At 70.8% G+C, this 56,022-nt stretch carries 54 protein-coding genes and 1 tRNA gene (2 of these 55 only partly in view); 37 read left to right on the top strand and 18 right to left on the bottom strand.

Annotation, left to right across the window (positions count from 1 at the left end; translation table 11 throughout):
• A protein-coding gene (locus tag ACZ7CF_RS10840; protein WP_360385851.1) for an ABC-F family ATP-binding cassette domain-containing protein crosses the window boundary here: on the top strand, window positions 1–1,426 show its 3' portion. 341 nt of this gene lie to the left of the window's left edge; the window shows 1,426 of its 1,767 coding nt (coding positions 342–1,767); the start codon falls outside the window, past its left edge; it ends in the stop codon at window positions 1,424–1,426.
• A 111-nt stretch (window positions 1,427–1,537) separates the two neighbouring features.
• Entirely contained in the window at window positions 1,538–1,945 is a 408-nt protein-coding gene (locus ACZ7CF_RS10835; RefSeq protein ID WP_360385853.1) for a hypothetical protein, read from the top strand.
• 64 nt (window positions 1,946–2,009) lie between these two features.
• Here ACZ7CF_RS10835 and ACZ7CF_RS10830 read toward each other — a convergent pair whose 3' ends face one another.
• Window positions 2,010–3,344 (bottom strand): DivIVA domain-containing protein, encoded by a 1,335-nt coding sequence (locus tag ACZ7CF_RS10830; RefSeq protein ID WP_470369477.1) that lies wholly within the window; start codon window positions 3,342–3,344, stop codon window positions 2,010–2,012.
• A gap of 100 nt (window positions 3,345–3,444) precedes the next feature.
• On the opposite strand from ACZ7CF_RS10830, the gene ACZ7CF_RS10825 reads away from it, so the two are divergent.
• Window positions 3,445–5,058, top strand: a complete 1,614-nt coding sequence (locus tag ACZ7CF_RS10825) for a fatty acyl-AMP ligase (RefSeq protein ID WP_470369476.1) — start codon at window positions 3,445–3,447, stop codon at window positions 5,056–5,058.
• On the opposite strand, the gene ACZ7CF_RS10820 is transcribed toward ACZ7CF_RS10825, so the two are convergent.
• The 9 genes from ACZ7CF_RS10820 to ACZ7CF_RS10780 all read right to left on the bottom strand — a co-directional run bounded on the left by ACZ7CF_RS10820 (window position 5,055) and on the right by ACZ7CF_RS10780 (window position 12,973).
• The gene (locus ACZ7CF_RS10820; RefSeq protein ID WP_470369475.1) at window positions 5,055–5,369 is read right to left on the bottom strand and encodes a hypothetical protein; all 315 of its coding nucleotides are present in this window, start codon (window positions 5,367–5,369) and stop codon (window positions 5,055–5,057) included. The genes ACZ7CF_RS10825 and ACZ7CF_RS10820 overlap by 4 nt on opposite strands.
• A gap of 35 nt (window positions 5,370–5,404) precedes the next feature.
• Window positions 5,405–5,983 (bottom strand): aminoacyl-tRNA hydrolase, encoded by a 579-nt coding sequence (gene pth, locus ACZ7CF_RS10815; protein WP_360385859.1) that lies wholly within the window; start codon window positions 5,981–5,983, stop codon window positions 5,405–5,407.
• On the bottom strand, window positions 5,973–6,479 hold the full coding sequence (locus tag ACZ7CF_RS10810; protein WP_360385861.1) for a DivIVA domain-containing protein: 507 nt from the start codon (window positions 6,477–6,479) through the stop codon (window positions 5,973–5,975). Before ACZ7CF_RS10810 ends, pth begins: the two co-directional genes overlap by 11 nt.
• Before the next feature lie 62 nt (window positions 6,480–6,541).
• The gene (locus ACZ7CF_RS10805) at window positions 6,542–7,147 is read right to left on the bottom strand and encodes a 50S ribosomal protein L25/general stress protein Ctc (protein ID WP_360385863.1); all 606 of its coding nucleotides are present in this window, start codon (window positions 7,145–7,147) and stop codon (window positions 6,542–6,544) included.
• Between the two features lie 299 nt (window positions 7,148–7,446).
• A complete protein-coding gene (locus ACZ7CF_RS10800) occupies window positions 7,447–8,418 on the bottom strand; it encodes a ribose-phosphate diphosphokinase (protein WP_360386664.1) in 972 nt (323 codons plus the stop codon).
• A gap of 14 nt (window positions 8,419–8,432) precedes the next feature.
• The gene (gene glmU / locus ACZ7CF_RS10795; protein ID WP_360385865.1) at window positions 8,433–9,902 is read right to left on the bottom strand and encodes a bifunctional UDP-N-acetylglucosamine diphosphorylase/glucosamine-1-phosphate N-acetyltransferase GlmU; all 1,470 of its coding nucleotides are present in this window, start codon (window positions 9,900–9,902) and stop codon (window positions 8,433–8,435) included.
• 47 nt (window positions 9,903–9,949) lie between these two features.
• A complete protein-coding gene (locus ACZ7CF_RS10790) occupies window positions 9,950–11,692 on the bottom strand; it encodes a GGDEF domain-containing protein (protein WP_470369474.1) in 1,743 nt (580 codons plus the stop codon).
• Window positions 11,663–11,733: transfer RNA gene (locus ACZ7CF_RS10785), tRNA-Gln, on the bottom strand. Before ACZ7CF_RS10785 ends, ACZ7CF_RS10790 begins: the two co-directional genes overlap by 30 nt.
• Before the next feature lie 100 nt (window positions 11,734–11,833).
• Window positions 11,834–12,973, bottom strand: a complete 1,140-nt coding sequence (locus tag ACZ7CF_RS10780; RefSeq protein ID WP_470369473.1) for an alpha/beta hydrolase family protein — start codon at window positions 12,971–12,973, stop codon at window positions 11,834–11,836.
• A 73-nt stretch (window positions 12,974–13,046) separates the two neighbouring features.
• Here ACZ7CF_RS10780 and ACZ7CF_RS10775 point away from each other — a divergent pair, with 73 nt between their 5' ends.
• Entirely contained in the window at window positions 13,047–13,646 is a 600-nt protein-coding gene (locus tag ACZ7CF_RS10775; RefSeq protein WP_360386666.1) for a TetR/AcrR family transcriptional regulator, read from the top strand.
• A gap of 123 nt (window positions 13,647–13,769) precedes the next feature.
• Here the strand turns inward: ACZ7CF_RS10775 and ACZ7CF_RS10770 are convergent, their stop codons facing one another.
• Window positions 13,770–14,879, bottom strand: a complete 1,110-nt coding sequence (locus tag ACZ7CF_RS10770) for a PQQ-dependent sugar dehydrogenase (protein ID WP_360385871.1) — start codon at window positions 14,877–14,879, stop codon at window positions 13,770–13,772.
• Between the two features lie 7 nt (window positions 14,880–14,886).
• Complete coding sequence (locus tag ACZ7CF_RS10765; protein ID WP_470369672.1) at window positions 14,887–15,162, bottom strand: DUF4291 family protein; 276 nt, start codon at window positions 15,160–15,162, stop codon at window positions 14,887–14,889.
• 152 nt (window positions 15,163–15,314) lie between these two features.
• Between ACZ7CF_RS10765 and mfd the strand changes: the two genes are divergently transcribed.
• The 5 genes from mfd (at window position 15,315) to ACZ7CF_RS10740 (ending at window position 24,621) form a co-directional block, all read left to right on the top strand.
• The gene (gene mfd, locus ACZ7CF_RS10760; protein WP_360385873.1) at window positions 15,315–18,869 is read left to right on the top strand and encodes a transcription-repair coupling factor; all 3,555 of its coding nucleotides are present in this window, start codon (window positions 15,315–15,317) and stop codon (window positions 18,867–18,869) included.
• A 13-nt stretch (window positions 18,870–18,882) separates the two neighbouring features.
• Entirely contained in the window at window positions 18,883–19,824 is a 942-nt protein-coding gene (locus tag ACZ7CF_RS10755; protein WP_360385875.1) for a hypothetical protein, read from the top strand.
• Window positions 19,821–20,741 carry a nucleoside triphosphate pyrophosphohydrolase gene (locus tag ACZ7CF_RS10750; protein WP_458429438.1) on the top strand — a complete coding sequence of 307 codons (921 nt, stop codon included), beginning with the start codon at window positions 19,821–19,823 and terminating at the stop codon, window positions 20,739–20,741. Before ACZ7CF_RS10755 ends, ACZ7CF_RS10750 begins: the two co-directional genes overlap by 4 nt.
• A 29-nt stretch (window positions 20,742–20,770) precedes the next feature.
• Window positions 20,771–23,947, top strand: a complete 3,177-nt coding sequence (locus ACZ7CF_RS10745; protein ID WP_470369472.1) for a S41 family peptidase — start codon at window positions 20,771–20,773, stop codon at window positions 23,945–23,947.
• A 95-nt stretch (window positions 23,948–24,042) separates the two neighbouring features.
• Window positions 24,043–24,621, top strand: coding sequence for a hypothetical protein (locus ACZ7CF_RS10740; protein ID WP_470369471.1), 579 nt, complete (start codon window positions 24,043–24,045; stop codon window positions 24,619–24,621).
• Here the strand turns inward: ACZ7CF_RS10740 and ACZ7CF_RS10735 are convergent, their stop codons facing one another.
• Complete coding sequence (locus ACZ7CF_RS10735) at window positions 24,622–25,428, bottom strand: lysozyme family protein (RefSeq protein ID WP_470369470.1); 807 nt, start codon at window positions 25,426–25,428, stop codon at window positions 24,622–24,624.
• A gap of 130 nt (window positions 25,429–25,558) precedes the next feature.
• Between ACZ7CF_RS10735 and efeU the strand changes: the two genes are divergently transcribed.
• From efeU to efeB, 3 genes are read left to right on the top strand one after another with little or no spacing between them, the layout of a single operon-like run.
• Complete coding sequence (gene efeU, locus ACZ7CF_RS10730; protein WP_470369469.1) at window positions 25,559–26,377, top strand: iron uptake transporter permease EfeU; 819 nt, start codon at window positions 25,559–25,561, stop codon at window positions 26,375–26,377.
• Window positions 26,378–26,397: 20 nt separating this feature from the next.
• Window positions 26,398–27,513: an iron uptake system protein EfeO gene (efeO, locus tag ACZ7CF_RS10725; protein WP_360385886.1), complete on the top strand. Its 1,116-nt coding sequence runs from the start codon at window positions 26,398–26,400 to the stop codon at window positions 27,511–27,513.
• On the top strand, window positions 27,510–28,748 hold the full coding sequence (efeB, locus tag ACZ7CF_RS10720) for an iron uptake transporter deferrochelatase/peroxidase subunit (RefSeq protein ID WP_470369468.1): 1,239 nt from the start codon (window positions 27,510–27,512) through the stop codon (window positions 28,746–28,748). Before efeO ends, efeB begins: the two co-directional genes overlap by 4 nt.
• Before the next feature lie 7 nt (window positions 28,749–28,755).
• On the opposite strand, the gene ACZ7CF_RS10715 is transcribed toward efeB, so the two are convergent.
• Together ACZ7CF_RS10715 and ACZ7CF_RS10710 are read right to left on the bottom strand one after the other, a co-directional pair.
• The gene (locus ACZ7CF_RS10715) at window positions 28,756–29,139 is read right to left on the bottom strand and encodes a tetratricopeptide repeat protein (RefSeq protein WP_360385890.1); all 384 of its coding nucleotides are present in this window, start codon (window positions 29,137–29,139) and stop codon (window positions 28,756–28,758) included.
• Between the two features lie 107 nt (window positions 29,140–29,246).
• Complete coding sequence (locus ACZ7CF_RS10710; protein ID WP_470369467.1) at window positions 29,247–30,401, bottom strand: MalY/PatB family protein; 1,155 nt, start codon at window positions 30,399–30,401, stop codon at window positions 29,247–29,249.
• Between the two features lie 81 nt (window positions 30,402–30,482).
• On the opposite strand from ACZ7CF_RS10710, the gene ACZ7CF_RS10705 reads away from it, so the two are divergent.
• The 3 genes from ACZ7CF_RS10705 (at window position 30,483) to ACZ7CF_RS10695 (ending at window position 33,293) form a co-directional block, all read left to right on the top strand.
• Complete coding sequence (locus tag ACZ7CF_RS10705; protein WP_360385894.1) at window positions 30,483–30,923, top strand: Lrp/AsnC family transcriptional regulator; 441 nt, start codon at window positions 30,483–30,485, stop codon at window positions 30,921–30,923.
• 61 nt (window positions 30,924–30,984) lie between these two features.
• A complete protein-coding gene (locus ACZ7CF_RS10700) occupies window positions 30,985–32,502 on the top strand; it encodes a BTAD domain-containing putative transcriptional regulator (RefSeq protein ID WP_458429433.1) in 1,518 nt (505 codons plus the stop codon).
• Window positions 32,503–32,552: 50 nt separating this feature from the next.
• Window positions 32,553–33,293 (top strand): SDR family NAD(P)-dependent oxidoreductase, encoded by a 741-nt coding sequence (locus ACZ7CF_RS10695; RefSeq protein WP_470369466.1) that lies wholly within the window; start codon window positions 32,553–32,555, stop codon window positions 33,291–33,293.
• Here ACZ7CF_RS10695 and ACZ7CF_RS10690 read toward each other — a convergent pair.
• Entirely contained in the window at window positions 33,278–33,979 is a 702-nt protein-coding gene (locus ACZ7CF_RS10690) for an alpha/beta fold hydrolase (protein ID WP_470369465.1), read from the bottom strand. The two genes, ACZ7CF_RS10695 and ACZ7CF_RS10690, sit on opposite strands and share 16 nt — an antisense overlap.
• 16 nt (window positions 33,980–33,995) lie before the next feature.
• Here ACZ7CF_RS10690 and ACZ7CF_RS10685 point away from each other — a divergent pair, with 16 nt between their 5' ends.
• From ACZ7CF_RS10685 to ACZ7CF_RS10620, 14 genes are all read left to right on the top strand, one after another.
• Window positions 33,996–35,216, top strand: coding sequence for a cytochrome P450 (locus ACZ7CF_RS10685; protein ID WP_470369464.1), 1,221 nt, complete (start codon window positions 33,996–33,998; stop codon window positions 35,214–35,216).
• A 147-nt stretch (window positions 35,217–35,363) separates the two neighbouring features.
• Entirely contained in the window at window positions 35,364–36,650 is a 1,287-nt protein-coding gene (eno, locus tag ACZ7CF_RS10680; protein WP_360385904.1) for a phosphopyruvate hydratase, read from the top strand.
• A gap of 3 nt (window positions 36,651–36,653) precedes the next feature.
• Window positions 36,654–37,148 (top strand): FtsB family cell division protein, encoded by a 495-nt coding sequence (locus ACZ7CF_RS10675; protein ID WP_360385906.1) that lies wholly within the window; start codon window positions 36,654–36,656, stop codon window positions 37,146–37,148.
• A gap of 17 nt (window positions 37,149–37,165) precedes the next feature.
• Window positions 37,166–37,627, top strand: a complete 462-nt coding sequence (locus ACZ7CF_RS10670) for a DUF501 domain-containing protein (protein ID WP_360385908.1) — start codon at window positions 37,166–37,168, stop codon at window positions 37,625–37,627.
• 152 nt (window positions 37,628–37,779) lie between these two features.
• A complete protein-coding gene (locus tag ACZ7CF_RS10665) occupies window positions 37,780–39,102 on the top strand; it encodes a lytic transglycosylase domain-containing protein (protein ID WP_470369671.1) in 1,323 nt (440 codons plus the stop codon).
• Between the two features lie 4 nt (window positions 39,103–39,106).
• Window positions 39,107–39,529: an Imm10 family immunity protein gene (locus tag ACZ7CF_RS10660; RefSeq protein WP_470369463.1), complete on the top strand. Its 423-nt coding sequence runs from the start codon at window positions 39,107–39,109 to the stop codon at window positions 39,527–39,529.
• Window positions 39,530–39,569: 40 nt separating this feature from the next.
• Window positions 39,570–40,127, top strand: a complete 558-nt coding sequence (locus ACZ7CF_RS10655) for a GNAT family N-acetyltransferase (protein ID WP_360385912.1) — start codon at window positions 39,570–39,572, stop codon at window positions 40,125–40,127.
• Window positions 40,128–40,176: 49 nt separating this feature from the next.
• Window positions 40,177–40,728 carry a GNAT family N-acetyltransferase gene (locus ACZ7CF_RS10650; protein ID WP_360385914.1) on the top strand — a complete coding sequence of 184 codons (552 nt, stop codon included), beginning with the start codon at window positions 40,177–40,179 and terminating at the stop codon, window positions 40,726–40,728.
• Between the two features lie 3 nt (window positions 40,729–40,731).
• The gene (locus ACZ7CF_RS10645; protein ID WP_458429429.1) at window positions 40,732–41,679 is read left to right on the top strand and encodes a Ppx/GppA phosphatase family protein; all 948 of its coding nucleotides are present in this window, start codon (window positions 40,732–40,734) and stop codon (window positions 41,677–41,679) included.
• Window positions 41,680–41,849: 170 nt separating this feature from the next.
• Window positions 41,850–43,469 (top strand): peptide ABC transporter substrate-binding protein, encoded by a 1,620-nt coding sequence (locus ACZ7CF_RS10640; protein ID WP_360385918.1) that lies wholly within the window; start codon window positions 41,850–41,852, stop codon window positions 43,467–43,469.
• A 122-nt stretch (window positions 43,470–43,591) separates the two neighbouring features.
• Entirely contained in the window at window positions 43,592–44,521 is a 930-nt protein-coding gene (locus ACZ7CF_RS10635) for an ABC transporter permease (protein WP_470369462.1), read from the top strand.
• On the top strand, window positions 44,514–45,488 hold the full coding sequence (locus tag ACZ7CF_RS10630) for an ABC transporter permease (protein WP_470369461.1): 975 nt from the start codon (window positions 44,514–44,516) through the stop codon (window positions 45,486–45,488). Before ACZ7CF_RS10635 ends, ACZ7CF_RS10630 begins: the two co-directional genes overlap by 8 nt.
• A gap of 10 nt (window positions 45,489–45,498) precedes the next feature.
• Complete coding sequence (locus tag ACZ7CF_RS10625) at window positions 45,499–46,485, top strand: ABC transporter ATP-binding protein (protein ID WP_360385924.1); 987 nt, start codon at window positions 45,499–45,501, stop codon at window positions 46,483–46,485.
• The gene (locus tag ACZ7CF_RS10620) at window positions 46,478–47,473 is read left to right on the top strand and encodes an ABC transporter ATP-binding protein (protein WP_360385926.1); all 996 of its coding nucleotides are present in this window, start codon (window positions 46,478–46,480) and stop codon (window positions 47,471–47,473) included. Before ACZ7CF_RS10625 ends, ACZ7CF_RS10620 begins: the two co-directional genes overlap by 8 nt.
• 129 nt (window positions 47,474–47,602) lie before the next feature.
• Here the strand turns inward: ACZ7CF_RS10620 and ACZ7CF_RS10615 are convergent, their stop codons facing one another.
• Window positions 47,603–48,031, bottom strand: coding sequence for a GNAT family N-acetyltransferase (locus tag ACZ7CF_RS10615; RefSeq protein WP_458429427.1), 429 nt, complete (start codon window positions 48,029–48,031; stop codon window positions 47,603–47,605).
• Window positions 48,028–49,485, bottom strand: coding sequence for a S10 family peptidase (locus ACZ7CF_RS10610; protein WP_360385930.1), 1,458 nt, complete (start codon window positions 49,483–49,485; stop codon window positions 48,028–48,030). Before ACZ7CF_RS10610 ends, ACZ7CF_RS10615 begins: the two co-directional genes overlap by 4 nt.
• A gap of 30 nt (window positions 49,486–49,515) precedes the next feature.
• Here ACZ7CF_RS10610 and ACZ7CF_RS10605 point away from each other — a divergent pair, with 30 nt between their 5' ends.
• From ACZ7CF_RS10605 to ACZ7CF_RS10570, 8 genes are all read left to right on the top strand, one after another.
• A complete protein-coding gene (locus ACZ7CF_RS10605; RefSeq protein ID WP_470369670.1) occupies window positions 49,516–50,148 on the top strand; it encodes a uracil-DNA glycosylase in 633 nt (210 codons plus the stop codon).
• 62 nt (window positions 50,149–50,210) lie between these two features.
• Window positions 50,211–51,341, top strand: coding sequence for a type IV toxin-antitoxin system AbiEi family antitoxin (locus ACZ7CF_RS10600; protein WP_470369460.1), 1,131 nt, complete (start codon window positions 50,211–50,213; stop codon window positions 51,339–51,341).
• Complete coding sequence (locus tag ACZ7CF_RS10595) at window positions 51,338–52,162, top strand: hypothetical protein (protein WP_470369459.1); 825 nt, start codon at window positions 51,338–51,340, stop codon at window positions 52,160–52,162. The genes ACZ7CF_RS10600 and ACZ7CF_RS10595 overlap by 4 nt, the downstream gene beginning before the upstream one ends.
• Before the next feature lie 257 nt (window positions 52,163–52,419).
• On the top strand, window positions 52,420–53,025 hold the full coding sequence (locus ACZ7CF_RS10590; RefSeq protein WP_470369458.1) for a DUF4129 domain-containing protein: 606 nt from the start codon (window positions 52,420–52,422) through the stop codon (window positions 53,023–53,025).
• The gene (locus ACZ7CF_RS10585; RefSeq protein WP_470369457.1) at window positions 53,022–53,372 is read left to right on the top strand and encodes a hypothetical protein; all 351 of its coding nucleotides are present in this window, start codon (window positions 53,022–53,024) and stop codon (window positions 53,370–53,372) included. Before ACZ7CF_RS10590 ends, ACZ7CF_RS10585 begins: the two co-directional genes overlap by 4 nt.
• Window positions 53,373–53,481: 109 nt before the next feature.
• Window positions 53,482–54,423, top strand: a complete 942-nt coding sequence (locus tag ACZ7CF_RS10580) for an AAA family ATPase (protein WP_360385936.1) — start codon at window positions 53,482–53,484, stop codon at window positions 54,421–54,423.
• Window positions 54,420–55,649 carry a DUF58 domain-containing protein gene (locus tag ACZ7CF_RS10575; protein ID WP_470369456.1) on the top strand — a complete coding sequence of 410 codons (1,230 nt, stop codon included), beginning with the start codon at window positions 54,420–54,422 and terminating at the stop codon, window positions 55,647–55,649. Before ACZ7CF_RS10580 ends, ACZ7CF_RS10575 begins: the two co-directional genes overlap by 4 nt.
• Window positions 55,643–56,022, top strand: the 5' portion of a protein-coding gene (locus tag ACZ7CF_RS10570; protein WP_470369455.1) for a hypothetical protein. The gene runs 82 nt beyond the window's last position; the window shows 380 of its 462 coding nt (coding positions 1–380); its start codon is at window positions 55,643–55,645; its stop codon lies off the right edge, out of view. The genes ACZ7CF_RS10575 and ACZ7CF_RS10570 overlap by 7 nt, the downstream gene beginning before the upstream one ends.

Here is a 56,022-nt window from a genome sequence, read left to right as displayed (position 1 = left end):
CATCACGGCGCTGGGCCTGGACTCCGTGGTGTCCACGATGTCCGGTGGCGAACGGCGCCGGGTCGCGCTCGCGGCCGCGTTGATCCAGGACCTCGAGCTGCTCGTGCTGGACGAGCCCACGAACCACCTCGACGTCGAGGGTGTGCGGTGGCTCGCCGAGCACCTGCTGGCCCGCAAGTGCGCGCTCGTCGTCGTCACCCACGACCGGTGGTTCCTCGACACCGTCTGCAACCGCACGTGGGAAGTGGTGCAGGGCAAGGTCGAGCAGTACGAGGGCGGGTACGCCGACTGGATCTTCGCGCGCGCCGAGCGGCAGCGGCTCGCGGACGCGGCCGAGGAGAAGCGGCAGAACCTGGCCCGCAAGGAACTCGCGTGGCTGCGCCGGGGCGCTCCCGCCCGCACGTCGAAGCCGCGCTACCGCATCGAAGCCGCCGAGGCGCTGATCGCGGACGTGCCGCCGGTGCGCGACACCGTCGAGCTCGTCGCGTTCGCCAAGAAGCGGCTGGGCCGCACGGTGGTCGAGGTCGAGGACGTCACACTGTCCATTCCGGACCGCGTGCTGGTGCGCGACCTGACGTGGCGGATCGGGCCCGGCGAGCGGATCGGCCTGGTCGGCGTCAACGGCTCCGGCAAGACGACGCTGCTGCGGCTGCTGGCCGGTGAGCGCGCACCCGAGACGGGCAAGCGGATCCAGGGTCAGACCGTGAAGATCGCGCACCTCTCCCAGGAGCTGCTCGACCTCAACGGGTCCATGCGCGTGCTGGAGGCGATCGAGGAGGTCGCACGCCGGGTCGTGCTCGGCAAGTACGAGATGTCCGCGTCCCAGCTGGGCGAGCGGTTCGGGTTCTCGTCGCAGAAGCAGTGGACGCCGGTGTCGGACCTGTCCGGTGGCGAGCGGCGGCGGTTGCAGCTGTGCCGGCTGCTGATGGCCGAACCGAACGTGCTGCTGCTCGACGAGCCGACCAACGACCTCGACATCGACACGTTGCAGCAGCTGGAGGACCTGCTCGACTCGTGGCCGGGCACGCTGGTCGTGATCTCGCACGACCGGTACCTCGTCGAGCGCGTGTGCGACAAGGTCGTGGCGCTGTTCGGCGACGGCGGCCTGACCGACCTGCCCGGCGGCATCGAGGAGTACCTGCGGCGCCGCGACTCGGTGCGCGACCGGCAGTCGGCCGCTCCCGCGGCGGAGAAGGCGCCGTCGAACGCCGCGGACCAGCGTGCCGCCCGCAAGGAGCTGGCCCGGCTGGAACGGCGGCTGGAGCAGCTGCACAAGAAGGAGGCCGAGCTGCACGCGGCGCTCGCCGAGGCGGCCACCGACCCCGACCGGCTGCTGAAGCTCGACGCCGAGCTGAAGTCCGTGCTGGCCGAGGAGTCCGACGTCGAGGCCGCCTGGATGGAAGCCGCCGAGGCCGTCGAGGGCTGACCCCAAACCGAACGGAATCCTTACGGGCGCTGCCGGAGGCTCGCCAGCCGGTCCCGCACGGCACCAGACTCACCGGTGATCCACTGCGAACGGATGGAGAGTGCGGATCCCATGGGTGTGAAGGTGTTGTGGAGCAGGCGGATCGTCGCGGCGGCCAGTGCGCTGGCGACGACCGGGGCGTTGACCCTGGCCGGTGCCGGCACCGCCGCGGCGGCCGACACGCTGCGCTACAGCGTGTGCATCAGCAAGGGCAGCAGCGCCAGGGCCCAGATCGTGTTCCTCGGGTCGCACGGCGCGTCGGGTGAGGCGGCTCCCGGGTACTGCGCGTCGGTCGACAAGGGACGCGGCCTGCTGTTCAAGGTCAGGACGCGGACGTTGTCCGGCCAGTGGAAGGAAGACGGCAAGTTCTACAGCTCGGCCGACAAGCACCCGTGCGTGACGGCTTGGAGCCGCAACGGCGGCACGGACACCGCGTACGGCATCAGCTACTTCTCCTCGCCCAACTCCCTGTGCGGCTGAGAGCGTCTGCAAGTACCACCAACTGCGAGTCGGTAGTACTTGCAGACGCCGGCAGCAACAGGGGTCAGCGGCCTCGGCGGCGCAGTTCGTCGGCCAGCTGGGGCAGCAGCTCGTCGATGAACGACGTGTCGTAGCCCTGACCGGTCAGCAGCGCGTAGCTGAAGCGGGTCTTCACGACCTCCTCGGAGGTCGCCCCCAGCATGCCGTCGAGCGCGACGCCGATCTCCTCCAGCACCCGGTCGACCTGCGCGGTGCGGTAGCCGCGCTGGCCGGACGCCGCCTGCGGGATGCGCAGCTGGCGCAGGTCCTTCCACGACTTCACCTGCGGCATGCTGCGCACCGGCCCGGAGAGCTGCTGCTCGATCTGGGCGAGGAACGCGTCCACCTCGGTCTCGTCGTACCCGCGGCGGCCGATCAGCGGACGGGAGAAGCGGACGTCGCGGACGTCCTTGCCCGTCAGGTTGTCCTGCCCCAGCAGGGTCGCCTCGATGCGGTCGAGGAAAGCGTCCACCTGGGACTCCTGGTAACCGCGGCGGCCGCGGGGAGGGCGGTGGAACGCGACGTTGCGGATGTCCTTCGCGGTGAGCTTCCCGTCCGCAACGGCCTCGGGGCGCGGCGAGGCGGGCAGTGCGGCCTGTGGCTGCACCGGCGGGGCCAGCTGCGGACGTGGTGCCGCCGGGGGCTTCGGTGCGGGCTGCTGCCGCGGCGGCGGTCCCTGGAGCAGCGGGCGCTGCTGCGGCAACCGCGCCGTCGGAGGGGCCGCGGGTGCGGGCGGGGGAGCGGTCTCGAACATGAGCACGACCAGGTCGAGGAAGGTGTCGACGTCCTCGGAGTCGTAGCCGAACGTGCCGGGAGCGGTCTCACCGAACACCGCGTCCTGCACCTGCTGGGCGGTCAGGTTGTCCTCGCCGCGCAGGGTGGCCTCGATGCGGTCGAGGAACGCGTCGATCTGGCCCTCGTGGTACCCGCGGGTCCCCGGTCTGGGCTTGTGGAAGCGCACGGCGGCAACGTCGTCGGGGGACAGTCGCACCGCGGGCCTGAGCGCCTGCGACGTGGCGTGCGCACCCTGGGCCGGTGCGGCGGCCTGCTGGCGTTGCGGAGTGGACCGCAGCGTGTCCGCCACCAGCTCCATGAACACGTTGACCTCGTTCACGTCATAACCCGGATCACGGGTCGCCGTGCGGAACCTGACGTTCAGCACGTCCTCGCGCGTGAGGATGTCCTTGCTGCGCATGGTGTCCTCGACCCGGTCGAGAAATGCGTCCACCTCAGCCGCGTCGTAGCCGCGCCGCCCCTGCGGGGGGCGGTGGAACGCGACGAGCGCCACGTCCTGCGCGGAGAGCAGAGGTGCCGGATGCGCGGGCAGACGATGCTGCGCTCCGGGGCCGCCCCGATCCACCAATGACCTCCTCCTGCGTACCTGTACTCGGGAGTATCGCGTTTCGCGTGGCACAACGTTTCGCCCTGATGGACCAAAGGCCGCCACTACGATCACGAACATGAGTCAGTTCGTGGATGTGATGCTGGCGACGGCCGCAAACGGCAGGGACAGGGGCATGACGACGGGGGAACCCGCCGCGCCCGTCCGCCGGACCTGGGCCGAGGTGCACGAACGCGCCCGGCGGGTGGCCGGTGCGCTCGACGTGGCGCCGGGCACCGCGATCGCAGTGCTCGCCGCCGAACCCGCTGCCATCGCCCCGGCCGTGCAGGCCGCGTGGCTGTGCGGCGGCAGCGTCACGATGTTGCATCAACCCACACCGCGCACCGACCTGGCCGAGTGGGCCGAGGACACGGTGCGGGTGCTCGCCATGATCGACTCGCGGCTGGTGCTGCTCGGCAGCCCGTTCGACGCGCTGGCCCCCGTGCTGGAGCAGCACGGGATCGCCTACCGGAAGCTGTCCGAGCTCGACGGCGAGCCGATCGAAAACCCTGTTCCCACCCCCGAGGATGCCACCGCACTGCTGCAGTTGACCAGTGGTTCCACGGCCGACCCGAAGGCCGTGCGGATCACCCACCGCAACCTCATGTCGAACGCGCTCGGAATGCGCGAGGCAGCGGCGCTGGACCCCGAGTCCGACGTGATGGTGTCGTGGCTGCCGCTGTTCCACGACATGGGGATGGTCGGCTTCCTGACCGTGCCGATGCTGTTCGGCCTGGAGCTCGTGAAGGTCACGCCGGTCGACTTCCTGGCCCGCCCCACCCTGTGGGCGGACCTCATCACCCGCCACAAGGGCACGATCACCGCCGCGCCGAACTTCGCCTACGCGATCGTGGCCCGCCGCCTGGCGTCCTCGTCCGACTCGTTCGACCTGTCGACCCTGCGCCTGGCGCTCAACGGCGCCGAGCCGATCGACCCGGCCGCCGTGAAGTCGTTCATCGACGCCGGTGCCCGCTTCGGCCTGCGCCCGGAGTCGATCCTCGCCGCCTACGGCATGGCCGAGACCACGCTGGGCGTCGCCTTCGCACCGCTGGACACCGGCCTGGAAGTAGACGTCGTCGACGCCGACGAGCTGGAGGCCTCACGCCAGGCCGTGCCGTCCGAGACGGGCCGCGCCTACCCGCTGCTGGGCCCGCCGCTGCCCGGCCTGGAACTGCGGGTCGTCACCGACACCGGTCAGGTCATGGGCCTGCGCGGCGTCGGCGAGATCCAGCTCCGCGGCGACGCCGTCACCCCCGGCTACCTGACCGTGGACGGTCCCCTGGCGACGCAGGACGCCGAGGGCTGGCTGTCCACCGGCGACCTCGGCTACGTCGTCGAGGACGGCCAGGTCGTCGTCTGCGGCCGCCGCAAGGACGTCATCATCATGGGCGGCCGCAACATCTACCCCACCGACGTGGAACGCGCCGCGTGCTCCGTCGAGGGCGTGCGCGCGGGCAACGCGGTTGCCGTGCGGCTGGACGCCGGAACCCAGCGCGAACGCTTCGCCGTGGTCGTCGAGTCGAAGCTCGCCGGCGACGCGGACGCGGAGAAGGGGCTGGTCAAGGAGGTCACGGCCCGCGTGGTCGACGCGGTCGGGTTGCGGCCGTTCTCCGTCGTGGTGCAGCCGCCGGGGACGTTGCCGAAGACGCCGTCGGGCAAGCTGCGTCGGTCCGCGGCGGCCGCACTGGTCTAGTAGAGGTCATCGAGTTCGTCGAGTCGCCTGCGCAGCTCCCGCGCGCTCGTGCGGGGGAGCGCGCAGGCGACGGCGTCGAGGAGGTCGCGGGCCCTGAACGGATCTTCTTCCGGGTAGTAGTCCCACTCCCACGGCGTCTCGTCCATCCACCGGTGCCGTGCCGGAGAGGCGAGCCAGCTGGTCCAGACGCGGAGCGCGAGCTCGACCGAGCCGGGGCCGAGGTAGTTGCGGGAGCGTTCGATGCGGCCCAGGTCGGCGAGGAGCCGGCCGGACAAGCCCTTGAGCACGTCGGGGCGGCGCTTCCGCGGCATGGCCCTTTCGGTTGGTCATGCGCTCAGCGCACGGCTCAGTGGAAGGCGTTTTGCGCGGCTTCCAGGCCCTTCGAGATGAGGGCCTCCGTCGCGTCCGCCGCCCGGTCGATCTCCAGGGCGAGCTGCTTGCGTTCGACGGTGGAGAAGTCCTTCAGCACGTAGTCGGCGGGGTCCATGCGGCCCGGCGGGCGGTCCACGCCGAAGCGTACGCGGTGGTAGTCCTTGGTGCCCAACGACTTCGTGATGGAGCGGAGTCCGTTGTGGCCGTTGTCGCCGCCGCCGAGCTTCATCCTGACCGCGGCGAACGGGAGGTCGAGCTCGTCGTGGACGACGACGATCAGGCCCGGCTTGTAGAACTTCGCCGCGCTGGAGACGGGGCCGCCGGAGAGGTTCATGAAGCTGCGCGGCTTGGCGAGGACGACGCGGCGGCCGGACAGGCGGCCCTCGACGACCTCGGCGCCGGACTTGTGGGCCTTGAACTTGCCGCCGACGCGGGCGGCCAGCTCGTCGAGGACGAGGAAGCCGATGTTGTGGCGGTTGCCCTCGTACTTCGGGCCCGGGTTGCCCAGGCCGACGATCAGCGCGAGGCCGTCTCGGGCGAGCTCATCGTCCACGGAAGCGCAGCTCCTGCTCGATCTCGTCCAGCAACGTGTCCACGGCCTGCACCTGGTACCCGCGACCCAGCAGACCGGACGTGGTGCTGAACCGGGTGTTGCGGACCTCGGTGGAGGTCATCGCGCCCCTGCCGTCCAGGTTGGCCGCGGCACGGGCGAGGAAGGCGTCGACCTCGACGCGATCGTAGCCGGTGCTCGACCTGGGGATCTTGCGCGCCGTCAGGTCCGCGCCGGTGTTCAGGCCGGTCGGCGGCACGATGCCGGCGCGGACCTGGAACTCCAGCAGGTGCAGCAGCTCGTCCACGGCCTGCGGGTCGTAGCCGTTGGGCACCGCGGCGAACCGGACGGTCTGCACGTGCTCAGGGTTGAGGCGCATCCGGCCGGCCAGCGCGTCGGCGATGATCAGCAGGAACTCGTTCACCTGGCCGGGGTCGTAGCCCTGGCGCTTGCGGCGGAACGTGCGACCGCGGATCTCGGCCGGACTCAGGTACTGCAACGGCGCGCCTCCCCCCTCGTGAGGGGGTGGCGCGCCGTGTGTCCGGCCCGACGTGATGGGGCTCAGCTCTCCTCGGTGGCCTCGGCCGGGGTTGCAGCGGTGTCGTCGCCCTCCATCTGAGCCGCGGACGGCGCCTCGTTGACGGCGACGACGAGAGCGTCGGCGTCAGTGATCAGGGCGGCGCCTTCCGGCAGCGTCAGGTCACTGGCGTGGATCTGCGTGCCCGCGGCGACGTCGGCGATCGACAGCTCGATCTGCTCCGGGATGTTCATCGCGTCGGACTCGATCTGGATCGTGCTGAGGTCCTGCGTCAGCAGCGTGCCCGAAGCGGGCTCGCCCGAGATGACCAGCGGCACCTCGACGGTGACCTTCTCGCCGCGCTGGACGAGCAGCAGGTCGACGTGCTCGATGTAGTTCTTGATGGGGTGCGTGGTGACGGTCTTCGTCAGCGCCAGCTCACTACCGCCGTCGAGGGCGAGGGTGAGGACGGCGTTCTGACCGTGCTCGCGGACGACACGGGCGAACTCGAGCGCCGGCAGGGCCAGGTGCTTCGGGTCGGAACCGTGGCCGTAGAGGACCGCGGGGATCTTGCCGGCGCGACGGGTACGGCGGGCGGCGCCCTTGCCGAATTCGGTGCGCTGCTCAGCGGCGAGACGAACCTCGGACACGGTGGGGTACTCCTTACAAGTCTGGCCTTGTACGTCGGGGCGGTGCACAAGTATCAGCGGTTGAGGCTTGGGGTGGTGGCCAGCGGCGGCGAGCAGCGCGGAAACGGTCAACACGCGCGGCATCAAGCCACCGCGTCGATCACGCCGAGCTGTGGAGCTCGCCCTCGCCGAGGCAACCCGACCAGTGTAGGTGAGTGGCGTCGACAGGCCTAATCGGGGGGTCCTCGCGAACGCACGCGGGGACCTTTCGTACTCCCAGACGGTACGAAAGGTCCCCGCGTGCGGTCAAAGAACGGAGGTCAGGCGTTGCCGTCGAACAGCGAGGTGACGGAGCCGTCCTCGAAGACCTCCTGGATCACGCGCGCGAGCAGCGGCGCGATGGACAGCACGGTCATGTTCGGGAACCGCTTCTCCGCCGGGATCGGCAGGGTGTCGGTGAACACGACCTCGCGGGCACCCGAGTCCTGCAGGCGCTGGGTGGCAGGGCCGGAGAGGATGCCGTGCGTCGCGGCGATGACCACGTCGGCGGCACCCTCGCTGAGCAGCTGCTTCACGGCGCCGGCGATGGTGCCGCCGGTGTCGACCATGTCGTCGATCACGATGCAGAGGCGGCCCTCGACCTTGCCGACCACGCGGTTCGAGACGACCTCGTTGGGTCGCAGCGGGTCGCGGGTCTTGTGGATGAACGCGATCGGCGCGCCGCCGAGCGTGTCCGCCCACTTCTCGGCCAGCTTGGTGCGGCCGGCGTCGGGGGAGACGACGGTGAGCTCGTGGCCCGCGTACTTGCCGCGGATGTGGTCCGCGAGCAGCGGCATGGCCCACAGGTGGTCGACCGGGCCGTCGAAGAAGCCCTGGATCTGGGCCGTGTGCAGGTCGACCGAGACGAGGCGGTCGGCGCCGGCGGTCTTGAACATGTCCGCGATGAGGCGGGCGGAGATGGGCTCGCGGCCGCGGTGCTTCTTGTCCTGCCGGCCGTAGGGGTAGTACGGCAGGATCACGGTGATGCGCTTGGCCGAGGCGCGCTTCAGGGCGTCGACCATGATCAGCTGTTCCATCAGCCACTGGTTGATGGGCGCGGTGTGCGACTGGATCACGAAGGCGTCGCAGCCGCGGACCGACTCCTCGAAGCGGACGAAGATCTCGCCGTTCGCGAAGTCGTAGGCCTGTTGCGGGGTCACGGTGACGTTGAGGTGCTTCGCGACCTCTTCCGTCAGCTCCGGGTAGGCACGCCCTCCGAAGAGCATCAGGTTCTTCTTCGGTGTGCCGGGCATCTGCGGGTTCACGGTCAGCGACCCTCCTCAGTCTTCTCGGAATTCTGCTGCGCGAGTGCCGCGGCCGCTGCCTGGGCGGCTGCCGTGCCCTCGCGCCGGCTGATGACCCAGCCTTCGAGGTTGCGCTGTGGGCCGCCGGACACGGCGAGCGCGCCCGGTGGGACGTTGCGGCGCAGGACCGTGCCCGCGCCGGTGTAAGCACCATCGCCCACCGTCACCGGCGCTACGAACATGTTGTCCGAGCCGGTGCGGCAGTGGGATCCGACGATCGTGCGGTGCTTGTTCACCCCGTCGTAGTTGACGGTTACCGATGCTGCACCGATGTTGCTGTGATCACCGATCGTGGCGTCACCGATGTAGGACAGGTGGGGGACCTTCGAACCCTCGCCGATCGTCGAGTTCTTCGTCTCGACGAACGTGCCGATCTTGCCCTTGACCCCCAGAGACGTGCCGGGGCGCAGGTAGGCGAACGGGCCGACGCTCGCGCGCTCGCCGATGACCGAGTCGCTGCCGTGCGTGCGCACGACCGACGCGCCGTCGCCCACCGTGACGCCGGACAGCGTGGTGTCCGGGCCGACCACGGCACCGGCGCCGATCACCGTGCCCGCGCGGAGCTGCACGTTCGGCTCGATCAGCGCGTCCTGGCCGATCCGCACGTCCGCGTCCACCCACGCCGAGGACGGGTCGACGAACGTGACGCCGGAGCGCAGGTGGCCCTCGACGATCCTGCGGTTCATCTCGGCGCCCACGGCGGCCAGCTGCACGCGGTCGTTGATGCCCTCGACCAGCCAGCGGTCGGACGCGACCAGCGCGCCGACCCGCAGGCCGTCGCCGCGGGCGATGCCGAGCACGTCGGTCAGGTACAGCTCGCCCTGGGCGTTGTCGGTCGACAGCCGCGACAGGCCGTCGCGCAGCACGGCGGCGTCGAACGCGTACACGCCCGAGTTGATCTCGGTGATCAGCCGCTCGGTCGCGGAGGCGTCCTTCTGCTCCACGATGCCCTGCACGGTCCCGTCGGGGTCGCGCACGATCCGGCCGTACCCGGTGGGGTCGTCCACCACGGCGGTCAGCACGGTCACGGCGTTGCCGGCGGCCGAGTGCTCGGCCAGCAGGGCCCTGAACGTCCCGGTGTCGAGCAGCGGGACGTCGCCGTAGCTCACGACCACGGTCCCGCCCAGGTCGTGGGGCAGCTCCGCCAGACCGCAGGAGACCGCGTGCCCGGTGCCCTTCTGCTCGGCCTGCACGGCGACGGTGACCTTGCGGCCCAGCGCGCCGGACAGCGCCTCCAGGTGCTCGGTGACCGCTTCACGGCCGTGTCCGACGACGACGGCCAGGTGGTCGGGGTCTGTGCCCGCCGCCGCACGCACCGCGTGTTCGACGAGAGACCGTCCGGCGATCCGGTGCAGCACCTTCGGCGTGGACGACCGCATGCGGGTGCCTTCCCCGGCGGCGAGCACGACCGTGCTGACAGGGCCTTCGAGCATCAATGCTCTCCCTAACAGGCTGGGTGGTTCGAAGTCCGCGGACCAGCCTAAGCCTCCGCGGAGGGCTCCCCCGCCACGGCCGCGACCCGGCAGCCGCCCTGGCGCTTCGCCACGTACATCGCCGAGTCGGCCCTCGACAGGGCCTGGTTGGCGGATTCACGCGGGCGCAGCGAGATGACGCCGACCGACAGCGTCACCCCGCGGGAGAGGTCGATTGGCAGGCCTGCCACCGCATCCACCGCCCGTCCGAGCGCGGCCTCCGCGGCGTGCAGGGGTGCTCCCGGCAGCAGCACCACGAACTCGTCGCCGCCGTAGCGGGCCACCATGTCGTCGCCGCGCAGGGCCTGGCGGAGTGTGCTGGCAATCACCCGAAGAACATCATCACCCTCGGCGTGGGAATGCCGGTCGTTCACGCCCTTGAACCCGTCGAGGTCCACCAGCGCGACCGAGAACGGGTAGACCTCGCCCGAGATGAGCTCGCGCATCTTGTCGTCGAGCGCGCGCCGGTTCGGCAGCCCGGTCAACGGGTCCTGCAACGCCTGCTGCGCGATCGCACCGTGGGTGCGCGTCAGCCGTTCGTGTTCACGTCGCGTCGTCAGCGTGGCGACCCGCGACTCGCGCATCTGCCAGAGCTCCAGCTCCAGCGCCGCGTTGTAGGCCTCCAAAGCGGACGTCGTGTGTGGACCGCAGAGGTGCGCGTACTCGCGTTCGAGCGACAGCAACAGCGACGGTTCCGACGTGTCGTGCTCCATCTGCGTGCGGGTGTCGCCGAGCACCTTCAGCGCGTCGTCCAGCCGGTTGGCCTTGACCAGGCACCGGGCCAGCGCTATCGCGACGATGATCAGCTCCCGCGCGTACATCGACAGCCCGCGCAGCGACCACAGCCGGTCGAGGTGGTCCTCGCTCGGGCGGGTCAGCGCCTGCGCGGCACCGAGGATCGGCACCTGCTCGGCGGCGTCGAGGTCGCGCCGGCCGGGGTGCAGCGACTGCCGGAACGGCACCTCCGCGGCCTCGGCGAGCCCGGCGGCGACCCGGAACTGCTCATCGGCCTCCTGCCGGAAGTTCACCCGTTCGAGGCGCAGGCCCCAGCCGATCCGCAACCGCGTGCGGTTCACCAGGTGCACGTAGATCTGGTGCGGCTGGCCGCTCTCCCACAGCGCGTTGTGCGCGCGGGCCAGCACGTCGTCGGCCATCTCGTAGACGCCCAGCTGGGTCAGCACCAGCGCGATGTCTTGCAGAGTCGTGGCCAGCAGCTGGTCCCACGTGCGCTTGTCGAAGACCGGGTCGGGCTCCGGCTCCTCGTCGAGCATCATCGCGAGCGCCGCCGCGATCTCGGTGAGCGCCTTGTCCTCGGCGTTGCCCAGCAGGAACCGGCGGCCGCGCAACGCCCGCGCGTCCGCCTCCAGCACGATCAGGCCGTGCCGGCGGCAGTGCGCGAGCATCTCGTCGAGCTGCGGGTCCGACATGTCGACCAGGCCGGGCGTGACCAGCCGGACCACGGCGGCGGCGCGCAGCAGCTGCGCGACGATGCGGGGCTCACCGCGGCCCTGCGCCTCGGCCAGGATGTGGTCGATCTCGTTGGCCGCGTCGAGCTGCGCGGCGAGGTGGCTGCTCTGGGCCACGGCGACGAGCTCGCTCGCGCGGCCCACCAGCCACGCGTCGGACATCTCGTGGTGGCGGCGGCCCACGTTGCCCTGCTCGTCGACCGTCTCCTCGGGCAGCTCCGCACCTCCTGAAGACCCACGCGAACCAGTGTCCAGCTCCGCCACCAGGATTCGAACCTGGACCATCGGAACCAAAATCCGAGGTGCTGCCTTTACACCATGGCGGAACGGACGAGCCGGAGCCCGTCCTGCGCACATGTTGTCACGAGACCCGCTCCGCTTGTCCAACCACCACTCGACCGGCCGTGGCGGTGATCCGCCGCGAGATCACCGCCGCACGCCGATCGTGCTGGTCAGGAAGTCGCCGAGCTCCCTGCGGTACGTGTCCGGCGCCACATTCCATCCCGAAGTGTGGTCGGCACCGGGGATCTCCACGTACCGCAGCGGCCACCCGAGACCGCCCGCCGCGGCGGCGAGGTCGCGTGACGACTGCGCGGGCACGGTGCCGTCCGCGGTGCCGTGGAAGACCAGCGTCGGGGGCTTGACCGCCGGCGGGTTGCGGACCAGGTCGAAGCGGTCGAAGTCGAGGTCGGCGCGCCAGCCGGAGACCAGCTCGGCGACCGGTGTGAGCCACGTGGGCACGCCCCGGTTGCGCGCCTGCAGGTCCAGCGTCTTTGACCAGCTGGTGACGGGGGAGTCGAGCACGACCCCGCTGACCGCGGCGGCCGTGCCGGAGCGGGCCAGGGTCTGCCCGACGATCGCGCCGCCCATCGACCAGCCGTAGAGCACGACCTCCCGCGCGCCCCTGCCCTGCGCGTACCGGATGGCCGCCTCGACGTCGCGCCACTCGGTGTCACCCAGGTGGTAGAAGCCGTCGGGGGAGGCGGGGGCGCCCGCGTCGTTGCGGTAGGTGATCAGCAGGACGGGCAGCCCGGCGCTGTGCAACTGCGGAACCACCCGCAGCGCCTCCTCCCGCGACGCGCCGCGGCCGTGCACGGTGACGACCCACGTGTCGCTGTTCTCGGCCGGCACCAGCCACGCGGGCATCTCGCCGAGCTCACCGGGCACCCGGACCTCGCTGTAGGTCAGGCCCAGCGTGGTCCTGGGGTCGCCCTCGTAGACGTCGGTCTCGATGCGCACCCGCGTGCCCTCCGGCGGCGCGGTGCCCTCCAGCAGCGGGCGTTCGACGCGGCCGTTCCGCGTCGCGGCCACGTCGCCGACCTTGGCGCTGCCGCCCGGCCAGACGAGGCCGAACGTGCCGGCCAGGGTGGACAGCCTCGACTCGGCCAGCACGACGGTGTCGCCGTCCCCGCCGAGCGAGGTCTCCGGGTACCGCTGCGGCACCTCGGCCGGTACCAGCAGCTCATCGCTGTAGTACCAGCCGATGCCGCCCAGCGCCGCCGTGACCAGCACGAGAAGGGACAGCAGCGTGGCTGCGGTGATCCGGATGATCTTGCGTCTGGCCATGGCCAGATCATCCACCGCCGCGGGCCGGACCGTGAGCCCGGCCACGTACGCTGGCTCGGTGGCACGGGTCAGGATGACGGGCGGGGAACGCCGCGAGCAGCTCCTGGACGTCTCCCGCTCCCTGTTCGCCGAGAAGGGCTTCGAGGCCACCTCGGTCGAGGAGATCGCGCACCGCGCCGGCGTCTCGAAACCGGTCGTCTACGAGCACTTCGGCGGCAAGGAAGGCATCTACGCCGTCATCGTCGACCGCGAGATGCGCCGCCTGATGGACCAGATCAGCACCGCGCTGGTGGTCGGCAGCCACCCGCGTGAGCTGCTCGAACAGGCCGCCTGCGCGTTGCTCGACTACATCGAGGGCTCGACCGACGGGTTCCGCATCCTGGTGCGCGACTCGCCCGTCGCCTCCACCTCCGGCACGTTCTCGTCGCTGCTGAACGACATCGCCTCGCAGGTCGAGCACATCCTCGCCCTGCACTTCGCGGAACGGGGTTACGACCGCGGGCTCGCGGGGCTGTACGCGCAGTCGCTGGTCGGGATGGTCGCGCTGACCGGGCAGTGGTGGCTGGAGGCGCGCAGGCCGAAGAAGGACGAGGTGGCGGCGCACCTGGTCAACCTCGCCTGGAACGGCCTGTCGGCGCTGGAGCACGAGCCCCGGCTGCGGTCCCGTTCCTGAGAGGGCGAAACGGAACGGGCCCCGCGCAGCGATGTCCCGGGTGGACGCACCGCGCCGTACGTCGAGGGGTCGAGCGGCACGGCGGTGGCCACGTGGTGGAGAGGGCCCGCGGTGCTGCGGGCCCTAGGCGGCCCCGGTGAGCTTGAGCAGCTTGTCGCCCGACCCGTTCGACGTCGTGACGTAGAGCGCCCCGTCGGGTGAGGTGCGGGCGGCGCGCAGCCGGCCGTACCGGTCGTTCAGCTCCTCGGGGATGCTGACGTCCCGCACCTTCCCGGCCTCGTCGAGGGTGAACAGCAGCAGCTTCGAGCCCTTCAACGCGGTGATCGCGAGCTTGCCGCCCCAGAACGCCGCCTGGCAGATCGCCTCCGTTGGCGACCCGGACGACCACACCGCGGGCACCGCGTCCGGGAACCGCTGCAGGTCGGTCATCGGCACGGACTCGTCGTACCCGCCCTGCGTGCCGCCCCTGGACGGGTCCCACCCGTAGTTGCCGCCCGCCTTCAGCAGGTTGACCTCGTCGTCGACCGACGGCCCGTGCTCGCTGGAGAACACCTGGTCCGTGCCCGGCCGGAACGCGACGCCCTGCACGTTGCGGTGCCCGAAGCTGTGGACCCGCCGCTCGTTGGCGTCGGCCGACGACTCGAACGGGTTGCCCTTGGCGCCCTCGCCGGTCTCGGGGTCGATCCGCAGCACCTTGCCGCCCAGGCTGGTCCGGTCCTGCGGGTTGCGCCCCTGCGCGACGTCACCGGTGGCCACCCACATCGCACCGTCCGGCCCGAGCGTCGGCCGGCACCCGGAGTGCCGCCCGCTGGAGTTCGACGGCATGCCGGTGAGCAGGTCCTTCGCCTTCGTCGCCTTGGTGCCGTCGAGCCGGTACGTCACCAGCCGGACGTCCCCGGTCGTGTTGTAGCAGGTGGTGAAGCGCTGCCCGTCCGGGTGGACGACGAGGCCCATCAGGCCGCCCTCGCCGCGCGCCTGCAGGTCGGTCAGGTCGATGTCGACCGGCGTGACCTGGCCGTTCTTGACGAGCTTGAGCGTGCCGGGGCGTTCGGTGACGAGCACAGAGCCGTCCGGCAGGAAGCCGAGGTCCCAGGCGTGCTGGAACCCGCCCGCGACCTCCTCCACCCGGAGGCCCTGCGGCGCGGGGGCCTTCGACGGCGCGGTGCCGCCCGGTTCGGGGGAGGAGCAGGCGGCGAGGGCCAGGACCGAGACAGCAGCAACGAGTGCGCGCATGTCCCAACTATGCGTTTTGTGCCGTTGCGGCGCCGTAAGGCCGCTCGATCGGCAGCAGAGCACGGGCCGTGTCGTCGTCGTTCGCGCGGACCGCCGCGTGCACCTCGCGCGCAAGGCCGGTCACGTCCGTGATGCTGACCGTCCACTCGGTGATCCACACGGCCGGCACCCGCTCCAGCTTGAACGGCGGCACGAACCGTTGCGCCGCAACGGTCGGACCGGCGATCGCGGGCGAGCAGGCCTGGTGGACCACGATGGTCTGGTCGTCGAAGCCAGCCCTGATCCGTCTCTTCCCCGCGCACCCAGCGTGACCGCTCGACCCCCGCCGGAGCCACCCGATGAGTGGTCGCGGAACGGGCTATGGTGGGCAGCCGAGACCCCTCGCCCCAGGCAGGGGTCTGTCTGGCGTCTCCCACTCGACGGGGTTTGGAAATCATGCCGCTGCTCGGCCTGCTCGACGGTGTCCTGCCCGACAAGGCCCTCCGCACGTTGATCGACTCCGCCGGTGTGCCCGAGCTGGCGCTCGACGGCCCGTTGGCCGCTCGCCCGCTCGTGGCCGCCGCGCTGTCCACCGTCCGGCCCGTCCTGGCCGTCACCGCGACCGGCCGCGAGGCCGAGGAGCTCACCAACGTCGTCCGCGACCTCATCGGCCACGACCGGGTCGCGTTCTTCCCGAGCTGGGAGACGTTGCCGCACGAGCGGCTCAGCCCGCGCGCGGACACCGTCGGCGCGCGGCTGCAGGTGCTGCGCAGGCTCAGGCACCCCGAGGGCAACCCGATCAAGGTGCTGGTCACGACGGTCCGCAGCCTCATCCAGCCGATGGCGCCCGGCCTGGGCGACCTCAGGCCGGTGCACCTGGTGGTCGGCGAGGAGCAGGACTTCGCCGAGCTCGTCACGCGGCTGGCCGAGAACGCCTACACCCGCGTCGACATGGTCGAGAAGCGCGGCGAGTACGCCACCCGCGGCGGCATCCTCGACATCTTCCCGCCCACCGCCGAGCACCCCTACCGCGTCGAGTTCTGGGGCGACGAGGTCAGCGAGATCCGGCCGTTCTCCGTGCAGGACCAGCGGTCGCTGCCCGAGGAGGTGCAGGAGTTCGTCGCGCCGCCGTGCCGTGAGCTGCTGCTGACCGACGACGTGCGGCACCGCGCGGCCGAGCTGGCGCAGGAGCACCGGTCGGACGCGCACCTGGCGGAGATGCTGGAGAAGATCTCCGGCGGCATCGCGGTCGAGGGCATGGAGGCGTTGATCCCCGCGCTGTGCCCCGGCGAGCTGCAGATGCTCACGGACGTGGTGCCCAGGGGCACGCACGTGCTGCTCAACGACCCGGAGAAGATCCGCGCCCGCGCCGCCGACCTGGTGCGCACCGGCCAGGAGTTCCTGGAGGCGTCGTGGATGGCGGCCGCGGGCGGCGGCAAGGCGCCGATCGACCTCGGGCGCAGCGCGTACCAGGGGATCGGTGAGGTCTCCGAGAGCGCGCGGGCCGGCGACCGTCCGTGGTGGACGCTCAGCCGGCTCACCACCGACGCCACCGACGTGGTGCACCTCGACGTCAAGCCGGTCGAGGCCTACTCCGGCGACGTCGAGCGGGCGTTCGCGGACCTCAAGGCGCACACGGCGACCGGCGGCGCGGCCGTGCTCGTCGTGCCCGGCGCCGGCACCGCGCACCGGGCCGAGGAACGGCTCAAGGAGGCCGAGGTCCCGGCCGTCTGCGTCGAGTCCCTCGACGAGGCGCCGAAGGCAGGCCTGGTCACGGTCGTGCGCGGTGCGCTCGAGGACGGCTTCGTGCTGCCGGACCTCGCGCTGGTCGTGCTGACCGAGACCGACCTGACCGGTGGCCGCGGCGGCACGTCCACGAAGGACATGCGCAAGATGCCGTCCAAGCGGCGCAACGCGGTCGACCCGCTGGCGCTCAAGGCCGGCGACTTCGTCGTGCACGAGCAGCACGGCATCGGCAAGTACGTGGAGATGGTCCAGCGCACCGTCGCCGGAGCGACCCGCGAGTACCTGGTGCTGGAGTACGCGTCGTCCAAGCGCGGTCAGCCCGGCGACCGGCTGTTCGTGCCGACCGACCAGCTCGACGAGGTCAGCCGGTACGTCGGCGGTGAGCTGCCCACGCTCAACAAGCTCGGCGGCAGCGACTGGAAGAACACGAAGTCCAAGGCGCGCAAGGCGGTCAAGCAGATCGCGGCCGAGCTGGTGCAGCTCTACGCGGCCCGGCAGTCGGCGCCCGGCCACGCGTTCGCGAGCGACACGCCGTGGCAGCGCGAGCTGGAGGACGCGTTCGCGTTCACCGAGACGCAGGACCAGATGGCCGCGATCGACGAGGTCAAGGCCGACATGGAGCGCGGCGTGCCGATGGACCGCGTCATCTGCGGTGACGTCGGCTACGGCAAGACGGAGATCGCGGTGCGCGCGGCGTTCAAGGCCGTGCAGGACGGCAAGCAGGTCGCGGTGCTGGTGCCGACGACGCTGCTGGCCCAGCAGCACCTCAACACGTTCTCCGAGCGCATGCGCCAGTTCCCGGTGAACATCAAGGGCCTGTCCCGCTTCACCGACCCGCAGGAGTCCGAGCAGACCGTCGCGGGCCTCGCGGACGGCGCGGTCGACATCGTCATCGGCACGCACCGGCTGCTGCAGAAGACCGTGCGGTACAAGGACCTCGGCCTCGTGATCGTCGACGAGGAGCAGCGGTTCGGCGTGGAGCACAAGGAGCACATCAAGGCGCTGCGCACGCACGTCGACGTGCTGACCATGTCCGCGACGCCCATCCCGCGCACCCTGGAGATGTCGCTCGCCGGCATCCGCGAGATGTCGACGATCCTCACCCCGCCGGAGGAGCGGCACCCGATCCTCACCTACGTCGGCGCGTACGACGACAAGCAGGTCGGTGCCGCGATCCGCCGCGAGCTGCTGCGCGACGGCCAGGTCTTCTTCGTGCACAACCGGGTCTCGTCGATCGAGAAGGCCGCGCGCCGCATCCGCGAGCTGGTCCCGGAGGCGCGGGTCGTCACCGCGCACGGCCAGATGAACGAGGACAAGCTCGAAAAGATCATCCAGGGCTTCTGGGAACGCGAGTTCGACGTCCTCGTCTGCACCACGATCGTCGAGACCGGTCTCGACATCTCCAACGCCAACACGCTGATCGTCGAGCGCGGCGACCTGCTCGGCCTCGCCCAGCTGCACCAGCTGCGCGGTCGCGTCGGCCGCGGCCGCGAACGCGGGTACGCGTACTTCCTCTACCCGCCCGAGACGCCGCTGACCGAGACCGCGCACGACCGGCTCGCGACGATCGCGCAGAACACCGAGCTGGGCGCCGGCATGGCGGTCGCCATGAAGGACCTGGAGATCCGCGGCGCCGGCAACATCCTCGGCGCCGAGCAGTCCGGTCACATCGCGGGCGTCGGCTTCGACCTGTACGTGCGCCTGGTCGGCGAGGCGGTCGAGGCGTTCCGCAAGCACGCGGGCGCCGACGGCGGTGCCGAGGAGGAGGAGCTCGCCGAGGTGCGGGTGGACCTCCCGGTCGACGCGCACATCCCGCACGACTACGTGCCCGGCGAACGGCTGCGGCTGGAGGCCTACCGCAAGATCGCGGCCGCCGCCGACGAGGCCGCGCTCCAGTCCGTCTGGGACGAGCTCAAGGACCGCTACGGCACGCCGCCGGAGCCGGTCGAGCGCCTGCTCGGCGTGGCCAGGCTGCGGCACACCTGTCGCCGCCACGGGGTCACCGAGGTGATCGCGATGGGCCAGAACATCCGGTTCGCGAAGCTGGAGCTGCTCGACTCGCAGCTCGTCCGGCTGCGCCGGCTGTTCCCCAAGGCCGTCTACAAGCAGGCGGTGGGCACGGTCACCGTGCCTAGGCCGACGGAGGGAGCGGCGGGCGGCCGGATGGGCGCACCGCAGCTGCGGGACCAGGAGCTGCTCGACTGGTGTGGCGCGTTCCTCGGCTCTCTGGCGGGGACTCCCGTGACCGGAGTCACCACGGCGTGAGAGGCTGATCCCCGTGAGCACTGTTCTGAAGCGTTTCTCGCTGGTCGGTGTTGCTGTGGCCCTGCTGGCCACCGGATGCGCCGCCGGGCCCGCGAAGGCCGGTTCGGCCGCGATCGTCGGAGGTCAGGCGATCGATCTGAAGACCGTCCAGGATCGCACCATCACGGTGCTCAAGAAGGAACCCGCCGCCCAGCAGATGCAGGACCAGGGCAAGCTGGACCAGGTCTCGCGGCTCGTGCTGGCCGACGAGATCACCCACAAGATCGCCGAGTACGCCGGGCAGCGCGAGAACATCTCGGTCGACGAGACCAAGGTGTACGACGCGATCCAGGAGCGCGGCGGTCCGGAGGAGGCGGCCAAGCAGAGCGAGCAGGACGCCACCACGATCCACCGCCGCCAGCGCGACGCGATGATCATGGGTGAGCTGGCCCGCCGCAACCTCTCAACCCTTCAGATCACGATCGACTTCTTCCAGGTCAAGGACCCGAAGGAAGCCAAGGACAAGGCCAGGGAGGCCGCGGCGGACCCGGCGAAGTTCGCCAGGTTCGTGCAGGAGGCACCGCGCACCTCCAGCGGTCAGCAGGCCTCGGCCACGAACCAGAAGGTCCGCGTCTCCGAGAACGCCTCGCTCGTGCACACCATGCTGTGGGGCGTGAAGCCCGGCACGGTCGTCGCGTTCCCCGCCGACGAGCAGCAGGCCAGCTGGATGGTCGCGCTGGTCAAGGAGCGCACCACGGTCCCGGCGACGCCGGGCGAGGACGAGCTGGCCGACCGGATGGACCCGCGGCTGCTCGCGGCGTTCGGCCTGCGGATCGCCCAGTTCCACGCGGCCGACCTCGACATCGAGGTCAACCCCCGCTACGGCGTGTGGGACCCGACCGGTGCCACCGTCGTCGGCAAGGCCGGCGAGCAGGCCGGTTTCGTCGGCGTGAGCGCGAACCAGAAGAAGTCTTGATCACCGTCGTCGTCCTCAGCGAGCGGCTCGGCGCCGTGCTCCCCGCTGCCGCCCTGCCCGCGTTGCGCACGGCCACCGCCGTGTACGCGGGCGAGGGCGTGCCGGTGGAGTCCTGGTCGGCGTACGGCGTCGACGGGGCCGCTCCCGAGGTGCCGGAAGACGGTGCCGTGGTGCTGACGACCTCCGCCGCCGCCTACCCCGGCTCCACCGTGATCACCACGCCGGAGCCGCTGGGTGCCGGGCTGCTCGACGCGGCCGCGGTGATGCACCGGCTGCGGTCGCCCGGCGGGTGCCCGTGGGACGCCGAGCAGGACCACGACTCGCTGCGCCAGTACCTGGTCGAGGAGACGTTCGAGCTGCTCGAAGCCATCGAGGACGGCGACAGGGCAGCGATGCGCGAAGAGCTCGGCGACGTGCTGCTGCAGGTGCTGTTCCACGCGCGCGTCGCGGCGGAGCACGCGGAGGACCCGTTCGACATCGACGCGGTGGCCGCCGAGCTGGTCGCGAAGCTGGTCGGCCGGCACCCGCACGTGTTCGAGGGCCACGACCCGGCCGTGCACGACGCGACCTCGCAGGAGCACCGCTGGGAGGAGCTCAAGCAGGCCGAGAAGCGCCGCGAGTCCAGTGTGGACGGTGTGGCGCTCGGTCAGCCGGCGGTCGCGCTCGCCGCGAAGCTGGTGCAGCGCACCGGACGCGCCGGTCTCCCGGTCGACCTGCTGCCCGAGGGCGACGACACGGGCACGACGTTGTTCGCCGTGACCGCACTGGCCAGGCTCGCCGGTGAGGACCCGGAGACGGAGCTGCGCCAGGTGTGCAGGCAGTTCGCCGCCAGGGTGCGGGATGCCGAAGCGAAAGCACGGGCCGAAGGTCTGGAATCTGTGACAGCGGAGGACTGGCGTCGCTTTTGGCCCTCCTGAACCGGTGACGGTGGGCTAACGTCGATCACGTGACTTACCTGCGGTATCCGCACCTTCGCGGTGACTTGGTGACGTTCGTGGCCGAGGACGACGTGTGGCTCGCCCCCGTCGGCGGAGGAAGGGCCTGGCGCGCGTCCGCCGACCAGGTACCCGTCCGCTCGCCGCGGTTCTCGCCCGACGGCACCCAGCTGGCCTGGGCCAGCTGGATCGACGGGGCCCCCGAGGTGCGGGTGGCCCCTGTGGACGGTGGCCCCGCACGCCGGTTGACGCATTTCGGCGTCGCCCGCACGGCGGTGTCGGGCTGGACGCCGGACGGCCGGGTGGTCGCCGTCTCGACGACCGGGCAGATGTCCCGGCACCGCAAGCAGGCCTGGGCCGTGCCGCTCGACGGCGAACCGCCAGAGCTGCTGCCGTTCGGGTGGGTCAACGACGTCTCGTTCGGCCCGGACGGGCAGGTCGTCACCTCGTCCAGCTACATGCAGGACCCCTCCTACTGGAAGCGGTACCGCGGCGGCACCGCCGGGAAGCTGTGGGTGGACGAGGCGGGCGACGGCGAGTTCGCCCGCATCCTGGCGGACCTGAAGTCGCCGCTGACGAACCCGATGTGGGTGGACGGGCGGATCGCGTTCCTGTCCGACCACGACGGCGTCGGCAGCGTGTACTCGGTGGCGCCGGACGGCACGGACCTGCGGCGTCACACCGAGCTGGAGTTCTACGCCCGCAACGCCTCCACCGACGGTTCACGGGTGATCTTCCACTCCGCCGGTGAGCTGTGGCTGCTGGAGGGCCTGTCGGAGCTGCGCAAGCTCGACATCCGGCTGGGCGGGCCGCGCACCGGCCTGCAGCAGCACCACGTCAAGGCCTCCGGCAACGTCGACTCGTTCAGCGTCGACCACACCGGCCGCGCGTCCGCCGTCGAGGTGCGCGGTTCCGTGCACTGGGTGACGCACCGCGACGGCCCCGTGCGCGCGTTGGCCGAACGCTCCGACGTGCGCGCGCGGCTGCCGAAGGTCCTCGGCGAGACGGGCCACGTGGTGTGGGTGACCGACGTCGAGGGCGAGGAGGCGCTGGAGATCGCGCCCGTCGGCGGTGTCGAGCCCGGCAACACCGCCCGCCGCGTCGCGTCCGGTCAGCTCGGCCGGGTGCTGTCGCTGGTCGCCGCGCCGGACGGGTCGCGCGTAGCGGTCGGGACGCACGACGGCCGGTTGCTGCTGGTGGACATCGCCTCCGGCGAGGTGCGGGAGGTCGTCTCCGGCGCCAACGCGAACGTGAGCAACCTGGCGTTCTCGCCCGACTCGGCGTGGCTCGCGTGGTCGCACCCCGGCCCCACGCCGTTGCGGCACATCAAGATGGCGAACGTGACGGACCTGTCGGTCGTGGACGTGACGCCGCTGCGGTTCGCCGACTTCTCGCCGGCCTTCACCGAGGACGGCAAGCACCTGGCGTTCCTGTCGGTCCGGACGTTCGACCCGGTCTACGACGCGCACGTCTTCGACCTGTCGTTCCCGACCGGCTGCCGCCCGTACCTGGTGCCGCTGGCCGCGACGACGCCGTCACCGTTCGCCCCGACGCGCGGCGGCCGTCCCGTGGACGACGAGGACGACGACAAGGACTCCTCGGACGACGACGACAAGCCCCCGGTGTCGAAGGTCGACATCGACGGCCTGGCCGGCCGCGTGGTGCCGGTGCCCGTGCCCGGTGCGGAGTACTCGGGCCTGCGCGCGGCCCGCGGCGGCCTGCTGTGGCTGCGCCGTCCGTTGCTCGGGGTGCTCGGCGACAACCTGGCCACCCCGGACGCCCGCCCGCCGCGCACGGTGCTGGAGCGGTTCGACTTCGCGAAGCAGAAGACCGAGTGCCTGGCCGACAGCGCGGACGCGTTCGCGGTGTCCGGTGACGGCCGCCGGATGGTCGTCGAGGACCGCGGTGACCTGCGCGTCGTGCCGACCGACAGCAAGGCCGACGAGGACTCGGCCGACTACGTCGAGATCGACCTGGCGCGGGTGCGCGTGGTCGTCGACCCGGCGCTCGAATGGGCGCAGATGTACGCCGAGAACGGCCGTCTCATGCGCGACAACTTCTGGCGCACCGACATGGGCGGCGTCGACTGGCAGGGCGAGCTCGACCGCTACCGCCCGCTGGTCGAGAAGCTCGGCAGCCACGACGACCTCGTCGACCTGCTGTGGGAGGTGCAGGGCGAGCTCGGCACGTCCCACGCCTACGTCTGGGGCTCGGCGCACCACGTGCCGACGTCCCGCCGCCAGGGCCTGCTGGGCGCCGACCTGGAACGCGTCGACGGCTCCTGGCTCGTGCGCCGGGTGATCCCCGGCGAGACCTCCGACCCGCACGCCCGTTCACCGCTGACGGCGCCAGGAGTGGCCGTGCGCGCGGGCGACGCCATCGTGGCCGTGGACGGTCGTCCGGTCGGACTGGGCGGCCCCGCGCCGTTGCTGGTGGGCACGGCGGGCAAGCCCGTCGAACTGACCGTGCGCCCCGGTGGTGGTGGCGAACTGCGTCGGGTCGTGGTCGTGCCGTTGGCCGATGAGGAGCCGTTGCGCTACCACGACTGGGTGGCCGGCCGACGCGCATTCGTGCACGAGAAGTCCGGCGGTCGCGTCGGCTACCTGCACGTTCCGGACATGATGGGCGCGGGCTGGGCCCAGCTGCACCGCGACCTGCGCGTGGAGCTGACCCGCGAGGCCCTGGTGCTGGACGTCCGCGAGAACGGCGGCGGCCACACCTCCCAGCTCGTGATCGAGAAGCTCGGCCGCAAGGTCATCGGCTGGTCCGTCGCCCGCGGCTACACCGCCTCCGAGAGCTACCCCCAGGACGCCCCGCGCGGCCCGGTCGTGGCGGTGGCCGACGAGTTCGCGGGCTCCGACGGCGACATCGTGAACGTGGCCATCAAGGAGCTGGGCATCGGCCCGGTCATCGGCGTCCGCACGTGGGGCGGCGTGATCGGCATCGACATGCGCTACTCCCTGGTCGACGGCACGATGGTCACCCAGCCGAGGTACGCGTCGTACTTCAACGGCCACGGCTGGGACGTCGAGAACTACGGCGTCGACCCGGACATCGAGGTGGTCATGACCCCCGCGGACCGCGTTTCCGGCCGCGACCCCCAACTCGAACGCGCCGTCTCCCTCGCTCTGGAAAGGCTTTCGTCTTCACCGGCAGCTCACGCTCCGGAGTTGCCACCTCTCGCGTGAGTACACCATCGTGTGGCTGAAGAACTGTGACGCACTGTTCCTTGTGGACGATCAACAAGACGGAACAGTTGTCCTCGTGCGGGGGTGTGTCGCAGATGAGTCACCGTGAAGAGCCGCGCAGTGGCCGTGGGTGCTTCGGGGCCGTGGTCGTCGTCCCGTTCCTGGCGCTCACCGGCATGTTCGCACTGATCGCCCTGACGGGGTCGCCGGAGGAAGCCCCTCTGGCGGCCCCGCCGGCCACCAGGCCCACCTCGCAGTGGTGGACCGAGCCGTTCGACGCGCTCACCACCTCCACGATCACCGAAACCGTCGTGGTGCAAGGGCAGGCGCGTGAGCTGAAGGGGGCGCCGCCGGCGACGCGGACGCGGGTGGTGGGCACGACGGTGACCGAGACCGTGCGGGTGCCGGTGTCCTCGTCCAAGCCGTCGGCGGTGGGGCGGAACGAGGAGCCCGATGTGCCCGGGGACGAGGACTCTTCGGTTTCGCCGTCTACTTCGGACAGCTCTCGGCCGGTGGTGACGTCCAGCGTGGTTCCGCCGCCGCCGCCTTCTTCTGCGTCGGTGGTTCCTTCGGAGACGACGGTGCCGTCGTCGGCTCCGGGAAGGGCGCGCCCCGGTTCCGCCGCCGACCCCAGCCAGCCGTCCGCCTCAGCGAGCCACCGCAACCAGGCCTGACTACGGCATGCTGGCCCGTGCGTACGCGTCAGCCCCGCTGAACACGTTCTGCCCGTACTCCACGGAGTTGTTGTAGGCGAGCACGGCGGCCCACCAGCCGGCACCGGTGCCGAGGTCGCGGGCACCGCCGCCGCACAGGTAGCGGGCCGCGGTGAGGGCGGCGTCGTCGATGTTCTGCGGGTCGGCGGGGAGGCCGTCGGGGGCGGCGCGTTTGGCCCAGCGGTTCCAGGTGCCGGGGATGAACTGCATCGGGCCCACCGCGCGGTCCCAGGTGGTGTCGGTGTCCAGGCGGCCGCCGTCGGTGTCGTGGATGGCCTTGACGCCGGGGGAGCCGTCCAGGGGGATGCCGATGATCGGGCGGGAGGGCAGGCCGTTGTCCTGGAGGCGGGCCCCGTTGATGTTGCCGTGGTGGGACTCGATGCGGCCGATGCCCGCGAGGGTGGCCCAGGAGATGCGGCACGCGGGGGCGTCGCGTTGCATCGTCAGGTCCGCGTTGGCGTAGGCGTGCAGGGCGCGGGCCGGGATGTCGGTCTTCGACGCCACGCGGGTGGCCCACTCGGTCAGCGGGCTGTCTCCGGTGGCGGGGGTCGGGGCGACGGCGTTGCCCGGGGCGGCGGCGCCGGGCTCGACCTCCTGGAGGGGGACGAGGAACGGCGGCGGGCCGAGGGGGGCTGCGGAGCGGCGGTTCAGGGCGCCCAGGCCCCACGCTCCTGCTGCCACGACCACGATCAGCAGCAGCACCAAGACGATGCGGCCGAAGATGGCGGCGTTGCGCGAGCGGCTTCGGGGTGCGGACGGCGGGACCACGAGACCCAGGCTACGTGCTCCCGGCAAGCAGGTGGCTGCGTGAACCGTGATGCAAACGGCACTGTCGACGGCTGGACATACAGGTGAGCCTTACCTAAATTCAGGCCGACCTGATTCACGGAGGCGTCGGATGCTGTTCGCAAATGGCCTGATCGGGCTGCGGGAGGGGCTTGAGGCCGCACTCGTGGTGAGCATCCTGATCGCATTTCTGGTTAAAACGGACAGAAGGTACGCGCTGAAGTGGGTCTGGGTCGGTGTGGTGACCGCGCTGGTGCTTTCCGTGACGGCGGGTGCGGTCATCACCTTCGCCGGCGCGAGCATGACCTTTGAGCAGCAGGAAGCGTTCGGCGGGACGATGTCGGTCATCGCGGTCGCGTTCGTCACGGGAATGATCTTCTGGATGCGGCGCGCGGCCAAGACGATCGCGGCCGAGCTGCGCGGCAAAATGGACGAAGCGCTCAACGTCGGACCGCTCGCGGTCGTTCTCGTGTCCTTTTTGTCGGTTGCCCGGGAAGGGCTCGAAACCGCCGTCTTCTTCTATTCCAGCGTGCAGGCCGCGGGTGGGGGAACGACGCAGCCGCTGATCGGGTTCCTCGGCGGGATCGCGGTGGCGGTCGCCATCGCCGCCGGGCTCTACGCGGGGGCCATCCGGTTCGACCTCGGCCGGTTCTTCACCGTCACGGGCGTGCTGCTCGTCTTCGTCGCGGCCGGGGTGCTCAGCTACGGCATCCACGACCTGCAGGAGGCGGCGATCCTGCCGGGGCTCGACACGCTCGCGTTCGACATCAGCGACGTGCTGCCGGAGGACTCCTGGTACGGCGCGCTGCTCAAGGGCTTCTTCAACTACTCGCAGCGGACGTCGGTGCTGCAGGCCGTCGCGTGGGTCTCCTACGTGGCGGTCGTCCTGTCCCTCTTCCTCGTCCGGCCGCGCGCTCGCGCGGCCGCCTGAAACAGATCACTGGAGTTGCCGTGCGGAAGGCAGCAGTCGTCCTGGGCTCACTCGTGGTGCTGGCCGCCTGCGGCAGCACCCCGGAGAACGCCGCGAGCGGCGCCATCGCGGTCGAGGCGAGCGACAGCGCGTGCAAGGTCGCGAAGACCGAGGCGGGGACCGGCAACGTCGCGTTCGAGGTGACGAACAAGGGCACCAAGGTCACCGAGTTCTACCTGTACGCGGAGGGCGACCGCATCCTCGGCGAGGTCGAGAACATCGGCCCCGGCCTCACCCGCAAGCTGATCGTCGAGGTCACCGAGGCCGGCAAGTTCCAGACCGCCTGCAAGCCCGGCATGAAGGGCGACGGCATCCGCGGCGACTTCACCGTCACCGGTGACGCCAAGAAGTCGACCGACGGCGACGCGCTGCTGGCCGAGGCGACGAAGAGCTACCAGCGCTACGTCTCCTCGCAGGCCGACCAGCTGCTCGTGAAGACCGAGGAGTTCGTGGGCGCCGTCAAGGCCAAGAAGGTCGACGAGGCCAAGGCCCTGTACCCGGTGTCGCGGATCTACTGGGAGCGCATCGAACCGGTCGCGGAGAGCTTCGGTGACCTCGACCCGAAGATCGACGGCCGCGAGGACGTGATCGAGGAGGGCATGGCCTTCACCGGCTACCACCGCCTGGAGAAGGACCTGTGGGCGTCCGGGTTGCAGGCCGACTCCGACAGGATCGCCGACCAGCTGCTGGCCGACGTCAAGGAGATCGTGGGCAGGGCCAAGGCCGTCGAGCTCACGCCCGTGCAGCTCGCCAACGGCGCCAAGGAGCTGCTCGACGAGGTCGCCACCGGCAAGATCACCGGTGAGGAGGACCGCTACTCGCACACCGACCTGTGGGACTTCCGGTCCAACGTGGACGGTTCGCAGGCGGCCGTCGCGGCGCTGCGACCGGTGGTGCAGCAGCGGGACGCGGCCCTCGTGTCCACGCTGGACGAGAAGTTCAAGGCCCTCGACGAGGCGCTGGAGAAGCACCGCAGGGGCGACGGGTTCGCGCTGTACACCGAGCTCTCCCAGGACGAGGTCAAGGCGCTGGCCGAGGCCGTCGACGCGCTGGGCGAGCCGGTCAGCAGGGTCGCCGAGGTGGTGTCGGCCAAGTGAGCGGGGTGTCACGGCGCAGGGTGCTCGGGTACGCGGGCGCCGGGGTGGCGCTCGCGGGGACCGGTGCGGCGGCCGGCGCGTTCGCCGTCAGGGCGGCGCCGGAGGCCGAGAACGCCGCGGCGGCGCAGGTGCCGTTCCACGGCGACGTCCAGGCGGGCATCACCACGCCCGCGCAGGACCACATGCACTTCGTCGCGCTCGACGTGAAGACGAAGAACCGGGCCGAGCTCGTCGACCTGCTCAAGCAGTGGACGCGAGCCGCGGAACGGATGACCGCGGGCCAGGAGGCCGCCGAGAACGGTGCCGTCGGCGGCAACGCCGACGCCCCGCCCAAGGACACCGGCGAGGCGCTCGGTCTCCCGGCCTCCGCGCTGACGCTGACGATCGGCTTCGGCCCGTCGCTCTTCGACGACCGGTTCGGGCTGGCCGGTCAGCGGCCGGAGGCGTTGATCGACCTGCCGCGGTTCCCGAAGGACGACCTCGACCCGGCTCGCAGCAACGGCGACATCTGCCTCCAGGCCTGCGCGAACGACCCGCAGGTCGCCGTGCACGCCATCCGCAACCTGGTCAGGATCGGCTTCGGCCGGGTCGCGGTGCGCTGGTCGCAGCTCGGGTTCGGCCGCACGTCCTCGACCACGCGGGCGCAGGCCACACCGCGCAACATGTTCGGGTTCAAGGACGGCACCCGCAACATCAAGGCAGAGGACACCGACCTGCTGCGCGACCACGTATGGGTCGCGGAAGGCCCCGAGTGGATCCGCGGCGGCACCTACCTGGTGACCCGCCGGATCCGCATGCACGTCGAGATCTGGGACCGCACCTCGCTGAACGAGCAGGAGCAGATCGTCGGCCGCTCCAAGGGCGAGGGCGCCCCGCTCGGGCAGGCCCGGGAGTTCGACGAGCCGGACCTGCACGTCAAGGGCGCGGGCGGGGTGCCGCGGATCGGCGAGCTCGCCCACGTCCGGCTCGCGTCGCCGGAGTCGTTGAACGGCGCCAGGATACTGCGCCGCGGCTACAACTTCACCGACGGCTCCGACGGGCTCGGGCACCTCGACGCCGGCCTGTTCTTCGTGGCGTTCAACCGGGACTCCCGCACGGCGTTCGTGCCGATGCAGCAGGCGCTGTCCACAAAGGACAAGATGATGGAGTACCTGGAGCACACCGGTTCCGGGCACTTCGCCGTGCCCCGCGGCGTGCAGCCGGGCGGCTACTGGGGTGAGGCGCTGTTCCGGTAGGCGGTGCTCAGCCCGGCCGGCCGCCGCCCAGCGCCAGCCTGGCCTTCACCTCGCCGAGCGCCTCCTGGTACTCCGGCGACGGGTTCATCGCGACCGCCATCCGCAGCTGCGCCAGCGCCTCGGTGAGCCGCTGCTGCCGTTGCAGCGTCTTGCCGAGCGCGAACCGGGCGTAGTGGTCGCTCGGGTCGAGGTCGAGGACCTTGCGGAACGCCTCCTCCGCCCGCCGCAGCTGCGCGGTCCCGAGGTAGGCGCGGCCGGCGAGCAGCTGCACGGACGGCGCGTCCGGGGCCTCGTCCAGCACCTGCCGCAGTTCGCGCAGCGCGTCCAACGGCCGCTGCTGGCCCAGCAACGCCTCCGCCCTGCGGAAAGCTTCGAAGGTGCCGTCCGTCATTCGATCAACGGTACCCACCGCGGGCGGGTTCTTCGACTGCCGTCCGGGCGACAGAACTCGAAAGGGGTGGTCGCGGGGCGTCGAACCCGCTGCGCGAGTAGGACACCTCAGTCCGATTCGGACGTGGCGGCACCGGCCGGCAGGCTCGCTGCCATCCTGCGCACCGCCGTCGTGAGGATCTCCGGCGAGGTCGCGAGGTTCAGCCGCACGAACCCCGCCCCGCCGGTGCCGAACGGGACGCCGCAGTTCACCGCCACCCGCCCGCGGCGCAGGAACTCCCCGGCCGGCCGGTCGCCGAGCCCCAGCCCGCGGCAGTCGAGCCACGCCAGGTACGTGCCGGGCGCCGGTTCGTAGCGCACCCCCGGCAGCTCCTCGGCCAGCAGCGCGGCCAGCACCCGGCGGTTCTCGGTGAGGCCCGCCAGCACCGCGTCCAGCCAGTCGCCGCCGTCCCGGTACGCCGCGGTGTGCGCGAGGACGCCGACGTGGCTGGGCCCGTGGCCGACCTCCTCCGGCAACCGCGCGAGGTCACCGGCCGCCTCCGGGCCCGCGATGGCCAGCGCCGCCTTGAGCCCGGCCAGGTTCCACGCCTTCGACGCCGACATCAGCGACAGCGCGTTGCTCGACACGCTCAGGTACGGCACGAACCGCACACCGGGAGCCACGAGCGGCGCGTGGATCTCGTCCACGACCACCCGCACGCCGTGCCGTCCGGTCAGGTCCGCGACGGCGGCCAGCTCGTCGGCGGTGTGGACGGTCCCGGTCGGGTTGTGCGGGCTGCACAGCAGGTACGCCGCACCCCGTCCGGCCCGGTCGAAGGCCTCCTCCAGCACGGCGAGGTCGATCCGCCCCGCCGGGTCCAGCGGCGCCTCGACCACGCGCCGCCCCATCGACGTGACGAACTGGTAGAAGGGCGGGTAGACCGGGCAGTTGACCACGACCGGCGCGTCCGGTGCCGACACGAGCCGGAGCATCTCGACGACGCCCATCATCACGTCGGGGACGATCGCGGTGCGGTCGACGGCTGGCTCCCAGTCCCAGCGCTCGCGCGCGAACCCGGCCAGCGCCTCGGCGTAGGCGCTGCCCTCGGGGTAGCCGGTGTCGCCCAGCGCCACCGCGTCGGTGACCGCCCGCGCGACCGGCTCGGCCAGCAGGACGTCCATCTCGGCCACCCACACCGGCAGCACGTCGGGCGGGTAGTGCCGCCACTTCATGCTGGTCCGCTGCCGCAACTGGTCGAGGGTGAGCTCGCGCAACGGGTTCATGCCGCAAAGCTAGGAGAGATCGCGCAGGAGGTGTTTGCTTTCTTTGCTGCATGAGCGCTGAGGACAGGCCAGGATGTGCGAATGGACGCCGTGGACCGCAAGATCCTTGCCGAGCTGCAGCGCGACGGCCGCATGACCGTCACCGACCTCGCCCACCGCGTGCAGCTCAGCGTCTCCCGCTGCCAGCGCCGGCTGCGCGAGCTGGAGCACCGGGGCGTGATCCGCGGCTACCGCGCCGTGGTGGACGCGGCGGCGATCGGCTTCGGCTTCGAGGCGCTGGTGTTCGCGAAGGTGCGGCTGGAGTCGCTGGACGACTTCGACGACGCGCTCGCCGGGGTGCCGAACGTCGTGGAGGCGCAGCGGTTGTTCGGCAGCCCCGACTACCTGCTGCGGGTGGTCACCGCCGACCTCGCCGACTACCAGCGGTTGTACGAGGGCACGCTGGCCCGTTTGCCCGGTGTGCGCGGGCTGACGTCGACCATTGTGATGAAGCAGGTGGTCGAACCGCGCCCGTTGCCGTGAGCCGGGAAGCGGGGAATGCGCGGGGGCGTTGTGCCGTTGCATGAGCCTGCGCTTCTCACTGATGGGTCCAGTACGAGCCTGGCGAGGGGACGAGGAGGTCGACCTCGGCCCGCGGCAGCAGCGGGCCGTGCTGGCGGCGCTGCTGCTGAACAACGGCATCCGGTTGAGCAACGACCAGCTGATCGGGATGGTCTGGGACGACCCGACGCCGAGCGCGCTGACGGCGTTGCGCACGTACACGTACAAGATCCGCAAGGCCCTGCCGGAGCTGGACCTGAGGTCGAAGGACGGCGGCTACACCGTGCGCGCCGAGCTCGTCGACGACTGCCGCGGGGAACCGCTGGAAGGCCTGACCGGCACGTACTTCGAGGCGCAGCGGGTCAGGCTCGCGCAGGAGCGGCTCAAGGCCCGTGAGGACTGGCTCGAACGCGAGCTCGACGTGCTGGAGCTGCAGAAGCACGTGGCCGCGAACCCGTTGCGGGAACGCCCGCGTGCGCTGCTGATGCACGCCCTCTACCGCGACGGCCGGCAAGCCGAGGCGCTGGACCACTACCACCAGGCGCGCGCACTGCTGAACGACGAGCTGGGGCTCGAACCCGGTCCCGAGCTGCGCAAGGTCCACGCCCAGATCCTCACCGGCGACCTGCACCTGCCGCGCAAGCCCGAGCAGCTGCCCCCCGACCTGCCCGACTTCACCGGGCGGGCCCAGGAGATCGCGCAGGCGCTGCGGGTCCTGCCCGGCACGGTCGGCATCACCGGCATGCACGGCAGCGGCAAGACCGCGCTGGCCGTGCGGATCGGCCACCTGGTGAGGCACCGGTTCCCCGACGGGCAGATCGTCGTGCGCGGCAAGGACGTCGCGACCGAGCTGCTGCGCGCGGTCGGCGTCGAGAACCCGGCAGGCGACCGGGCCGCGCTGTGGCGGGAGAAGGCGCGCGGCAAGCGGTTCCTGGTCGTCGTCGACGACGTCACCGACGCGGCGTCCGTGCGCGACCTGCACACCCCGGGTTCCGCGCTCGTCCTGACGAGCGTGCGCAGGCTGAACGAGCTGCCCGCCGTCACGTGGGTCAGGACCGCTGGCCTCACCGAAACCGAGGCGCACGAGTTCTTCCGCAAGGTCCTCGACCCGCGGCGGATCGACGCCGAACCGGAGCGTGCGGCCGAGGTGCTGGCCCGCGTCTCGCACCTGCCGAACCCGATCAGGGTGCTCGGCGGCAAGCTGTCCTCCCGGCCGCAGTGGACCGTCGAGATGCTGCAGCTGCAAATGGAGCGGGAGAGCAGGCTCGGCACCGCTGTCCCGTCCGACTGCCGGGCCGTGCTGGCGCCGCTGGACAAGGCCGCGCTGCAGCTCACCGACGAGGAGCGCCACCTGCTGCGCCTGCTGGCCCGCCAGGACCGGGACGTGGTCACCGTGTGCGAGGCGGCCGAGCTCTACGGCGGTGACGTGGCGTGCATCGAGATGCTGCTGGAGTCGCTCGCCGACGTGCACCTGATCGAACCGGTGGTGCTCGGCTGCTACCGGCTGCCGCGGTTCGTGCAGCTGTACTTCGGACTCCGCACACCCGTCCTGACCAGCTGATTCATCCGAAATTCACTGCTCGACCATCCGGCTGCGCCAAATTTGTGGACATGTCAACCAAGGAACTCGCAGGCAAGAAGGCACTCGTCACCGGAGCCACCTCGGGCATCGGCCGCGCGATCGCGGTCAGGCTCGCGGAGGCGGGTGCCACCGTCTACCTCACCGGCCGCCGCGCCGAGCTGGGCAAGGAGACCGTCGAGCTGGTCGAGAAGGCCGGCGGCACCGCGCACTTCATCGTCTCCGACGTCGGCGACCTCGACGACGTCCGCAAGCTCGCCCAGGAGGTCGGCGAGGTCGACGTCCTGGTCAACAACGCGGGCATCTTCCCGTTCTCCTCGACCCCCGAGCAGTCGGTGGAGACCTACGAGCAGGTGTTCGACGTGAACGTGCGCGGCACCTACTTCCTCACGGCCGCACTCGCCCCGGCGATGGTCGCGAAGAAGAAGGGCGCGATCATCAACATCTCGTCCATCGGCGCTGCTGCCGGCAACGCGGTCACGAGCGTGTACAGCGCCTCCAAGGCCGCGGTGGACGCGTTCACCCGCTCGTGGGCCGTCGAGTTCGGCGGGCACGGCGTCCGCGTCAACTCGGTGGCACCCGGCCCGGTCCGCACCGACGCCGCGGTCGTGCAGGCCGGTGAGGTGTTCGAGGAGTTCAGCGCGCAGCTGCCGCTGGGCCGCGTCGGCGAGCCGGAGGAGATCGCCGACACCGTGCTGTTCCTCGCGTCGGACCGGTCCAGCTTCGTGACCGGCGTGGTCCTTGCGGCCGACGGCGGCTACCTCGCGAGCTGAGCGAGCACGGGGGACAGGGACGAGGGCGACTCGACGTGCACGTTGTGGCCCGCGCCGGTGAACACCACCGGCTCGGGCACCAGCTCCTCCAGGTGCTCCCGGGGGCTCATCGGGTCGTTCTCACCCGCCGCCAGCACCACGTGCGCCTGCGCGGCCATGACCAGCCCGGCCATGTCCGGGCGGCCGACGCCGAACGCGCGCATGTCCAGCGCGGGCGCCCAGCCGCCGTCCACCTCGGTCACGCCGTGCCGCAGCGGCACGCCGGCCATCTTCGCGGCGCGGTCGGCGGCCTCCGCCTCGGTGCCGAAGACCTTGGCCGACTTGGCGGCGAGCGCGGCGGCCTTGGCCAGCTCCTCGTCGGTCCACCGCACCTTGACCCCGACGCCGACCGCGGTCGTGACCTCGACCCCGAACCAGCCGCTCGCCAGCGCCAGGCCGACCACACCGCCCAGCGAGTGGCCGATGACCGTGACGGGCTCGCGAGGGATCACGGTCGCGACGGAGGCCGCGAGAGAGCCGAACGAGTACCGGTCGAGGGGCGCGCTCCTGCCGTGACCGGGCAGGTCCGGCACGAGCCAGCTGCCGTGCCAGTCCGCGACGACCTGCTCCCAGACCTCACCGGTGGCACCGAGGCCGTGCAGCAGCACCAGCAGCGGTCCGTTCCCGCCACGTTCGACATGGAGCACGTCAGAATCCTGTTCTATGCGTACCGATGCCGAGCTGATCCTCGACCCGGACACATATACCTCCGGTGTCCCGCACGACGCACTCACCCGGCTGCGCGAAAAGAACGTGGTGCGCATCGACGACTTCTGGGCGGTGTTCCGGTACGACGACGTCCGGACGGTCCTGCGCTCGCCGGCCGTGTTCTCCTCGCACCGCGGCGCCACGCAGATCTGCGACCCGAGGCCGGACGACCTCGCCTACGTCCAGCGGATGATGCTCAACCAGGACCCGCCGGAGCACTCGCGGTTGCGGCGCATGCTGACCGGGGCGTTCACCCCGCGTGCGGTCGCGCGGCTGGAGGAGGGCATCCGGGAGAACGCCCGCCGCATCGTCGCCGAGCCGTCCGGTGACTTCGCCGCCGACGTCGCCGACCTGCCGCTGCTGACGCTCGCCGACGTCTTCGGCGTCCCGCGCCAGGACCGCGCGCTGCTCTACGACTGGAGCAACCGCGTGATCGGCTTCCAGGACGCCGAGTACGCCCTGTCCTCCAGCGACACGACCGGGATGACGGACATGGCGCTGGCGGCGCTGGAGCTGCGTCCCGACGACGGCCGTGACCCGCGCGCACGCAACGGCATGCCCGACCTCTACGCCTACGCGCACGCGTTGGGCGAGCACAAGCGTGCGCACCCGTCGGACGACGTGATCAGCAACCTCATGCGCGAGGACCTGTCAATCGAGGAGTTCGAGAACCTGTTCTGGCTGTTCTCCGTGGCGGGCAACGAGACCCTGCGCAACGGCATCCCGGGCGGGCTGATCGCCCTGCTGGAGCACCCCGGCCAGTACGACCGGCTGCGCGCCGACCGGTCGCTGCTCGGCACGGCGGTCGAGGAGGTGCTGCGGTGGTGGACGCCGGTGATGCACTTCCGCCGCACGGCCGTCCGCGACACGTCGCTGTCGGGCGTGGAGATCAGGGCGGGGGACAAGGTCGTCGTGTGGTTCTCGGCGGCCAACCGGGACGAGCGCGTGTTCACCGACCCCGGCCGGTTCGACGTGGGCCGCCGCGAGGCCGACCACCTGAGCTTCGGCCACGGCCCGCACTTCTGCCTCGGCGCGCAGCTGGCCCGCACCCAGCTGCGCGCGGTCTTCGAGGCAGTTCTGGACCTGCCCGGCCGGCTGCGGCTCGACGGCGAGGTCGTCCGGCTGCGGTCGAACTTCCAGAACGGCGTCAAGCACCTGCCGGTGTCGCTGTCGTAGCCGTGTACGGCACCGGGGCGCGTCTGGCACGATTCAGTAGACCGGCTCCGGCGGCCCGCTGTGATCTGACGGTGTCGAGCCCCGGTCGGTCACCTGGCCCAAGTAGGCTCGTCGCGAGACGAGACGCAGGAGAAACAGGGAGCGCAAGTGGCGGTCATCGAGCAGGTCGGAGCACGCGAGATCCTGGACTCGCGCGGCAACCCCACCGTCGAGGTCGAGGTGGCGCTGGACGACGGCACGCTGGAGCGCGCCGCCGTTCCGTCGGGTGCCTCGACCGGTGAGCACGAAGCGGTGGAGCTGCGCGACGGCGACGCCAAGCGGTACCTGGGCAAGGGCGTCGAGCGTGCGGTGACCGCGGTGCTCGACGAGATCGGCCCCGAGCTGGTCGGCATCGAGGCCGTCGAGCAGCGCGTCGTGGACCAGAAGCTCGTCGACCTGGACGGCACCCCGGACAAGGGCCGCCTGGGCGCCAACGCGATCCTGGGCGTGTCCCTCGCGGTCGCGAAGGCGGCGGCGACGAGCTCCGGCCTGGAGCTGTTCCGCTACATCGGCGGACCGAACGCGCACGTGCTGCCGGTCCCGATGCTGAACATCCTCAACGGTGGCTCGCACGCCGACACCGACGTGGACATCCAGGAGTTCATGATCGCGCCGATCGGCGCGGAGACGTTCCGCGAGGGCCTGCGCTGGGGCGCCGAGGTCTACCACGCGCTGAAGTCCGTGCTGAAGAGCAAGGGCCTCGCCACCGGCCTGGGCGACGAGGGCGGCTTCGCCCCCAGCCTCGGCAGCAACCGCGACGCGCTCGACCTGATCCTCGAAGCCATCGAGAAGGCCGGCTACCGCGCCGGCCGCGACATCGCGCTCGCACTCGACGTGGCCGCCACGGAGTTCTTCTCCGACGGCGCCTACACGTTCGAGAAGAACAAGCGCTCCGCCGAGCAGATGATCGGCTACTACTCCGAGCTGGTCCGCGACTACCCGATGGTCTCCATCGAGGACCCGCTGTCCGAGGACGACTGGGACGGCTGGGTGCAGATGACCGCCGAGCTGGGCGAGAAGGTCCAGATCGTCGGCGACGACCTGTTCGTCACCAACCCGGAGCGCCTGGAGGAGGGCATCTCCCGCCGCGCCGCCAACGCGCTGCTGGTGAAGGTCAACCAGATCGGCACGCTGTCCGAGACGCTGGACGCGGTCTCGCTGGCCACCTCCTACGGCTACAAGTCGATGATGTCGCACCGCTCGGGCGAGACCGAGGACACGACCATCGCCGACCTCGCCGTCGCGACCGGTGCCGGCCAGATCAAGACCGGTGCCCCCGCCCGCGGTGAGCGCACCGCGAAGTACAACCAGCTGCTGCGCATCGAGGAGAGCCTCGGCGACGCCGCGCGGTACGCGGGCGAGCTGGCGTTCCCCCGGTACACGCCGGAGGGCTGACGCATGGCTGAGCGCGCGCGCCGACCACGCCGCCCCCGTGCCGAACGGGAGGCGCGGCCCACCCGCGCGCGCAAGCCACCCCGTCCGAAGGGCCCCGCCCGCCGTTCCGACGGCACGGGCGGCGCCTTCGGGATGACCGGCACGCGGCGGGCCGCGATGTTCGCGATGGTGCTGTGCGCACTGGCGTTGAGCATCGCGGTCCCGCTGCGGACCTACCTGTCCCAGCGCGACGAGCTGCGCGACGCGAACGCGGAGTCCGACAAGCTGCGCGACCAGGTCGCCGCGCTGGAGCACCGCAAGGCGCAGCTGAACGACCCGGCGTTCGTGGAGATCGAGGCGCGCAAGCGGCTGCACTGGGTGCGGCCGGGCGAGACGCCGTACATCGTGCAGCTGCCGGGCGACGAGAACCGCAACACTGAATCGGAGCGTCCGTCGGGCAAGCCGTCGGCGAACCAGTCTTGGTACGAGGAACTTTGGCAATCGGTGACGCACAAGTAACTGCTGCTGACCTGGAAGTGGTCGCGAAGCAGCTGGGCCGGACGCCGCGCGGAACCCGCGCGATCGCGTCGCGGTGCCCCTCGGGACACCCGAACGTCGTGCAGACGCACCCGCGCCTGCCGGACGGGACGCCGTTCCCGACGATGTTCTACCTGACCTGTCCGAAGCTGAACTCCCTGGTCAGCACGCTGGAGGGCAACGGGCTGATGAGGGAGCAGACCGACCGGCTCGCGGAGGACCCCGAACTCGCCGCCGCCTATCAGCGCGCGCACGAGTCGTACCTCGCGGAGCGGGACGCCCTCGAACCGCTGGGCACCCAGGTCACCGCGGGCGGCATGCCCACGAGGGTCAAGTGCCTGCACGTGCACGTGGCCCACTCGCTGGCGAAGGGCCCCGGCGTCAACCCGTTCGGCGACGAGGCGCTGGCGGTCCTGCGCGAGCAGGCCCTGTGGCCGGTCGGTGACTGCGCGGCCGGTTAACGGTCAACGGAACCGAACAGGCGCTTCACTCCGTCTTGGGTACACCTGGGCTCGCGAGTGAGGCAGGCTGGGACCAGGGCAGCGAGGGGGCGCACGCCGTAACTGTCGGACGGCGCGCCGCGATGACGCACGAGAGGTGAGTATTCGTGGCAATGGCCAAACTGCGCGGTCCCGCGGCCCTGTCAGCCCGTCACAAGGGCTTCGCCGTGGCCGCACTGGCTGCCATGCTCGCGCCGGCGCTGATCGTGGGCACCAGGCTGGTCGACTGGGTCAACCTCTCCAAGCACACCGACATCGCGGTCTCCCTGGGCCCTGCCGACGTCTTCGGCGCCCTGCGGCGCGACCCGTCCGAGCTGGGCGCGACCGGCCGCCTGCCGTTGTCCGACGAGCTCAGCGCCGCGCTGCTGCTCGACCTGGAGGACGGCGACCTCGACGACCTCGACAACGACCCCGGCGTCATCGAGGACTTCCCCGGCGACCACGGCATCCCCGGCGTCGTGCTGGAGGCGTACCTGCGCGCCGAGGACAAGATGGCCACCATGGTCCCCGGCTGCAACCTCGACTGGGCCCTGCTCGCGGGCATCGGCAAGGTCGAGTCGAACCACGCCAACAACGGCCGCGTCAACGCCATCGGCGACGCCACCCCGAAGATCCTCGGCCCGGTCCTCAACGGCGCCCCCGGCATGGCCGCCATCCGCGACACCGACGGGGGCCGCCTCGACGGCGACGCCACCTGGGACCGCGCCGTCGGCCCCATGCAGTTCATCCCCGGCACCTGGGCGGGCTACAGCGCCGACGGCAACGACGACGGCGTCATCAACCCGAACAACGTCTACGACGCCGCCCTCGGCGCCGGCCGCTACCTCTGCGCGGGCGGCGGCGACCTGTCCCAGCCCTCCGCCCGCTCGGCCGCGATCTTCCGCTACAACAACTCGAACTCCTACGTCCGCACGGTCCTGCAGTGGGCCAAGCAGTACACCGACAACGTCGACACGCTGCCCCTGCTCCCCGACACCGGCAACAACGTGCAGAACCCGACGCCGGGCAACTCCGGTGACCCCGGCAACTCCGGGAACCCAGGCAACCCCACCACGTCGACCCCGCCGCCGTCGTCGTCCTCGAACCCGTCGACCCCGCCGTCGTCGTCGAACCCGTGCACGCCGCCGCCGACGACCTCTTCTTCCGCGCCCTCGTCGTCCACGCCGCCGTCCTCCTCGTCCGCGCCGTCGTGCCCGCCGTCCTCCTCGACGCCGCCGTCGTCCTCCTCGTCCACCCCGCCCTCGTCCTCGAACCCGCCCGCCCAGGAACCGTCGAACCCGCCGGCCGGGTCGTCGAGCCAGTCGCAGGGGACGACCACGCGGGTGGAGCCGACGACGACCGTCGAGCCGACCACTGCGGTGACGACGACGGCCGCGGCCAGCAGTGTCGTGCCGACCACGGGGGCGAGCGGTCCGGTCATGAGCACGACGACCTGATCCGTTGTCCCACTCCACCCTCGCGCTGCGCGCGGTCGAGGCCGGGTACTTCGAGGACCACGAAGACGAAGAGGCGATCGAGGTCGCGCTCACGGGGCTCGACGAGAGCGGACTCCGCCGGTCGTTCTCGTTCCAGCGGTCCTCGTACGACGAGCCGGACGAGCAGGACGTCGAAGTCGGCCTGGACTCCTACTGCGTCGTGACCGAACGCGGCCGCACCTGCTACGGGTGCCTGACCGCGGTCGGGTTCGGCACCGCGCGGCTCACGTTCGACTTCACCGCTGAGGATGCGGCAGCCCTCGACATCGCGACCCGCGTCGAGCTCGACCTGAGCGGCGTGGACCAGGACGTGCTCGCGGAGAAGCTGTGCAACGTCCTCGACTGGGGCGCGCAGGCCAAGCGGCCCGCCATCGTCGTCACCCCGTAATTCGTGCGGCGCCACCGGTGTTCCTTGGCAAGGTGTGACCGTGCGCCCTGACTACCCGATCAAGACCGACCGCCTCCTCCTGCGCCCCTTCACCCCGGCGGACCTCGACGACTACGCGGCTTACCGCACCGATCCCGAGGTCAACCGCTACCTCCTCACCGTGGTGACCGACCGCGCCGGGACCTCCGAGCTGCTCGCCAGGAAGGCCGCCCAGACCGAGCTGACCGGCGACGGCCAGGGGCTCTCCCTCGCCGTGCACTGGCCGGAGGCGGGGCGGGTGGTCGGCGACGTCGTCCTCAAGTGGCTGAGCGAGGAGCACCGGCAGGGCGAGATCGGGTACGTCTTCAACCCCGAGTTCCAGGGCAGGGGACTCGCGGGCGAGGCGGCGGGGGCGTTGCTGCGGTTCGGGTTCGAGGAGCTCGGGCTGCACCGGGTCATCGCCAGGGCCGCCCCGGGCAACGAGGCGTCGTGGCGGGTGATGGAACGGCTCGGGATGCGCAGGGAGGCCCACTACCGGCAGAACAGGGTGGTCAAGGGGGAGTGGGCCGACCTCTACACCTACGCGGTGCTCGCACAGGAGTGGCGGGCACGCCGCTGACACCGGAAAACCAGGAGGCACCGCCGGTGTTCCTTGGCAAGGTGTGACCGTGCGCCCTGACTACCCGATCAAGACCGACCGCCTCCTCCTGCGCCCCTTCACCCCCGCAGACCTCGACGACGTCCACGCCTACCGCCGCCTCCCCGAGGTCGCCCGCTACCTCTACGACGAGGCACTGACCCGCGACGAGACCGCGGAGAAGCTGCTCAGGTGGTCGGCCATGGACGAGCTCACCGGGGACGGCCAGTCGCTCGCCCTCGCCGCCGTGCTCGACGGCACGGTCATCGGCGAGGTCGACATCAAGTGGCTGAGCCGGGAGCACGCGCAGGGGGAGCTGGGGTACATCTTCAACCCGGAGTTCCAGGGCAGGGGGTACGCGCGGGAGGCGGCCGAGCAGATGCTCCACCTCGCCTTCGAGCAGGTGCGGCTGCACCGGGTGATCGCGCAGTGCGACCCGCGCAACGAGCCGTCGTGGCGGTTGATGGAACGGCTCGGGATGCGCAGGGAGGCGCACTTCCGGCAGAACGAGGTCTTCAAGGGCGAGTGGGGTGACCTCTTCGTCTACGCCATGCTTGCCGAAGAACACCGAAACGAGGAGTGAGCCATGGCGCGGGTTGCCGCTGTCGACTGCGGGACCAACTCGATCCGGCTGCTGGTCGCTGACGTGACCACGCGGGACGACGGCACGGTGTGGCTGCGGGACGTGCACCGCGAGATGCAGGTCGTCCGGCTCGGGCAGGGGGTCGACGCCACGGGGCGGCTGCACCCCGACGCGATCAAGCGCACGAAGGACGCCCTGCTGGACTACGCGCGCACGATGCAGCGCAAGGGCGTGGAGCGCGTGCGGATGGTGGCCACGAGCGCCACGCGGGACGCGAGCAACCGGGACGACTTCTTCGGCATGACCGAGGAGGTGCTCGGGGCGCCGGCGGAGGTGATCTCCGGGGACGAGGAGGCGCGGCTGTCCTACCTCGGCGCGGTCGCCGACCTAGACCCGGACGGGGGACCCTTCCTCGTCACCGATCTGGGTGGTGGCAGCACCGAGTTCGTCCTCGGCAGCGGTGCGGAGGTCGAGGCGGCGCGGTCGATGGACATCGGTTGCGTGCGGCTGACCGAGCGGTTCCTCCACTCCGACCCGCCCGAGAAGGGCGAGGTCGACAAGGCGGAAGCGTTTGCGCGCGAGCAGGTCCAATTGGCCTTCGAAACAGTTCCGGTCGAGAAGACGCGCACGTGGATCGGCGTTGCCGGAACGGTCACGACGTTGTCCGCCCTGGTCCAGGGGTTGGCGGTGTACAACAGCGACGAAATCCACCTCTCCCGCATCACACTTGACAATGTTCGTGAAATCACTGACAGTGTTCTCTCCATGACGCATGATGAACGGGCCGGGTTGGGACCCATGCATCCCGGCCGGGTGGACGTCATCTGCGGTGGAGCGATCGTTCTGCGCGCGATTGCCGAGGAGCTGCACAATCGCGCGGGAACTGACGTGCTCGTTTGCAGCGAGCACGACATCCTCGACGGCATCGCGTTTTCGCTGGTCCAGCGCTGAATTAAGGTCGACTTGAGACGATCGTGACGAGTTTGTGACCGGTTTCAGTGCGCGTACTCCTGGACACCCCGGTTAACGTCCTCTCACGTTTTGGGAGGTGGACGAGACCTCCCGGGGAGGCGTGCGCCCGCACCACTTGCGGCGCCGCCGGGAATAGGCGGGAGAGATTGATGTCGCGATCACGGGTTGCGTGGGTGGCTCTGCCGGCCGCGCTGGCCATGACGCTCAGCGCGTGCGGCGGGGGTGGCGGTTCGTCCACCTCCGAGGGCAAGGAGAACCCCGAAGGCACGGTGTCCATCTACGGCACCGAGCCCAAGAGCACGCTGTTCCCGGCCAACACGACCGAGGCCGGTGGCTCCAAGGTCACCGAGGCCCTGTTCGCGCGCCTCGTGGACTACGCGCCGGAGGACGGCAAGCCCACCAACCTCATGGCGGAGTCGATCGAGTCGACCGACGCCAAGGTCTACACCGTCAAGATCAAGCAGGGCTGGAAGTTCCACGACGGGACCGAGGTCAAGGCGAAGAACTTCGTCGACGGCTGGAACTGGTCGGCCAACGCGAACAACGCGCAGCAGGCCGCCTCGTTCTTCTCGGTCATCCAGGGCTTCAAGGACGTGCACCCGGCTGACGAGGCCGCGAAGCCGACCGCCGACAAGATGTCCGGCCTCGAGGTCGTCAGCGACTACGAGTTCAAGGTCACGCTCAACGCGCCGACCTCGGTCTTCACCACCATGGTCGGCTACCTGCCGTTCTCGCCGCTGCCGGACGCGTTCTTCGCGGACCCCAAGGCGTTCGAGGCCAAGCCGATCGGCAACGGCCCGCTGAAGTTCGTCTCGCGCACGCCGAACTCGCTCATCAAGCTCGACCGCTTCGACGACTACAAGGGCGAGAAGGTCCACTTCAAGACCCTCGACATCAAGATCTACTCCAGCCAGGAGACCGCCTACCAGGACCTGGTGGCCGGCAAGCTGGACTTCATGGAGGCCCTGCCCCCGTCGGCCAAGGTCGGCGAGAAGTACAAGGCGGACCTCGGTGACCAGGTCCTGACCGCGAACCTGCTGGGCCAGAGCGCGATCGCCCTGCCGTACTACGTCCCGGCGTTCAAGGACAACGTGAAGCTCCGCCAGGCCATCTCCATGGCCATCAACCGCGAGCAGATCACCAAGACCGTCCTCGCCGGCTCCTTCACGCCGTCCGACGGCTGGGTCTCGCCCGGCATCAACGGCTACCGCAAGGGCGTCTGCGGCGAGTACTGCACGTACAACCCGGAGAAGGCGAAGCAGCTCCTGCAGGAGTCCGGCTTCACCGGCAAGCTGACCATCCAGTCCAACCAGGACGGTGGCCGCAAGGAGCCGCTCGAGGCGGCCTGCAACAGCATCAAGCAGGCGCTGGGCGTGGAGTGCGAGTTCGTCGGTGCCACCAACTTCGGTGCGTTCCGCCAGATCGTCGACGGCAAGCAGCTGACCGGCATGAGCCGTTCCGACTGGTCGGCCGACTACCCGTCGATCGAGAACTTCCTCAACCCGCTGTACCGCACCGGTGGTTCGTCCAACGACTCGAACTACTCGAGCCCGGTGGTCGACAAGCTCCTGGAGCAGGCCGACGGCACCGCGGACGAGGCCGCCGCGATCAAGCTGTACCAGCAGGCGGAGGACCAGATCGCGAAGGACATGCCGTCCATCCCGACCTGGAACGAGAAGGGCATCGGCGGTCGTTCGAAGAACCTGCTCGCCGCCAAGCTGACCTTCAAGCGTGACGCCGACCTCGCGTCGTTCCGCGTCAAGGGCTGACAGCCGAACACCCGTTGTGAGCAGCTAGCACGATCCGGCCTCGCGTCCACTGAGCGTCACGGGCGCGGGGCCGGAGCGGTGTTCAGGCTCAGACGCCCCCCACCACGCAAGGAGCCGACCTCATGGGTCGCTATGTGCTGCGCCGTCTGCTGCAGCTGATACCGGTCTTCCTGGGGACCACCTTCCTGATCTACGCCCTCGTCTGGGCGATTCCGCAGGACCCGTTCGCCGGCAAGTGCGGCCAGCGTCCGTGCGACCCGTCCTACGTCGCCGAGATGAGCGAGAAGCTCAACCTGAACGACCCGCTGGTCGTCCAGTACTTCAAGTACCTGGGCAACCTGGTCGTCGGTGACTTCGGCACCACCTTCAACGGCGTGTCCGTCGGCGAGCAGATCGCCACCTCGTGGCCCATCACGCTGAAGATGGGCATCATCGCGCTGATCATCGAGGCGGTCATCGGCATCATCGCCGGTGTCCTCACCGGTCTGCGCAAGTCCGGCTTCCTGGACAACCTGGTCCTGATCTCGACGCTGTTCCTGATCTCGCTGCCGGTGTTCGTCACCGGTTTCGTGCTGCGCCTGTACCTCGGCCCGCAGGGCTTCGACTTCATGGACACCTCGGTCAGCTCCGACCCGACGTTCGGTGAGCTGATCCTGCCCGGCTTCGTGCTCGGCAGCCTCTCGATGGCCTACGTCGCCCGCCTGAGCCGCAGCAGCATCGTGGAGAACCGCCGGTCCGACTACGTGCGCACCGCGGTCGCCAAGGGCCAGCCGCAGTCCCGCGTCGTCGGCGTCCACCTGCTGCGCAACTCGCTGATCCCGGTGATCACGTTCCTCGGCACCGACCTCGGCAGCCTCATGGGTGGCGCGATCGTCACCGAGGGCGTCTTCAACATCAACGGCATCGGCGGCCTGATCTTCCGCGGCATCCAGGAGAAGGAAGGCGTCATGGTCACGGGCATCGTGACCCTGCTGGTGCTCGTGTACCTGCTGATGAGCCTGCTCGTCGACCTCCTGTACGCCGTTCTCGACCCGAGGATTCGCTATGAGTGACCCAGGATCCGTGTCCGGTGGAGCCGGACTCGAGGCGTCCGCGGCGGCCGGTGTCGACCAGCTCAGCCACGTCGACGACTCGTCGCAGAAACAGCGCAAGCCCCGCTCGCTCTGGAGCGACGCGTGGGGCGAGCTGCGGCGCAAGCCCACGTTCATCATCTCGCTGGTCATCATCGCGGTCGTCGTGCTGATGGCGATCTGGCCGACGCTGTTCACGTCGGTCGACCCGCGCGCGGCGAACCTCGACAAGTCGCTGGCGCCGCCGTCGGGTGACGCCTGGTTCGGCTACGACCTGCAGGGCTACGACGTCTACGCCCGTGCCATGCACGGCGCCCGCGCGTCGCTGCTCGTCGGCATCTTCGCGACCCTGCTGACCGTGCTGATCGGTTCGACCGTCGGCATCATCGCCGGGTACGCGAAGACCTGGATCGACAGCGTGCTGTCCCGGTTCGCCGACATCTTCGCCGGCATCCCGTTCGTGCTCGGCGCGATCGTCATCCTGACCACGCTGAACGCCCCGACCGAGAACCCCGGTGTGGTCAAGATCGTCACGCAGGTGGTGCTCTCGATCGCGGTGCTGTCGTGGCCGGTCGCGATGCGCATCATGCGGTCCGCGACGCTCGTGGCCAAGCAGCAGGACTACGTCAAGGCGGCCCGCGGTCTCGGCGCCTCGCCGATCCGCATCGTGTTCCGGCACCTGCTGCCGAACACGGTCGCGCCGGTGCTCGTGTACGCGACGATCGCGCTGGGTGCCTTCATCGGCGCCGAGGCGACGCTCGCGTTCCTCGGCATCGGCCTGCGCCCGCCGGTCGTGTCGTGGGGCGTGATGATCTCGGAGTCCCGCGACTACTTCCAGGCGGCACCGCACATGCTGCTGTTCCCCGCGGGCTTCGTGACGGTCACCGTCCTGGCCTTCGTCATGCTCGGCGACGCCGTGCGCGACGCACTCGACCCCAAGTCCCGATAGGGGAGATCTCGTGACTCAGCCACTGCTGGAGGTCGAGGATCTCCACGTGGAATTCCGCACCCGCGACGGTGTCGCGAAGGTGCTCAACGGCGTGTCCTACCACGTCTCCGCCGGCGAGACCCTGGCCGTGCTGGGGGAGTCCGGTTCCGGCAAGTCCGTGACCGCCCAGACCATCATGGGCATCCTGGACATGCCGCCGGCGTTCATCACCAACGGCACCATCAAGTTCCGCGGCGAGGACCTGCTGACCAAGTCGGCGGAGGACCGCAGGCAGGTCCGCGGCGAGGGCATCGCCATGATCTTCCAGGACGCCCTCTCCGCGCTGAACCCGGTCTTCACCGTCGGGTTCCAGATCGAGGAGCAGCTCAAGGTCCGCCGCGGCATGTCCAAAGCGGACGCCCGCAAGCGCGCCGTCGAGCTGCTCGACCAGGTCAAGATCCCGAACGCCAAGGGACGGGTCAACGACTACCCGCACCAGTTCTCCGGCGGCATGCGGCAGCGCGCGATGATCGCGATGTCGCTCGCGCTCGACCCGGAGCTGCTGATCGCGGACGAGCCCACGACCGCACTGGACGTCACGGTGCAGGCCCAGATCATGGACCTGCTCGCGGAGATCCAGAAGGAACGCGACATGGGCATGATCCTGATCACCCACGACCTCGGCGTCGTCGCCGACGTCGCGGACCGGATCTCGGTCATGTACGCGGGCCGCATCGTCGAGCACGCCGACGTCTACGAGCTGTTCCGCGCGCCGGGGCACCCGTACACCGAGTCGCTGCTCGAGTCCCTGCCCCGCGTGGACCTGCGCGGCCAGGAGCTCAAGACGATCAAGGGTCTGCCGCCGTCGCTGACCAACATCCCGCCCGGCTGCCCGTTCAACCCGCGCTGCCCGCGCGCGTTCGACCGGTGCGTCACCGAGGTCCCCGCCGTGCACAACCTCGGCATGGGCCGCACCAGCCGGTGCCACATCGCGGAGGAGGTCGTCGCTCGTGGCTGAGCCGATCCTCGAGGTGGAGAACCTCGTCAAGCACTTCCCGGTCCGCGTCGGCGTGCTGTTCAAGCGCACCGTGGGCCACGTCAAGGCCGTCGACGGCGTCTCGTTCTCGCTCGGCAAGGGCGAGACCCTGGGCGTCGTGGGCGAGTCCGGCTGCGGCAAGTCCACGCTGGCCCAGGTGCTGATGCGCCTGGAACCGCCGACGTCGGGCATCGCGCGCTTCGAGGGCCGCGACATCTTCGGCATGAAGGGCGCGGAGCTGCGCAAGCTGCGCCGCGACATCCAGATCGTGCTGCAGGACCCGTACACGTCGCTGAACCCGCGCATGACGGTCGGCGACATCGTCGGTGAGCCCTACGAGATCCACACCGAGGTCGCGCCCAAGGGCGACCGGCAGCGGAAGGTCCAGGAGCTCCTGGAGATCGTGGGCCTCAACCCGGAGCACATCAACCGGTACCCGCACCAGTTCTCCGGCGGCCAGCGCCAGCGCATCGGCATCGCGCGGGCACTGGCGCTGAAGCCCAAGGTGATCGTGTGCGACGAGCCGGTGTCCGCGCTCGACGTGTCGATCCAGGCGCAGGTCATGAACCTGCTGGGCGACCTCCAGCAGGAGATGGGCCTGTCGTACGTGTTCATCGCACACGACCTGTCCGTCGTGCGGCACCTGTCGGACCGCGTCGCGGTGATGTACCTCGGCAAGATCGTGGAGATCGGCACCGAGGAGCAGATCTACGAGCACCCGACGCACCCGTACACGCAGGCGCTGCTGTCCGCGGTGCCGGTGCCGGACCCGACCCAGCGCGGCCGGCGCGACGTCATCCGGTTGACCGGTGACGTGCCGTCGCCGATCGACCCGCCGTCGGGCTGCCGGTTCCGCACGCGGTGCTGGAAGGCGCAGGACATCTGCGCCACCGAAGTGCCCGAGCTCGTCACGCGGGTCGCGAACCACCCGTCGGCCTGCCACTTCGCCGAGGAGCGCGCGGTCGTCTGACCGCCGTTCCCAGGTGCACGCGGGGAGCTTTCGTACTCTTCTGGGGTACGGGGGCTCCCCGCGTGCGTTTCTGGGGTACGGGGGCTCCCCGCGTGCGTTTCTGGGGTACGGGGGCTCCCCGCGTGCGCTTCAGGGCCGGGCGAGGTGGGTGATCGACACGCCGGGGGCGACCTCGTGCGTGCCGGTTTCGACGAAACCGCGGCCGCGGTACAGGCGCAGGGCGGGCTCGTTGCGGGTGCCGGTGCTGACCGACTGCGGCCCCTCCGGCAACGCGTCGAGCAGCTTCGTCGCGATGCCGCGGCGGTGCGCCCGCGGGTGCACGACCAGCCGGTGGATGTCCACCGTGGACCCGTCGAGCACGTAGGACACCGCGCCCGCGAGACCTTCGCCGTCGTACAGCCCGAGGAACGTCTCACCGCACGCGCGCAGCTCGTCGAGCGACTCGTGCAGCGGCGGGATGCCGTCGAAGCCGATCAGCTCGGCCTCGACGGCGTACGCCAGCCGTTGCACCGTCCACAGCTCGCGCAGGACGGTGTCGTCGGTCAGGTCCAGGATCACGTGTTCGACGAGTTCCGGACGAACGCGGCCAGGTCCTCCGACTGCTGGATGCGGCTGGGCTCGTGCACGTACATCATGTGGCCGGCCGGGTAGTAGGCCGACTCGATGTTCGCGGTGAGCTCCTTCGGGATCTGCAGGTGCGCGATCAGGTGCTCGGCGGCGAAGTACGGCGTGGCGCCGTCGTACCAGCCGAACGCCACGTGCACCTTCAGGTGCGGGTTCGAGCGCATCGCGGCCGAGAGCTTGCCCGCCGTGGTGACGTGCCGGCCCTCGAACTCCTTGTAGGACCACTGCTCGATGACCCGCGAGAGCACCTCGTAGGGCAGGTCGCTGGAGTACCCCAGCTCGGCGTGCAGGTAGTGGTTGAGCACCGCCGCGTACGGGCCGAGGATGGCGTCGATGGACGGGTCCGCGGAGATCTCCTCGCGGCCGTAGTCCTTGTCCCACCCGGTGAACCTGGCGTCGATGCGGCCGACGGTCTTGCGGTCCTTGCGCAGCAGCTCGGTGAAGAACCGGATGTGCTCGATGCGCAGGTCGACCGCGTCCACGTACTCCTCGGACAGACCGGTGAGGTGCGCGATCCTGCTGATCGCCGCCGCGCGCTCGTGGTCGGGCAGGCGGTTGCCGCGGGCCAGCGCGTACGGGTAGTCGCGCGAGGCGAACTCCTCGGCCTCGGCGAGCACCTCCTTGAGCGGCCGGTCGCCGTGCAGGCCGTGGTAGTGCGCGATCGCCGCGTACGTCGGCAGGTAGAGCGCGTAGGCCAAGTCGTGGCCCTCGTTGAACTGCAGCGTCGCGAAGTCCAGCACCGACGAGATCAGCATGAGCCCGTTGAGGTACATGCCGTGCTTCTTCTGCAGGTGCTCGGCCAGCCCCGCCGCCCGCAGCGTGCCGTACGACTCGCCGCACAGGAACTTCGGCGACATCCACCGCCCGTTGCGCGCGGTCCACAGCCGGATGATCTCCGCGATGGAGTCGATGTCGGGCTGGTAGCCGTGGTAGTCGCCCGGCTTCTGCCCCTCGGCGGCCCGCGAGTAGCCCGTCGACACCGGGTCGATGAACACCAGGTCGCTCTCGGCGAGCAACGTCTCCTCGTTGTCCGCGATGCCGTACGGCGGCGGCGTGAGGTTGCCGACGTCGCCCGACAGCACCCGGCGCGGTCCGAGGAGACCCATGTGCAGCCACACGCTGGCACTGCCGGGACCACCGTTGAACGCGAACGTGACCGGCCGCTTCAACGGGTCGGCGCCGTCCAGCGTGTAGGCGGTCAGGAACACCTCCGCCTTCGGCTTGTGACCCTCGAAGACGCCGTCCTTGAGCACCTCCTCCCTGAGCACGACACGCCCGGTGGTGGCGGTGTAGTTCAGCTCCCGGCCCTTGACGGTGGTGCTGTGCTGGGTGGTGACCAGATCATCGGCAGGAGATACTGGCTTCTCTTCGGTCTTCTCCTCGGACATGGGAGCAACACTACGGAACTCGACGATCGAATAACGTCCTGTCGAGCGTGCCCCCGCCTGGTCGCCTGGCGCGAAACCGCCGCGCGCACCAAACGCGCCGCCTTCCGCGACCAGGTCTACTGGGGCCGCCCGGTCCCCGGCTTCGGCCCGATGGACGCCTCCGTCCTCATCGTCGGCCTGGCCCCCGCGGCCCACGGCGGCAACCGCACGGGCCGCATGTTCACCGGCGACGCGTCCGGCGACTTCCTGTTCCGCGCGCTGTACGAGGTGGGCCTCGCCTCCCAGCCCACCAGCACCTCCCGCGACGACGGCCTGGAGCTCCACGGCCTGCGGATGGCCTCCCCGGTGCGGTGCGCGCCGCCGGAGAACAAGCCGACGACGGAGGAACGCGACCGGTGCCTGCCGTACCTGCGGGAGGAGATGGCGCTGCTGCCGAACCTGCGTTCCGTCGTGGTGCTGGGCGCGTTCGGGTGGAAGGCGTTCCTGCCTCTGGTGGGTGGTCCGCCGGTGAAGTTCGGGCACGGGGTGGAGGTGGAGGCCGGTGGGGTGCGCGTGTTCGGCTGCTACCACGTGTCGCCGCACAACACCTACACCGGGCGGTTGACGCAGGAGATGCTGCAAGGGCTGCTGCTGCGGGCCAAGGAGCACGCGGGGCTGAGCTGACCAGCCGGACGTGTGACGGCAATGGTCGCCTTGGAGCTGTTCCACGAATTAGCATGTTCCAGGTGTCACGGAACGGCGAGGAACGCGGAACAACCACAGTTGAGCTGGTCGGCTCCTTCGAGCGGCTGGTTCGCTCCTTGCTGCCGTCCACGTGGTCAGTGCGGCATGAACTGCATCCGCGCGCTTCCGGAGTTCAACGCCTTTTCGAGGCTGATGCGGGAGTGGTGGTCACGGCACCGGACGGGACGAGCGTGATGGTCTTGGTCGAGTGCAAGGGCGTGGTCGTGCCGCGGGACGTCGCGCGGATCGCCAAGAAGTTGGACGCGCACACAGCGGCCGTGTCAGGCCATCGCATTCCTGTTCGCGGGGCGGTGGTCGCCACGCCGTTCGTGTCGCCGACCACGCGCGCGCAGCTCGACCAGCACGGGATCGGCTGGTTCGACCTCACCGGGAACCTGCGCGTGCGGCTCGACGAGCCCGTGGTCTTCCTCGACCGGGCCGGAGCCGAGCGCAGCGGGTTCCGCGATCCCGCCGATCGACTGCTCAAGTCCCTCCGCGGGCCTGCCGCCGCCAAGGTCGTGCTCGAACTCGCCGAAACCGCGGTGCCGGTGCGCGTCCGCGAACTCGCGGAGCGCGCGGAGGTCGGCGTGGCCACGAGCGCCAGGGTGTTGGAGCTGCTGGATCGTGAAGCAGCGATCACCAGGAGCGAGGACGGCGCTGTCGTCGCGGTCCGCAAACGACTGCTACTCAAGCGCTGGGCGCAGGACTACAACGTCATGACTTCGAACGAAGTGATCACGACGCTGGACCCGAGGGGACTGAGCCACGCGCTGAAGTCGTTGGCAGGCCTCAAGACCCCAGTCGTCGTCACCGGTTCGGCAGCGGCGCGGGCATATCTGCCTGACCACGTGACACCTGTGTCACCGATCGTATCGCTGAGCCTGTACGCCGAGGACCCCCTCGAACTGATGAAGCAGCTCGGCTTGAGAGCTGCTGATCGTGGAGCCAACGTGCTCGTCATGAGGCCGTACGACGAGGTCGTCCAGCGCAGGTCACGCCTTGTCGACGGCATCGAGTACGCACCACCTGCCCAGGCTGTGGCGGATCTGCTGACAGGACCTGGGCGGTCGACCGAAGAGGCCGAGCAGCTGATGGCGGCGCTCGCCCTGAGCGAACCGGGTTGGGAAGGATGATCCCGCAGGAGTACGTCGAGGCGCGGTCGGTGCTCCTCGACGCCCTGGAAGGGCTGGGACCACACCGGGAAGCGCTCGTTCTGGTTGGCGCACAGGCGGTCTACCTGCACACGGACATTGCGGACTTCGTGACGGCGCCCACCACCACAGACGCGGACCTCGCGCTCGTTCCCGGATGGCTCGCGGACGAGCCGTCGATCGTCGACGCGATGCACGCGGCCGGGTTCTTCCCAGGTGGGCAACCCGGTAGCTGGAGGGGCCGCGGCGACATCACGGTCGACCTCATGGCTCCAGAGGCCCTGTGCGGCGCAGGAGGTCGGAGGTCCGCTCACTTGCGGCCACCGCACCAGGCCACGGCGACGGCTCGCCGAACGCCCGGACTGGAACCCGCGGTGGTGGACAACGAGGTCCGCTTGATCCGGGCCTTCGACCGCGCCGACGCCAGGGCGTTCGAGATCAAGGTGGCGGGACCGGCCGCTCTGGTCGTCTCCAAGGTGGTCAAGATCGCCGAACGGCGTGGGCAGCAGCCGCATCGGTTGAAGCCGAAGGACGGGCTCGACGTGCTTCGGCTGCTCCGCTCCGCCGACCTGCCGGCGCTGGCCGCGAGTTTCACGACGATCGCGTCGCACGACCTGTCGCGTGCCGTGGTCGCGGGTGCCGTCGAGGACCTCCGCGAGCTGGCGTCCACACCAGAGGACCTGCTCCCGCGTCTGGCGGCGGACGCGGAGAGGGGCTTCAGCGATCCGGACGAGATCAAGCTGTCGATGGTGCTGCTGGTCGGCGACCTCCTGGAGGAGTTCCGCCGTCTGCACCGCGGATGACCGGCCGCTGAACGCGTTGACCGTCCGCCACGAGGACGGCACGCTGCTCGGCCACCCGCTGTACGAGGAGTTCGGCGAGCCGCTGTGTGCCGGGCTGCGGCTGTTGGACCTGGCCGGGGTGGCGGGTCGAGTTCTGGAGGACCGGCACGAAGAGCACACCCGGCGCTGCGCGGGCTTTGCGGTGTTCCCGCGGGACCGACCGGCTCGATCCTGCGAACCGGTGGGGAAACGCGCGCGGGCGTGCGACGCTGGCGCGCATGAGGTGGTGGCGGGCCGGTGTGGCCGTCGCGGCGCTGCTGGTCGTGGCCGCCGCGGCGAGCGGGGCGTCGCCGGTGCGGTTCGTGCCGCGCACCGGCTCCTCGCCGCCGCGGCCCGCCGACAACTCGCTGCCGGTGGACCTGCAGGTGCCCGGTGAGCTGCCGGACGTGGTGGCGGTGCCGTTCACGGTGTTCCTGTTCGTGCTGCTGGTGCTCGTCCTGTTCGGACTGGTCGGCCTCGTGCTCGCGGTCGAGCTGCCGCGGTGGCGCCGGCGCGGGGGCACCCGCGGGGTCGAGGTGGGGGACACCGCGCTGCCGCCGGAGCAGGCGCTCGTCCGGCGGGTCGAGAAGGCGTTGCAGGAGTTCACCGGGCACCCGGACCGGCCGCCGCGGGACGCCGTCATCGCTGCCTGGCTGGCGCTCGAAGGAACGCGCACGCGCGAGCCGCACCAGACGCCGACGGAGTTCACGAGGGGCCTGGGCGTCGACGCCGACGTGCTCAGGGGCCTCTACCAACGCGCGCGGTTCGGGCACGAGGACGTCACCGCCCAGCAGGCGCGCGCCGCCAGGGACGAGCTGGACCGCATCATCAGGGAGCTCGCGTGAGGACCGTTCTCGCACTGGGCGCCGGGGTCGTCATCGGCGGCGTGCTGTGGTGGCTGGGCGCCACGCCGCTCTGGGCGACCGCGCTCGCCGTGCCGCCCGCCGCGTTCGCCGTGCTGGTCACCCGGCTGCCCAGGGCCACCGACGTGCTGTGGAGCGCGGGACCGCAGGTGCCGGGCTCGATCAGCACCGCCCACGCCAGCACGCTCGCGAGCAGGCTGGAGGAGGCCGCGGGGGATCAGACCCGGTTCGACGAGCGGTTCCGCGCGCGGTTGCGGCGGCTCGGCGTCGACGCCGACCGCATGCCGGACCCCGCGGACCTCGCGGACCGGCTCAGGAGGGTCGAGTGAGGGTCCGGGAGACCGGCACGCACGGCGTGTGGCTGCCCGAGGCCCTGCCGGCGCTGCGGCGCGTGCGGAGCACCGGGGCCGCGGCGGACGAACCACCCGGGAGGGGCGAGTGACGATCGAGCTGGAGGCCGAGGCCGTTCTCGACGAGATCGGCCGGGTCGTGGTCGGGCGGGGGCGCACGGTGCGGCTCGCGCTCGCGGCGGTGCTGGCCGGTGGCCACGTGCTGCTGGAGGACGTGCCGGGGCTGGGCAAGACGCTGATCGCCCGGTCGCTCGCGCAGGCGCTCAGCCTCGACTTCCGGCGCCTGCAGTGCACGCCCGACCTGCTGCCCGCCGACGTCACCGGGTCGTTCCTCTACGACCCCGGCACGCGCGAGTTCGAGTTCCGCGAGGGGCCGGTGTTCACCGGGCTGCTGCTGGCCGACGAGATCAACCGCACGCCGCCCAAGACGCAGTCGGCGTTGCTGGAGGCCATGCAGGAGCGGCAGGTCACGGTCGAGGGCCGCACGTTCGCGCTGCCGGCGCCGTTCCACGTGCTGGCCACCTCCAACCCGGTGGAGTACGAGGGCACCTACCCGCTGCCGGAGGCGCAGCTCGACCGGTTCCTGGTGCGGCTCGACATCGGCTACCCGCCGGTCGACGAGGAGGTCGAGGTCCTGCGCAGGCGCATCGCCCGGCAGCGCGAGGACGCCGAGGTGCCGCCGGTGCTGGCCCCCGGCCGGCTCGCCGAGCTGCAGCGGGAGCTCGAACTGTCCACTGTGGACGAAGACGTGCTGCGGTACTGCGTCGACCTGGCCCGCGCGACGCGGCAGCACCCGTCGGTCGAGGTCGGAGCCTCCCCGCGGGGCGCGCAGGGGCTCGTGCTCGTCGCCCGCGCACTGGCCACCCTGGACGGACGCGGCTACGTGCTGCCAGAGGACGTCAAGGAGTGCGCCGTCGCGGTCCTCGCGCACCGGCTCGTGCTGAAGCCGGAGACGTGGACCTCCGGCGTGAGCGGCGTGCAGGTCGTGACCGAGCTGCTCGGCAGGGTGCCGGGACCACCGAGCGCATGAGCAGGGCCGACCGGGTTCGCAAGGCGTTCGCCGCCTCCCACGGCGCGCACTGGCACCCCACCGACGCCTATGCGCGGGCGGTGTGGCTGGGCCTCGGGCTGGTGCTGGCCGGACTGTTCCTGCACGAGGTGGAGCTCGTCCTGTTCGGCACCCCGCTCGTGCTGTCGGTGCTGCTCACGACCAGGCCGAAGGGCACACCGACGGTGCAGGTCCGGCCCGTCCCGCGCGGTGCGGGCGCAGGGCTCGTGCACACCGTCGCCCACGTCGAGGGCGCCGACGCCGAGATCGCCGTCGTGAAGCTGCCGGGCAAGGTCGTCGCGCTGCCCGCCGAGGTGCCCGACCTGCCCGTCGAGGTCCGCCGCGACGCCTGGGGACCCGGCGTCGACCTGCGGCTCGACCACCTCTTCGCCGGACCGGACGGCCTGCACGTCCACGGCCCGGTCGTCGGCGTCGAGCACGTCCGCACGATCCTGCCGCCGGTCGAGCACCACCCGGCCGGCCCGTTGCCGCCGCGCCCGGCCGGCCTGGTCGGCGTCCACCGCTCACCGCGCCCCGGCGACTCGACCGAGCTGCGCGACATCCGCGCGTTCCAGCCCGGCGACCGGCTGCGGCGGATCGACTGGCGGGTCACCACCCGCACCGGCGCGTTGCACGTCCGCGAACGACACGCGGAGGCCGACGCGGAGGTGGTGCTGGCGGTGGACACCAGGACCGACCTCGGCGCCGAGGTCGGCGGGTGGGCGTCGGTCCGCCACGGCGCCACCACCCGCCCGGACGGCAGCCTGGACCGCTCGGTGCGCGGCGCCGCGTCGATGGCCGCCGGGTACCTGCGGCAGGGCGACCGGGTGGCGCTGGTGGACCTGGGCCGCCCGCAGCTCAACGTCCGCTCCGGCGTCGGGCGCCGCCACCTGATGCGCATCCGCACGCAGCTCGTCGTGTGCGCGCAGGCCGCGGGGTGGTCGGCCAAGCCCGTGCTGCGCGCCCTCCCGCACGGCTGCGTGGTCGTGCTGCTGTCGCCGTTCATCGACGACGACATCGCCGACCTGGCCGTGCAGACGGCGAAACGCGGTCACCTGGTGCTGGCGGTCGACACGCTGCCCTCGCCGCTCGAACCCGACCGCGAGACGCCGTGGGGCGAGGTGGCGGCGGAGCTGATCGCCGCGGAGCACCGCGTGCGGCTGCGGCGGATGGCGCGGCACGGCGTGAGGGTGACGAGCGGATGCTGATGCGGCTCGCGCTCGTCCTGGCCGCGCTCCCGGTGGCCCTGATCCTCAACGCCGAAGCGGACTCGATCGTGCCGCTGGTCGTCGTCGCGGGGCTGACCGCGTTGTCGGTGTTCCTGCCGGCGAGCGCGGGACCGGCGTTGCTCATCGGGTACGCGGCGGTCACGATGGCGTTCGGGGACGGGCACCCGCTGCGGCTCGGGGTGCTGGTGATGATCCCGTTGTTGCACCTCGTTCACGTGACGTCCGCGCTCGCGGCGGTCGTTCCGGTGAAAACGAATGTGGAACCCGCCGCGCTGAAAGCACCGGCACGCCGGTTCGCCATTGTCCAGACGATCACATTCGTTGTTGCGGCGTTCACCGCGTTCATCCCATC

It is taken from the genome of Lentzea sp. NPDC036955 (genome assembly GCF_055608005.1).
The sequence above is the reverse complement of the archived record's forward strand: the minus strand, read 5'-3'. Positions and strand labels throughout refer to the sequence as shown.

Excerpts from the sequence above, each read along its gene's own strand:
- ACZ7CF_RS10835 (WP_360385853.1), top strand. The coding sequence starts at position 1,538 with ATGGGTGTGAAGGTGTTGTGGAGCAGGCGGATCGTCGCGGCGGCCAGT.
- ACZ7CF_RS10825 (WP_470369476.1), top strand. The coding sequence starts at position 3,445 with ATGAGTCAGTTCGTGGATGTGATGCTGGCGACGGCCGCAAACGGCAGG.
- ACZ7CF_RS10820 (WP_470369475.1), bottom strand. The coding sequence starts at position 5,369 with ATGCCGCGGAAGCGCCGCCCCGACGTGCTCAAGGGCTTGTCCGGCCGG.
- ACZ7CF_RS10800 (WP_360386664.1), bottom strand. The coding sequence starts at position 8,418 with ATGCCCGGCACACCGAAGAAGAACCTGATGCTCTTCGGAGGGCGTGCC.
- glmU (WP_360385865.1), bottom strand. The coding sequence starts at position 9,902 with ATGCTCGAAGGCCCTGTCAGCACGGTCGTGCTCGCCGCCGGGGAAGGC.
- ACZ7CF_RS10790 (WP_470369474.1), bottom strand. The coding sequence starts at position 11,692 with ATGGTCCAGGTTCGAATCCTGGTGGCGGAGCTGGACACTGGTTCGCGT.
- ACZ7CF_RS10780 (WP_470369473.1), bottom strand. The coding sequence starts at position 12,973 with ATGGCCAGACGCAAGATCATCCGGATCACCGCAGCCACGCTGCTGTCC.
- ACZ7CF_RS10775 (WP_360386666.1), top strand. The coding sequence starts at position 13,047 with ATGACGGGCGGGGAACGCCGCGAGCAGCTCCTGGACGTCTCCCGCTCC.
- ACZ7CF_RS10770 (WP_360385871.1), bottom strand. The coding sequence starts at position 14,879 with ATGCGCGCACTCGTTGCTGCTGTCTCGGTCCTGGCCCTCGCCGCCTGC.
- mfd (WP_360385873.1), top strand. The coding sequence starts at position 15,315 with ATGCCGCTGCTCGGCCTGCTCGACGGTGTCCTGCCCGACAAGGCCCTC.
- ACZ7CF_RS10740 (WP_470369471.1), top strand. The coding sequence starts at position 24,043 with ATGAGTCACCGTGAAGAGCCGCGCAGTGGCCGTGGGTGCTTCGGGGCC.
- efeU (WP_470369469.1), top strand. The coding sequence starts at position 25,559 with ATGCTGTTCGCAAATGGCCTGATCGGGCTGCGGGAGGGGCTTGAGGCC.
- ACZ7CF_RS10715 (WP_360385890.1), bottom strand. The coding sequence starts at position 29,139 with ATGACGGACGGCACCTTCGAAGCTTTCCGCAGGGCGGAGGCGTTGCTG.
- ACZ7CF_RS10710 (WP_470369467.1), bottom strand. The coding sequence starts at position 30,401 with ATGAACCCGTTGCGCGAGCTCACCCTCGACCAGTTGCGGCAGCGGACC.
- ACZ7CF_RS10705 (WP_360385894.1), top strand. The coding sequence starts at position 30,483 with ATGGACGCCGTGGACCGCAAGATCCTTGCCGAGCTGCAGCGCGACGGC.
- ACZ7CF_RS10700 (WP_458429433.1), top strand. The coding sequence starts at position 30,985 with ATGGGTCCAGTACGAGCCTGGCGAGGGGACGAGGAGGTCGACCTCGGC.
- ACZ7CF_RS10695 (WP_470369466.1), top strand. The coding sequence starts at position 32,553 with ATGTCAACCAAGGAACTCGCAGGCAAGAAGGCACTCGTCACCGGAGCC.
- ACZ7CF_RS10685 (WP_470369464.1), top strand. The coding sequence starts at position 33,996 with ATGCGTACCGATGCCGAGCTGATCCTCGACCCGGACACATATACCTCC.
- ACZ7CF_RS10675 (WP_360385906.1), top strand. The coding sequence starts at position 36,654 with ATGGCTGAGCGCGCGCGCCGACCACGCCGCCCCCGTGCCGAACGGGAG.
- ACZ7CF_RS10665 (WP_470369671.1), top strand. The coding sequence starts at position 37,780 with ATGGCCAAACTGCGCGGTCCCGCGGCCCTGTCAGCCCGTCACAAGGGC.
- ACZ7CF_RS10645 (WP_458429429.1), top strand. The coding sequence starts at position 40,732 with ATGGCGCGGGTTGCCGCTGTCGACTGCGGGACCAACTCGATCCGGCTG.
- ACZ7CF_RS10640 (WP_360385918.1), top strand. The coding sequence starts at position 41,850 with ATGTCGCGATCACGGGTTGCGTGGGTGGCTCTGCCGGCCGCGCTGGCC.
- ACZ7CF_RS10635 (WP_470369462.1), top strand. The coding sequence starts at position 43,592 with ATGGGTCGCTATGTGCTGCGCCGTCTGCTGCAGCTGATACCGGTCTTC.
- ACZ7CF_RS10630 (WP_470369461.1), top strand. The coding sequence starts at position 44,514 with ATGAGTGACCCAGGATCCGTGTCCGGTGGAGCCGGACTCGAGGCGTCC.
- ACZ7CF_RS10610 (WP_360385930.1), bottom strand. The coding sequence starts at position 49,485 with ATGTCCGAGGAGAAGACCGAAGAGAAGCCAGTATCTCCTGCCGATGAT.
- ACZ7CF_RS10595 (WP_470369459.1), top strand. The coding sequence starts at position 51,338 with ATGATCCCGCAGGAGTACGTCGAGGCGCGGTCGGTGCTCCTCGACGCC.
- ACZ7CF_RS10590 (WP_470369458.1), top strand. The coding sequence starts at position 52,420 with ATGAGGTGGTGGCGGGCCGGTGTGGCCGTCGCGGCGCTGCTGGTCGTG.
- ACZ7CF_RS10575 (WP_470369456.1), top strand. The coding sequence starts at position 54,420 with ATGAGCAGGGCCGACCGGGTTCGCAAGGCGTTCGCCGCCTCCCACGGC.